Source organism: Kitasatospora sp. NPDC001175 (assembly GCF_053598215.1).
Map to the genome: position 1 here is coordinate 57,672 of NZ_JBSFJU010000029.1, position 42,569 is coordinate 100,240.

The 42,569-nt window shown below is 73.9% G+C and carries 23 protein-coding genes (1 of these 23 only partly in view); 11 read left to right on the forward strand and 12 right to left on the reverse strand.

Annotated features, from left to right (window positions below):
* The 10 genes from ACWDAK_RS21610 to ACWDAK_RS21655 form a co-directional block, all read right to left on the reverse strand.
* Positions 1-3,914, reverse strand: partial view of an SDR family NAD(P)-dependent oxidoreductase gene (locus ACWDAK_RS21610; protein ID WP_427394808.1) — the 5' end (the start) only. 16,054 nt of this gene lie to the left of the window's left edge; the window shows 3,914 of its 19,968 coding nt (coding positions 1-3,914); it begins with the start codon at positions 3,912-3,914; its stop codon lies beyond the left edge, outside the window.
* 11 nt (positions 3,915-3,925) lie between these two features.
* On the reverse strand, positions 3,926-16,726 hold the full coding sequence (locus ACWDAK_RS21615) for an amino acid adenylation domain-containing protein (protein ID WP_427394807.1): 12,801 nt from the start codon (positions 16,724-16,726) through the stop codon (positions 3,926-3,928).
* A gap of 210 nt (positions 16,727-16,936) precedes the next feature.
* Positions 16,937-18,154, reverse strand: coding sequence for an alpha/beta fold hydrolase (locus ACWDAK_RS21620; protein WP_427394806.1), 1,218 nt, complete (start codon positions 18,152-18,154; stop codon positions 16,937-16,939).
* Entirely contained in the window at positions 18,135-19,082 is a 948-nt protein-coding gene (locus tag ACWDAK_RS21625; protein ID WP_344639768.1) for a chlorinating enzyme, read from the reverse strand. The genes ACWDAK_RS21620 and ACWDAK_RS21625 overlap by 20 nt, the downstream gene beginning before the upstream one ends.
* 51 nt (positions 19,083-19,133) lie before the next feature.
* Entirely contained in the window at positions 19,134-20,939 is a 1,806-nt protein-coding gene (locus tag ACWDAK_RS21630) for an amino acid adenylation domain-containing protein (protein ID WP_344639769.1), read from the reverse strand.
* Positions 20,940-20,969: 30 nt separating this feature from the next.
* Positions 20,970-21,911 carry a DUF6039 family protein gene (locus tag ACWDAK_RS21635; RefSeq protein ID WP_344639770.1) on the reverse strand — a complete coding sequence of 314 codons (942 nt, stop codon included), beginning with the start codon at positions 21,909-21,911 and terminating at the stop codon, positions 20,970-20,972.
* A gap of 87 nt (positions 21,912-21,998) precedes the next feature.
* Positions 21,999-24,389, reverse strand: coding sequence for an ACP S-malonyltransferase (gene fabD, locus ACWDAK_RS21640; RefSeq protein ID WP_427394805.1), 2,391 nt, complete (start codon positions 24,387-24,389; stop codon positions 21,999-22,001).
* An 11-nt stretch (positions 24,390-24,400) separates the two neighbouring features.
* Positions 24,401-25,186 (reverse strand): enoyl-CoA hydratase-related protein, encoded by a 786-nt coding sequence (locus ACWDAK_RS21645; RefSeq protein ID WP_344639772.1) that lies wholly within the window; start codon positions 25,184-25,186, stop codon positions 24,401-24,403.
* The gene (locus ACWDAK_RS21650) at positions 25,177-26,412 is read right to left on the reverse strand and encodes a hydroxymethylglutaryl-CoA synthase family protein (protein ID WP_344639773.1); all 1,236 of its coding nucleotides are present in this window, start codon (positions 26,410-26,412) and stop codon (positions 25,177-25,179) included. The genes ACWDAK_RS21645 and ACWDAK_RS21650 overlap by 10 nt, the downstream gene beginning before the upstream one ends.
* Complete coding sequence (locus tag ACWDAK_RS21655) at positions 26,413-27,291, reverse strand: DUF6039 family protein (RefSeq protein WP_344639774.1); 879 nt, start codon at positions 27,289-27,291, stop codon at positions 26,413-26,415.
* Positions 27,292-27,520: 229 nt separating this feature from the next.
* Here ACWDAK_RS21655 and ACWDAK_RS21660 point away from each other — a divergent pair, with 229 nt between their 5' ends.
* The 5 genes from ACWDAK_RS21660 to ACWDAK_RS21680 all read left to right on the forward strand — a co-directional run bounded on the left by ACWDAK_RS21660 (position 27,521) and on the right by ACWDAK_RS21680 (position 32,413).
* Positions 27,521-28,279: a class I SAM-dependent methyltransferase gene (locus tag ACWDAK_RS21660; protein ID WP_344639775.1), complete on the forward strand. Its 759-nt coding sequence runs from the start codon at positions 27,521-27,523 to the stop codon at positions 28,277-28,279.
* Positions 28,280-28,301: 22 nt separating this feature from the next.
* The gene (locus tag ACWDAK_RS21665; protein ID WP_344639776.1) at positions 28,302-29,810 is read left to right on the forward strand and encodes a class I adenylate-forming enzyme family protein; all 1,509 of its coding nucleotides are present in this window, start codon (positions 28,302-28,304) and stop codon (positions 29,808-29,810) included.
* 40 nt (positions 29,811-29,850) lie between these two features.
* Positions 29,851-30,018, forward strand: a complete 168-nt coding sequence (locus ACWDAK_RS21670; protein WP_344639777.1) for a Trm112 family protein — start codon at positions 29,851-29,853, stop codon at positions 30,016-30,018.
* Positions 30,019-30,172: 154 nt separating this feature from the next.
* Positions 30,173-30,826: a TetR/AcrR family transcriptional regulator gene (locus tag ACWDAK_RS21675; RefSeq protein ID WP_344639778.1), complete on the forward strand. Its 654-nt coding sequence runs from the start codon at positions 30,173-30,175 to the stop codon at positions 30,824-30,826.
* 93 nt (positions 30,827-30,919) lie between these two features.
* Complete coding sequence (locus tag ACWDAK_RS21680) at positions 30,920-32,413, forward strand: MFS transporter (protein WP_427394804.1); 1,494 nt, start codon at positions 30,920-30,922, stop codon at positions 32,411-32,413.
* Between the two features lie 105 nt (positions 32,414-32,518).
* On the opposite strand, the gene ACWDAK_RS21685 is transcribed toward ACWDAK_RS21680, so the two are convergent.
* Together ACWDAK_RS21685 and ACWDAK_RS21690 are read right to left on the reverse strand one after the other, a co-directional pair.
* A complete protein-coding gene (locus ACWDAK_RS21685; protein ID WP_344639780.1) occupies positions 32,519-33,727 on the reverse strand; it encodes a glycosyltransferase in 1,209 nt (402 codons plus the stop codon).
* 85 nt (positions 33,728-33,812) lie between these two features.
* Positions 33,813-34,955, reverse strand: coding sequence for a winged helix DNA-binding domain-containing protein (locus ACWDAK_RS21690; RefSeq protein WP_344639781.1), 1,143 nt, complete (start codon positions 34,953-34,955; stop codon positions 33,813-33,815).
* Between the two features lie 232 nt (positions 34,956-35,187).
* On the opposite strand from ACWDAK_RS21690, the gene ACWDAK_RS21695 reads away from it, so the two are divergent.
* The 6 genes from ACWDAK_RS21695 (at position 35,188) to ACWDAK_RS21720 (ending at position 42,075) form a co-directional block, all read left to right on the forward strand.
* Positions 35,188-36,591 (forward strand): cation:proton antiporter domain-containing protein, encoded by a 1,404-nt coding sequence (locus ACWDAK_RS21695; RefSeq protein ID WP_427394803.1) that lies wholly within the window; start codon positions 35,188-35,190, stop codon positions 36,589-36,591.
* Positions 36,592-36,636: 45 nt separating this feature from the next.
* The gene (locus tag ACWDAK_RS21700) at positions 36,637-38,061 is read left to right on the forward strand and encodes an NDP-hexose 2,3-dehydratase family protein (RefSeq protein ID WP_427394802.1); all 1,425 of its coding nucleotides are present in this window, start codon (positions 36,637-36,639) and stop codon (positions 38,059-38,061) included.
* A gap of 25 nt (positions 38,062-38,086) precedes the next feature.
* Positions 38,087-39,235 (forward strand): acyltransferase family protein, encoded by a 1,149-nt coding sequence (locus tag ACWDAK_RS21705; RefSeq protein WP_427394801.1) that lies wholly within the window; start codon positions 38,087-38,089, stop codon positions 39,233-39,235.
* Positions 39,232-40,221, forward strand: coding sequence for an NAD-dependent epimerase/dehydratase family protein (locus ACWDAK_RS21710; protein ID WP_427394800.1), 990 nt, complete (start codon positions 39,232-39,234; stop codon positions 40,219-40,221). Before ACWDAK_RS21705 ends, ACWDAK_RS21710 begins: the two co-directional genes overlap by 4 nt.
* A 58-nt stretch (positions 40,222-40,279) precedes the next feature.
* Complete coding sequence (locus ACWDAK_RS21715) at positions 40,280-41,389, forward strand: DegT/DnrJ/EryC1/StrS family aminotransferase (protein WP_344639786.1); 1,110 nt, start codon at positions 40,280-40,282, stop codon at positions 41,387-41,389.
* Between the two features lie 74 nt (positions 41,390-41,463).
* Complete coding sequence (locus ACWDAK_RS21720) at positions 41,464-42,075, forward strand: dTDP-4-dehydrorhamnose 3,5-epimerase family protein (protein WP_427394799.1); 612 nt, start codon at positions 41,464-41,466, stop codon at positions 42,073-42,075.
* Positions 42,076-42,569 lie beyond the last annotated feature (494 nt).

Here is a 42,569-nt window from a genome sequence, read left to right on the forward strand (position 1 = left end):
AGCCGGGAGTCCGCGAGGTCCAGGTGCGGATTGAGCCGCTCGGTGTGCAGGGAGGGGACGAGTCGGCCGTGGCGCAGTTGCAGCAGCACCTTGGTGAGTCCGGCGATCCCGGCGGCGCTCTCCAGGTGGCCGATATTGGACTTGACCGAGCCGACGGCACAGCCGCTGCCGGCCGGGTCGGCGTCGGCGAAGGCGCGCCGCAGCCCCTCGATCTCGATCGGGTCACCGAGCGCGGTGCCGGTGCCGTGCGCTTCGACGTAGCCGACCGTGCGGGGGTCGACTCCGGCGCGGTCCAGGGCACTACGGATGAGCGCCGCCTGCGAGTCGGGGCTCGGCACGGTGAAACCGCTGGTCCGTCCGGTGTGGTTGGCGGAGGTGGCGCGGATGACGCCGTGGATGTGGTCACCGTCGGCCACCGCCCGGCGCAGTGGCTTCAGCAGGACGGCTCCGACGCCCTCGCCCGGCACGTAGCCGGTGGCGTCCGCGCCGAAGCTGCGGCAGCGGCCGTCCTCGGCGAGGAACTGGCCCTGGGCGAGCTGGAGGTACTTCTGCGGGTGCAGGGTGAGGTTGACGCCGCCGGCCAGCGCGAGGGTGCACTCGCCCCGGCGGATGCTCTCCACCGCGAGGTGGACGGCGGTCAGCGAGGAGGAGCAGGCGGTGTCCACGGCCATGCTCGGCCCGGTCAGGTCGAAGGTGTAGGAGACCCGGTTGGCGACGGCCGCGTGCATGGCGGTGGGGGCCACGCCCTGGTCCTGGAACAGCTGGTAGTGGTTCCACATCACGCCGACGAACACGCCGACCGTCTCGCCGGCCAGGGCCGGTGCTGGGTAGCCGGCGTTCTCCAGGGTCTGCCAGCAGGTGGTGAGGAAGAGCCGCTCCTGCGGGTCCATCCGCTCCGCGTCCCGGCGGGAGATGCCAAAGAACGCGTGGTCGAAGCGGTCCGCGCCGTCGAGGAAGCCGCCCCACCTGCTGTAGGTCGAACCAGGCCGGCCCTTCTCCGGGGCGAAGTAGCGGGTGTGGTCCCAGCGGTCCGCCGGGATCTCGGTGATGCTGTCCCGGCCGGCCGCGAGGTTGCGCCAGAAGGCATCGGGGTCGGGGGCGTCCGGGTAGCGGCCGGCCAGTCCGACCACCGCGATCAGCCCGTCCGGTCCGTCCGGTCCGTCCGATCGGTCTGATCCGGTCGAGCCGTCCGGTCCGACCGCCGGTCGGCCCGAGTCGGCCTCGGTGCCGATCGGCGTCGCGGGCATCGGGAGCGGCGCCTTCGGCAGCAGTTCCACTACCCGCTCCGGTGCGCCGTGGACGGCCACCACCGTGCCCTCGGCGCCGCGCAGCACCTGCTCCAGTAGCGCGATACCGTCCGGGGCTGGCATCGGCCAAGTCCCCTCGACGCGCCGCGAGTTCGCGACGGCCTCCGGAGTGAGCCGCATGCCGCCGTCGGCCCACATCGGCCAGCCGATGGCGTAGGTCCGACCAAACCGGTCGGCGCGCCCCGACCTGGCCTCGGCGAAGTGCTCCAGATAGGCGTTGGCGAAGGCGTAGTCGCTCTGGCCCGGTACGGCCCGGGAGGCCGACAGCGAGGAGTACAGCACGAAGAGGTCGAGCGGGTCGTGCGTCGTCGCCTCGTCCAGGTGCAGTGCGCCGATCGCCTTGGGGGCGGCCACCACCGCCGGAGCGTCGTCCGGTTTGTTCTGGAACAGCGAGTCGGCGGTGCTGCCGGCGAGGTGGAAGACCCCGTTGATCGGCCCGAACTCCCGGCGGACGTGGGCCAGGGCCACCTCCGTCTCCGGCCTGCTGGTCACGTCCGCCGTGAGCCGCAGCACCCGGGCCCCCGCCGCACTGCGCCTGGCGTCCTCCTCCGCTGCCGTACCGCCCGCCGGACGGCGGCCGATCAGCGCGATCCGGGCCCGGTAGCGCTCCGCGAGATGATCGGCGAGTACTCCGGCCAGTCCGCCCGAACCGCCGGTGACCACGTAGACGCCGTGTTCCCGCAACGGTCCGCGCGCGTCCGGGGCATGGGGCGGCTCCGGCCGGAAGGCCCGCAGTTCACGGGTGCCGCTCCGGTACCGGGCCGCGGGGGCGCGGCCACCGTCGCGCAGCTCGGTGAGGATCGCCGTCGCCACCTCCTCGACCGTCCAACGGTCCACTTCGACGGCCCGGCAGCCGATCGCGGGCGCCTCGGCGGTCACGCAGCGGGCCAGGGCGCCCAGCGCCGGCAGCTCGGGGACCGATCGTCCGAGCCGGCCCGGGTGGACGGCGAGCAGCCGGCAGGCCTCACCCGGGCGGTGGCGGACCAGCGACCGCGCGACGCTCAGCAACTCGGCGGCCGGAGCCGCGGGTTCGGCCGGCTGCTCGGCGGCGAGGAGGACCAGGGCGCCCGGCCGCACCCCGCGGGCCGCGAGGTCCGGCCAGAGCCGGTCGAACCGCGCGGGATCGGCCGGGTCGAGACCGATCCGGTGCTCACCGTCGCCGACGGCCCCGGGTGCCGCCAGCAGCACCCGGCGGCCGGGCAGGAGTTCGCCCAACTTCGCCGTCAGGCCGGGAGGTTCACTGCCGGGGGCCAGCACGACCAGGTCGCCCTCGGGCAGTGCTCCGGCCTCGGCCGGGGCCGGGTACCAGACGGGGCGCAGCAGGGCGGTGGCGGCCGCCGGCGACGCGCCTTCCGGTGCCGGAGGGGTGGTCACGGCACCGGCGGGCCGGCGGTACTCGTGGTGCTCGGCCAGGTGGGCGGCCAGGCTGTCGATGTCGGTGTACTCGAAGAGCAGGGTCGGGTAGAGCGTCCCGGCCACCGCCTCCTCCAACCGCTCACTGATCCGCACCATGTCGCCGGAGTCCAGGCCGAGTTCGTAGAATCCGGTGGTGCCGCTGACCTCGGCCGGCCGCTGCCCGAGCGCCTCGCCGACCAGCTCGCGCAGCCGGGCGGTGAACGCCTCCAGCGCGCCCGCCCCCTGCTCCACGACCGAGGCGTCCGCCGAACTCCCGGTCACGGTGGGCGCGTTGGCAAAGGAGGTCTCCCAGCCATCGGGCGCCCCGGTCGCGGCGGGCTCGTCCGCCGCCGTGGACTCCAGGCCGTCGAGCAGCCGGGTGATCAGCCCGGCCCGGCGGATCCGTTTGCAGATCAGCGCGCCGAACTCGGCGAGCAGAAGGCCCTGTTCGTCGTAGAGGCCGTAGTCGCTGGTGATCACGTCCCGGGTGTCGGCGAGCCGCTCCGGGGCCGGGGCGTAGAGGTGCACCCGCCGGCCGAGGGCCCCGGGCGCGCGGAACCGGTCGATGTAGACCGGGATGAAGGGCTCCCGGGAGACGGCCTCCGTCTGCCCGTAGGCGGCGATGGTGGAGGCGTCCAGCAGCGCAGGGTGCAGATGGAAGGCGTCGGCCTCGGGGGCGGTGGCGTCGAGGTTCAGCTCGGCGAGCAGGTATCCGTCGCCGACGTGCAGCGGGCCGTGGCAGGCCATGGCGGCCCCGTGCCGGATGTTCTCGTCCCGGGCGCGGGCGTACAGTTCGGCCAGCTCGTAGCGGCGCACCGCGCCGGCCCTGAGTGCGGCCGGGTCGATCGTGGTGTCGGCGGCGGGGTCGCCGTCGAAGCCGAGTACGGCCCGCATGTTCTCCCGCCAGGGCGAGCCGGGGACCCCTGCCCAGCGGCTCTCGGCCGTCACCGCCCGGGTGCCGTCCGGTCCGGCCTGCGCGATGGTGATCCGGATCTCGCGGTCCGCTCCGTCGGTGGTGGCGATCGCCTCGGTGAAGAGGATCTTGCGGAGTACGGCCCGCTGGTGGTCCAGGCCCCGGCTGCGCAGGATGCGGAAGAGGATGTCGAGGAAGGTCACCCCGGGCATCACCGACACGCCGTGCACGCGGTGGTTGCGCATGATGAAGTCGCTGTCGGCCAGCACCACGCGACACTCGATCCGTTGCTCTGTCACGGTACTTCCCTTCAGCCATGCCTGCGGGCGGTCGATGCGGTGTCATCGGCGAAGCGGAGGTCGAGGATCGAGACGACCCGGGGTGCGGGCGGTTCGGGTACGGGTGCCGGGGGTGTCTCCGGTCCCGTAGGCGGCGCGTCCGGACGGTCCAGCCAGTGGCGGCGGCGTTTGAACTCCGGGGCGGGCAGCGCCTTCCGCACCGGGCGGTAGCGGTCGTGCCACTCCGGCCGGAACTCGCCGACGATCGCATGGGCGTTGGTGCCGCCCAGGCCGAAGGCGCTGACGCCCGCGACCCGGCGTCCCCGATCCGGCCAGCCGACCGGTTCCGCGGTCACGCGGAACGGTGAACTCCCCAGGTCGAACCGGGGGTTGGGCCGCTCGCAGCCGACCGTGGGCGGGATCGTCCCGTGCCGTACCGCGAGCACCGCCTTGATCAGGCCGGCTATCCCCGCCGCACTGAGCAAGTGCCCGATGTTGGACTTCACGCTGCCGATCACACAGCCGCCGCTGCCGTCGGTCTGGTCGCGGAACGCCTCGGTCAGCGCCCGGAGTTCGATCGGATCGCCGATCACCGTACCGGTGCCGTGCGCCTCGACCATCCCGATCTCCGACGCCCGCAGCCCGGCCTCGGCCAGGGCCCGGCGCACCAGCGCGGACTGCGCCTTGGGGTTTGGGGTGGTCAGGCCCATCGTCCGCCCGTCGTTGTTGACGGCGACGGCGTCGATCACGGCGTGCACCACGTCCCCGTCGCGCACGGCCGCGTCAAGCCGCTTGAGCAGCAGCACCCCGCAGCCCTCGCCCGGGACGAACCCGTCGGCCCGTTCGTCGAAGGTCCGGCAGCGACCGGACGGGGAGAGCGCCCGCGCGGCACTGAACTCCAGGTACGGCTCCTCGTCCAGGAGCACCTCCACCGCGCCGGCCACGGCGAGTTCGGACTCGCCCGCCAACAGGCTGCGGCAGGCCAGCTGTACCGCCACCAGGGCCGAGGAGCAGGCGCTGTCGACCACCATCGCCGGGCCGTGCAGGTCGTAGTGGTGCGACACCTGGGCGGCGATGAAGTTCTGGGCGCCGCCGAGTCCCAGCGAGCGGGCGTGCACCCCGACGCGGCGCCGGTAGCCCGACATCCGCGCGCCGGCGAAGACGCCGACCGGCCGGCCCGCCAGCTCCGCGTCCAGGTAGCCGGCGTCGCGCAGCGCGGTCTCCGTCCCCTCCAGGAAGAGCCGTAGGGCGGGGTCCAGCGCGGTGGCCTCCTGCTCGGTCATGCCGAAGTAGTCCGGGTCGAACTCCTCGATGCCGTCGAGGAATCCGCCCCACCTGCCGATGCTGTGGCCGGGCACCGGCTCGGCCCGGTAGAGCCGGGCGGTGTCCCAGCGACCGGGCGGGACCTCGGTGACCGCGTCGCGGCCGGCTGTCAGCTGCTCCCAGAACGCGGCCACGTCGGGTGCGCCGGGGAACCGGCAGGCCATCCCGATGACGGCGATCGCGCCCGTACCGGCTGCGGTCAGCGGTTGCGGCCGCCCCGGCCGCTCGACCGTCCCGCCGTCGCCGGGCGCCGTGCCGACGGCGGGACTCCCGCCCGCCGTACCACCGACCACGGCGTCCCCGAGCGGGGCGGCGACGACGCGGGCCCCGGCAACCTGGGCCCCGGTGGCCACCGCACCGTCGGCCGCCAGCCGCCGGGCCAGCTCCCCCGGGGTGGGGTGCTCCAGCAGCACCGTGGGCTCCAGCGGCCGCCCGGTGCGCTGCTCGATCCGTACCACCAGCTCGGCCAGCATCACGGACTCCACGCCGAGTTCCGCGAAGGAGGCGGCGGGCTCCAGGTCGGCCGACGGGATGCCGACGACCTCCTCGAAGACCTCGGCCAGCCAGCCGGGCACCTCTTCCACGGTGACGGCCGGGGCGTCCGCACGCCCGGCTCCGCCGGGGACAGCGGGTACCTGCGACGGCCCCGCGACCACCGGCGCGGGCTCCGACTCCGTCGCGACGGGTACCGTCCGGGGAACCTCCGTACGGCTGGCCGGGAGTGCTCCCGGAGCTGGCAGTACGACGGCCGGCCCGTCGGCGGTCGCGGCCCAGTCGAGGACCGCCAGCCCCTGTGCGTCGGTCAGAGTGCCGACACCGGCGCGGACGCAGGCGTCCAGGGCCGCCGGCCCGGCCGAGCCGCTCTGCGACCAGGCCGGCCACTGCACGGCACGGAAGCGGCCGTGCCCCAGCCGGGACCAATGGCGCGCGAGGAAGTCCGCGTTGGCGTTGGCTGCCGCGTACTCGCTGACGCCGGCGGCGAGGTGCGGCAGCGCCGCGGAGACCGAGGAGAAGACCACGAAGAAGTCGGGACGGTCCCCTGCGACCAGTTCGGCCAGTGTCTCCAGGCCCTCGGCCTTCGGCTCCAGCACCTCGCGCACGCCCTCAAGGCTCTTGAGCGCGAACGCGGCCGGTCCGCGCGTGCCGACCCCGGCGCAGTGGACCACGCCGCCGATCGGCCCGAGGTCGCCGCGCACCTCGGCGAGGAAGGCCGCCAGCCGGGACCGCTCGGACAGCCGGCCGGCGAACAGCATGACGCGCACGCCGTCGCGCTCCAGCTCCCGGACCGTCCGGATCGCCTCGGCGCTCTCCGGGCCGAGCGCCGTACCGTCCCACCGCTCGCGCGGCGGCAGGCCGCGCAGCCCGGTCAGCACGACCCGGCGGGCACCGCGCTCGGCCAGGTGACGGGCCGCCAGCGCGCCCAGGCCACGGGTTCCCCCGGTCACCAGGTAGACGCGTCGGGGATCGGCCTGCAGCGCGGGGGCGGCCGGAGCGGCGATCGTCGTCCAGCCCGGCACCAGCCGCCGGCCGTCCCGGTGGCAGACCTCGGCGGGGGCGTCGGCGGCCGCCCACTCGGCCACGAGGTCAGCCTCCGAGGGGCGGTCGGTGTCCAGATGGGTCGCCCGGATGCGCGGGTACTCCGCGCCGAGCATGCGGACGAATCCGGCCACTCGGGCGCCGGCCAGTGAGGGCCGGACCCCCGGCGCGTCCTGGAGGCCCGAGGTGACCTGGAGCAGGCGGAGCGGCCCGTGCCCGGCCCGGATCAGGTCCTGCAGGAGCGCGACCCGGGCCTGCCAGGGCCCCTGGCCGTCATCCGGCCGCCACAGGTCGGTCAGGTCCAGCATCCCGCCGACCCCGGCGAGGTCCACCCGCTCGAAGCCGTCCGCCGTCTCGTGCACCACCCGGGTCCGCTCGCCTTCGAGCGCGGCGGCGACCTGCGCGGCGAGCTCACCGCTGCCCGGCCCGGCCAGGACCAGGACGAGTCCCGTGCCCGGGACGCCCACCGCGTCCGGCCGGACGGCCGGCGTCCAGAGCCGCTCACGCATCGGGACGCCGAGCGGCTCGGGTGCTACGACGGACGCCTCGGGCAGCACGGAAGACGTCCCCGCGCCCTGCGCCGCGTCCGGGGTCGCGCCGACGCGGTCCGGCCCGTCCTGAGGCAGCCAGCAGCGCCGGCGGTCGAACGGATACCAGGGCAGCGGAACCATCCGGCGCGCCTCGCCCCGGTGCCAGGCCGCCCAGTCCCAGGCCGTGCCCGCCACCCAGCGGCGGCCGATCTCCTCGGGCTCGCACCCGCCCGGGTCGGCCGGGTCCGGTGCCCCGGTGAACCAGGCCGGTCCGGTGGCCCGTCCGCGCAACTCCTCGGTGCCGCCGCCCGCGAACTCGTCGAGTCGGTCGGCGAGTTCGGGCAGGCTGCGGACGACCAGAGCCAGTCGCTCGGGCAGCGCCTCCCGACCGATCTGGGTGGTGTACGCGAGGTCCGCGAGGGTTCCGGCAGCGGGCCCGCCGGCGTGCAGGTAGGCGGCGAGCCGCCCGGCGAGCGTGCGCAGCGCCTGGTCGGTGCGGGCGGACAGCACCACCAGCCGGGGCCGCCCGTCGTCCGCCCCGGCGGCCCCCTCCGACGACTGCTCCTGGTGTGCCGCCGGCAGGTACTCCTCCACCACCAGGTGCGCGTTGGCGCCACCGGCCCCGAACGAGCTGAGGCCGGCCCGCCTGGGCAGTCCGGCACCGGGGCTGGGCCAGTCGGCCACCGAGCGCTGCACCCGGAACGGCGACGCGGCCCAGTCGATCCCCGGGTTCAACTCCTCGGTGTGCAGCGAAGGTACGAGCCGGCGGTGCCGGAGCTGGAGCAGCACCTTGGTCAGCCCGGCGATCCCGGCGGCCGCCTCCAGGTGCCCGATGTTGGACTTGACCGTTCCCAACGCTACCGATCCTGCCGGTAGTTCGCCGTAGCCCGCGCACAGGCCGGCGATCTCCACCGGATCGCCGAGCGCGGTACCGGTGCCGTGCGCCTCGAGGTAGCCCACCGTCTGGGCCGCCACACCGGCCACACGCAGCGCCTCGGCCACCACCCGCCCCTGTGCCGCCGGGTCGGGCACCGTGTAGCCGTTGGTCCGGCCGCCGTGGTTGACCGCCGTCCCCTTGATCACCCCGAGGATCCGGTCGCCGTCGGCCCGCGCCGCCGCCAGCGGCTTGAGCAACACCGCCCCGACGCCCTCCCCGGGTACGAAGCCGTCCCCGCCCGCGCCGAATCCCCGGCAGCGGTGGTCGGTCGAGGTCATCCCCAGATCCCGCTGCTGCAGGTACTTGTTGGGGTGCAGCGAGAGGTTCACCCCGGCGGCCAGTGCGACCCGGCACTCTCCGGCCTGCAGGCTCCGGACGGCCAGGTGGACGGCGGTCAGCGAGGAGGAGCACATGGTGTCGACCGTGAGGCTCGGCCCGTGCGCGTCCAGCGCGTAGGAGACCCGGTTGGCGATACCGGCCGGGGTGCCGCCGGTGGCCACCGGGCGGCCGGCCAGCGAGCGTTCCACGCCGAAGTACGGGTACTCGTTGTGCATCGACCCGACGAAGACGCCGACCATGCGGTCATGGGCGCGGCGCAGCCGCTCACGCGGGTAGCCCGCGTCCTCCAGGGTCTCCCACACCACCTCCAGGAGCAGCCGCTCCTGGGGGTCCATCAGATCGGCGTCCTTGGGGGCGATGCCGAACAGCAGCGGGTCGAAGCGGTCCACGTGGTCGAGGAATCCGCCCCACATCAGCTCCTCGCCGGCCCGTCCGCGCCGCCGGTCCGCGGGCAGTGCGGTGACCAGGTCGCGGCCCGCCGTCAGGTGCTCCCACAGCGCGTCCGGCGTGGGCGAGCCGGGATAGCGCCCGGCGAGGCCGATCACGGCGACGCCGGTGTCGCGCGGCGCCTCGGGCCTCGGGTCCGGCGGGGCGGCCACAGCCGGTTGTACGGCGGACCGGCGGGCCACCGCCCGGGCGATGCCCGCCAGGTCGCGGTGTTCGAAGAACAGCGTGGTCGGGACGGTGCCGAAGTCGTCCCGCAGCCGGGCGGTCAGCCGGGCGACCAGGTAGGAGGTCAGACCGAGTTCCTCCAGCGGGGTGCGCGGATCCAGTCGGTCGGCCGGCAGGCCGGACACCTCGGCGAAGACCTCGACGAGCCGCCGCGCCGTCTCCTCGTCGGCCGGGTGGTCCTGGGCGGCGACGGCGTCCGGGGCCGGCTGCTCCCGGCCGGGCTGGAGGCGGGCCGCCGGGAAGCGGCGGGCGGGCAGTGGAATCCGGCGGGCGGGCCGGGACCAGCGGGCGGCCCAGTCGACGTCCTCCCCGGCGAGCCAGCGGACGGCCGCCTCGTCGGCCGGCGGCACCGGCGGCCGGCCGGTCAGGTAGGCGGCCAGCTCGGCCCGTAGCGAGGCCAGGTCCGCGCAGGCCGCCGCGAGGCGGTGGGTGTGCGGTGTCCGACCGGTCTGCAGGGTGAAGGCGAGATCCGCCGGGTCGGGGTCGGCGGCGACCAGGTACTCGGCCAACTGTTCCGCGGCGGACCGCAGTTCATCCTTCGACCGGCCGGAGAGTACGGCCAGCAGCGGCCCGTCGGACGCCGCTTGGCCGGCCGGACGCAAGTCGTCCGCGGTGGCCGAGCGCAGCACCGCGTGGGCGAGCGAGCCGGTCGCCCCGACCGCGTTGACCAGGGTCCGCAGCGGCGCGCCGGACGACTCCCGCCAGTCCCGGGCCCGGTCGGCGAGGAGCAACGGTATCCCGTCCCAGTCGATCAGCGGGCTGAGTCGGTCGGCCACCGGGGTCGGGGCGATCCGGCGGTGGCGCAGCTGGAGCAGGGCCTTGGTGAGCTGGGCGAGGCCGGAGGCGGCCTCCAGGTGGCCGATGCCGGCCTTGAGGGTGCCGACGGGCACCGGGTCCTCGGCGCGGTCCTGGAACAGCCGGCCCAGCGCCTCGATCTCGGCGGCGTCGGCCAGGGCGGCGCCGGTGGCCGCGCACTCGACGTAGGAGATGTCGTCGGCGGCGACGCCGGCACGCCGGAGCACCCGGGCCATCGAGTCGTACAGGGCGGACACGTCGGGTGCGCCGAACTGGTCGGAGTTGCCGGCGAAGTCCACCCAGGTGCCCTCGACCACGCCGTGCACGTGGTCGCCGTCGCGCCGGGCCTCGTCGGCCCGGCGAAGCAGCAGCGCGCCGACGCCCTCGCCGGGCGACCAGCCGCTCGCGGCGGCGTCGAACGCGCCCCGCACGCCGTGCTGGACGACCAGTCCGAAGCCGTCCAGGACGGCCGTGTGGTACGGGTGGGCGATCAGGTTGGCCGCGCCGACGACGGCGGCGTCGCACTCCCCCCGTTCCAGCGACTCCACCGCCAGGTGGAGTGCGGTGAGCGAGGACGAGCAGGAGGTGTTGACCGCGAGGCTCGGACCGCGGAACCCGAAGGCGTGCGAGATCCGGTTCGGGAGGTCCGAGGCGACGCCGGACACCTCGGCCCGGCCGGTGCGCTCCCACTCCCGGGCGCCGACGTGCTGGTGGTCGTTCCACATGGTGGCGATGAACACGCCGGTACGGGGAGCGGCGCGGCGCAGCGACTCCGGGGTGTGTCCGGCGTCCTCCAGGCACTGCAGGACGCTCTGCAGCAGCAGGCGCAGCTGCGGGTCGAGCGAGCGGGCCTCGGCCGGGGAGAGCCGGAAGAACGCGCGGTCGAACCCGTCGATGTCGGCGAGGTACCCGCCCGGGATCGCTCCGGTCTCGGCCGCGCGGGCGGCCGGCGGAACGCCGATCGAGCGCCGGCCGGCGACGAGGTTGCGCCACAGTTCGTCAGGGGTGGCCGCGTCGGGGTAGCTGCCGGCCAGACCGATGACGGCCGCTCCGCTGCGCGGATCCGCCCGGTGCGGGTCCACCCGGTCCGAGTCCGTCTGGTGCTGGTCCGACTTCTGCAGGTGCGCCGGGAGCCGCGCCGGCCGGCCCTCCGGGTCCGGCATGCGGTCGGCGAGACCGCCACCGAGGAAGGCGTGCAGGAAGCGGTGGCCCTCGTCGAGGCGCAGCTCGGCGCGGACCGCGTCGAAGGCGAGGCTGCCGATCGGGCACAACCCGACCCCGGTCTCCTGCTGGGCGGCCATCAGGTTCTGCCCCAGGTAGCCGGCCTCCAGCAGCAGGAAGCGTTCGGCGTCCGGACCGTACAGCGGCTCGATGCCCCGGGTCTGGCCGATCAGGTAGATCTCGAAGGCGGCGTGGTCGAACACCGGCCGGTTGTAGAAGAAGTGCGCCGAGCGGTCGACGGCGGGCTCCGGATTGACCAGTCGCAGCCGGTGCCCGTACGGGTCGTAGTAGTGGATTCCGGCGGCCAGTTGCTCGACACCGCCGGGGCGCACGTGCAGGTAGGTCTGGACGGCGTAGGTGTCCCCGGCGGACGGGTAGGCCCGCCGCTCCCGGCCGTCGACGGTGCTGACCCGCAGCCGGGCCAGCAGCGCGGCGAGCGCGGCAACCGGGAGCGGCCCCCGGGTGAAGGTCCGCCGGGTCGCGCGGGCGGTGAACCAGCCGGGCGAGTCCTCCGGGATCGGCAGCGGCAGGGCCGGCTCGGCGGGCGTGTCGGCTCGTAGGTTCCAGCGGGCGGCCTTGAACGCGGCCTGCTGCTCGGGAGAGAGCAGGTCGACCGGCTCGGGGGCGGCCGGGCGGGCATCGGCAGCCGAGGACGCTTCCGCGGCCGAATCGGCATCGGTTGCCGAAGGGGCGTCGGTGGCCGGTACGGCCAACGGCTGGGCGGGGACTGCCAGTTGCCCGGTCGGCTGCCCGGCCGGCTGCCCGGCGAGGGCGCGGGCGATCCCGGCGACGGTGGGCGAGTCCAGCAGCACGCTGACCGGGATGCGCACCCCGTGGCGCTTCTGGAGCGCCTGCGAGATCCGCACCACGGTGAAGGAGGTGGCGCCCTGGTCCCAGAGGTCCTGGTCGGGGTCGATCGGCTGACCGTCGAGCAGGCCGGTGACGATCGCGGTGATCTCCTCGGTCAGCCGGGCGGCGTCGGCCCGCACGGCGGCATCGGCGGGCGCAGCGGCATCGGCGGGCGTCGTGCCCTGCCCGGCGCCGGCGGGAGTGGCACCCTGCTCGGCCTGGGCGGGCGGGGGCCAGGGCAGCGCGGCCCGGTCCAGCTTGCCGTTGGCGGTGGCCGGCAGCGCGGTCAGGAAGATCAGGTGGTTGGGGACCATGTAGTCGGGCAGGGCCCGTGCGGCGTACCCGCGCAGCTCCGGTACGGACGGGGCGGCGCCGTCGGGGATGAGGTAGCCGACCACCTTCTGGTCGCCCGCGGAGTCGGTGCGGACCTGGATCACCGCCTCCTTGACCCCGGGGTGGCTGCGCAGCCGGTGTTCGATCTCACCCAGCTCGACCCGGTGTCCGCGGATCTTGACCTGGGTGTCGGCCCGGCCGAGGAAGGTGATCACACCGTCCGGTCCGAAGGCGGCCCGGTCCCCGGTCCGGTACATCCGCTGGCTTGATTCGGCCACGAACGGATCGGCCAGGAAGCGTTCGGCGGTGAGCTCGGGCCGGTTGTGGTAGCCGACGGCCAGGCAGTTGCCGGCGATGAACAGCTCGCCCTCCACCCCGACCGGGCAGGGCTCCAGGGACTCGTCGAGGATGTAGTAGCGCGAGTTGTCGATCGGCCGGCCGTACGGGATGCTCCGCCAGGCCGGGTCGACGGCGTCCACCCGGTGGTAGTTGGACCAGACGGTTGCCTCGGTGGCGCCGCCGAGGCTGACCAGCTCGGCGCGGCGGAAGACGGCGCGCAGCTCGTCCGGCAGCGACAGCGGTGTGTAGTCGCCGCTGAGGAAGACCAGTCGCAGGTCGTCGGCGCCGGGCCGGCCGGCGGCCCGGTCGGTCAGCAGCGGCATCAGCTGGGCGAGCGTGGTCGGGGCCGAGTTCCAGAAGGTGATCGGCTGTTCCAGCAGGAGGTCGAGCAGGAGTTCGGGGTCCTTCTGCTGGCGTTCGTCGGCCAGGTACAGCGCGGCGCCGCTGCCGAGCAGGCCGAAGATGTCGAAGACGGACAGGTCGAAGCCGAGCGAGGTGACCATCAGTCCCAGGTCGCCCGGCCCGAAGGAGAAGGTCCGCCAGCACCAGTGCAGCAGGTTGCGCACCGAGCGGTGGGCGACGGTGACGCCCTTGGGCCGGCCGGTGCTGCCGGAGGTGAAGATCACGTAGGCGATGGAGTCCGCATCGGCGGTCGGCGGCGGCGGAGTGTCGCAGGGCACGATGCCCCGGTCGATCTCGGCCACGGTGATCCCGGCCGGCGCGGGCCCGCGTTCGGTGTCGGAGGTGGTGAGCAGCAGCCGGGCGCCGGCGTCCGCCAGCATCGCGGCGGCACGGTCCACCGGCGCCGAGGGCTCGATCGGCAGATAGGCGGCGCCGGCCTTGAGCACGCCGAGCACGGCGGCGATCATGGCGGGCCCGCGCCGGACGGAGACGGCCACCACCTGGTCCGGGCCGGCGCCGAGGGCGCGCAGCCGGCGGGCGATGCCGTTGGCGGTGCGGTCGAGGTCCCGGTAGCGGACCGTGCCACCGGAGTGGACCAACGCGACGGCGTCCGGGTTCTCCCGTGCCCGGTCCTCGAAGAACAGGTGGACCGGCCGCTCGTCGGGGAGCGGTACGGCGGTGTCGTTCCACCGGTACAGCACCAGGTCGCGCTCGGCCTGGCCGGCACCCCGGATCACCGGGCCGGTACCCCGCGCCGGCCCCCCGGCCAGTGCGGCACCGAGGCCGCCCAGCAGCCGCCGGTACGCGGCGAACATCGCCTCCAGGTCCCCGTCGGCGAAGTCGGCGGGCACCGCGTCCCAGTGGTAGTGCAGTTCGTCGCCCTGCTCGACGCAGATGGCGTCCAGCGATACGTCGGGGGTGTACGTCATCCACCGGCCGAGCCGGACGCCGGGCGGCGGGGCGTGCTCGGTGAGTTCGAGCAGCCCGGTGTGGACTACCGGGAGGGCGAAGGCGCGGCCGGCCCGTTCCTTCATGACCACCCGGCGCAGGGCGGCGAGTCCGTCCGCGGCGGCTCCGGACGCGTCGTCCCGGTCGAACTGGGTCTGGTGGGCCGCTGCCCGTTCGGCGAGCGGGAGTCCGGCCGGCCCGTGGGTGATCCAGCTGAGTCCGGTGTACTCCCCCGGCCGCCGCTGCTCGTCACCCGGCAGCCAGCGGACGGCGGGCACCGTGAAGTCACCCTCGGTGCGGGTGGCGACGGCCTCGGTGAGGACGGCCAGCAGGACGGCGTCCGGGCTCAGCCCGCGCCGCTCGGCGGTGGCCCGGACCTCCCGCCAGCCGGTGAGCACCCCGGAGCGGCGACTGCGCCGCCGGTCGGCGCCGGCTCGCAGCACCGGCCCCGCGGGCATGCCGGTGAACCGCTCGCGCCAGTACGCGGCGCAGGCCGCGCGCTCCTCGGGGGTCGGCACCGGCGGGGGGTCGCCGGCCGGTGCCGGGTGTGCCGGCGCGGTGGGTGCCGCGTACTCGCGCATGAGTTCGCGCAGCATCAGGTGGAGGCTGCGGCCGTCCGCGATGGTCAGGTCGATCGCGCAGTGCACGGTGGCGCCGCCGTGTTCGTGTCTGGTGACCCTGAGGTCGGACTGGGGCCAGTGGCCGAGCGGGAAGGCGGTGCCGGCCATGGCGTCGCGCAACGCGTCCAGGGCGGCCGACTCCTCCTGAGGGGTGGCCGTGGACAGGTCGATGACGGGGATCCGGCGGCGCGGGCCGGCCGTTCGACGCACCTGCAGCTCACCGCCCTGGGTGACGTGGCTGCGCAGGCACTCGTACCGCTCGGTCAGGGCGTGCCAGGCGTCCTCCAGACGGCCGGTGTCCAGCTCGTCCACCTCGAAGGCGTGGTAGACCTGGCAGCCGTCCCACGGCGTGCGGCCCTGCGCGCGGGCGACGTAGTACGCCTGCTGGAGCTGGTTGAGCGGGCGCAGCTCGTGGTCGTCGGTCCCGGGCGCGGCCAGTTCGCGCAGTGTGTTGCCGAGGCCGGTGAACAGGGTGTCGGCGGCTCCGGGGGCGAGCAGGCCGTCGGCGACGTCCCAGCGGTAGTGCAGGGCGCCGTCGGCCTCCCACATCTGGTGGTCGAGACCGATCCCGGAGGTGCGGCTGGTGGCGTGCAGAAGGTGGCGGGTGAGTCCGTCGGTGCCGCCGGTGCCGGTGTCGAGCAGGCTGGTGAAGACCACCGGCAGGGCGGGCGGTTCGGCGCCGTGCTCCCGGGCCCGCAGCTCCCGCAGCACCTCCACGCCACAGGCTCCGCCGTGTTCGAGGTCCCGCCACAGCTCCCGGTGCAGGGCCTGGGCCCACTCGTCGAAGGAGTACTCCGGTTCCGGTACGACCGGCAGGACGGCGGTGGAGGTGAACGGGCCGACCAGGCGGTCCGTCCCGTGGGGCAGCCGGACCCGGTCGCTGGTGGTGAGCACCAGCGCGAACGGCCGGCCGGGCGCCGGGGCGGTCATCACCTCGACGAAGGCGGCCAGCACCAGAGCCGTCGGCGACACGCCGAGCGCGGCCGCCCGGGTCCGCAGTGCCGACCACTGGGCGGGGGTGAGCGCCGCGGCGAGCGAGCGGCGCGGGTGGCCGCCGGGGCACTCGGCCGGGCTTCCTGCAGCAGCTGCCGGTGGGGCATCGGTCCGCCCGGCCAGCCGCTCCAGCCAGTACTCGAGGTCGGCGCGGTGCTCCGGGCCGCGCCGCCGGGCGTGCAGCGCCAGGACGGCCTCGCGCACGGTGACCGCGGCCTCGGCCGGTTCGTACCTCGGGTCCCGGTAGCACTGCCACCAGTCCTCCAGCAGCACCGCCAGGCCGTGGCCGTCGGTGAGCATGCCGTCGATGTCCAGGTGGACGACGCCACTGTCGCCCGGGCCGAGCGAGACCTCCACCCGGTGCGGCGGGCCGTCCGACTCCGGGGCGGTCAGCCGGCGCCGGACGGCCAGCAGGTGCTGCTCGAACTCGGCCGGGTCGACGTCGGTGAGCCGGTGCACGGGTACGGCGTCGTCGGCCGGGCGGGGTGCGATCAGCTGGCGGCCGAGCTCGTCGAGCTCCATTCGCAGCATGTCGTGGTGGGCGACCGTCCGCCGCCAGGCCGCGGCCATCCGCTCGCCGTCGAGCGCGGGCACCGCGAACTCCCGGTAGTGCCGGCAGCCGACCGGGTCGGCGGCCAGGTCCGGGTCACGGCCGACCAGGTAGGCCTGCTGGACCGGGGTCAGCGGGAACGGCTCGTGCCGGTTTGCCTGATCCGGCTGTGACGGGGCCGGAGTCGGCCGCACCGCCGGGGTGTCCGCCTCGGCCAGCAGACCGGTCACCCGCTCGATCAGCCACCGGGTGTCCGCACCGCCCGCCAGCCAGTCGGTGCCCACCCTGACGCCCAGCTCGGCCTGGAGCTCCACCGTGAGCCGGGTCACCGCGAGCGAGGCCAGCCCGTAGTCGCGCAGCGGGGTGTCCAGGGACAGGTCCGATCCGGCGGGCAGGACGCCGCCGACGATCCGCACGACCGTCTCGGCGGCCTGATGCTGGTCCATGTCTTCTCCTTCACGGCGCCGGTACGGCGGGCCGGGCCGGGGCAGGCGGGCGGCCTTCACGAGCGGGACGGAAGCGGAGGGGTGGAGGAGCGGGGTGGTGTCACGACCCGGCGTCACGGCTCCGAAGGCCGGGGCGGACGGACCGACCGGGCGGGCACCGGAACGCGCGTCGCATCGGATCGCGCGCCCCGCCCCCGCCCGTCGCCGGTGTCACGGCTGGCCGGATCCGCCGGACCGGGCCTGGGCGTGCTGGTCGGCGAGGAACCGGGCCAGCGCCCCGAGCAGGTCCGGACCACCCCGGAACAGCGAGAGGTGGTCCCCGTGCGGACGGATCAGCAACCTCGCCCCGGCGAGTACTCCGGCGACCCGCGCGGACCCCTCCGGGTGCGCGGTGCCGTCGTCCTCGCTGGTGACCACCAGCGCCGGGGCGGTGACCCTGGCGAGTTCGGGGCGCAGGTCCGTCCCCATCACCGCGCTGTTCAACTCGCAGTAACGGGCGAACAGTTCGACCGTCGCATACGGGTAGAGCACCAGCGGCGCGAGCTCGGCCGGCACATCGCCGCCGATCGCCTCGAGCAGTGTCGCGTGGATCGCCTCGGCCGAGGACCGGTCGAGGGCGGCCAGCTCCATCAGCGCCTGGAGGTTGCGCTGGTGGTCGGTCTTGGGGCTGCCCGGGCCGAGGTCGAAGTCGCCGTGCCAGAGGCTGAGCGAAGCGATCCGGTCCGGGTGCCGGGCCGCGGCGGCGACCGCGAGAACGGCCCCGCCGCAGAGTCCGGCCACATGGGCCCGCCGCACTCCCGCCCGGTCCATCGCCGCCACCAGGTCGCCGGCCTGGGCCGGCACCCCGAAGTCCGCGGGCGGCGGCGCGGCGAGGTCGCCGAACAGGCCGCGGCTCTCCCAGGTCACCACGTGGTGCTCGCGGGCGAGTTCACGGATCCAGTGCTCGGCGAGCCGGGCCGGCATTCCGGGGGCGAGGACCAGGACGACGGCCCGGTCGGCGGGGTCGCCCGCGGTGTGCACGCGCAGCGGGACGCCGTCCGGCGAGACGGCCTCCAGCCGGGTGGTGAAGCGGTCGAAGTCGGCGGCGAGCGCCGCCTTCGCGGCGGCGTCGATCCGCTCCACCGGATCCGGGTCGTCGATGGGCAGCTCCGCCAGGCCGAGGCACCCGCCGACCACCCGGTCGAAGGGGTCCGTCGCCCCGCCGGGCCGTACCTCGATCCGGGGCAGCCCCAGCAGGTCGGTCGTCCGGTGCAGCACCCGCTGCGCGGCCTCGGCCCGCGTCCCGCCGTCCACCGACACCGGGCCGGGCAGCACGTCGAGCAGCGGCCGCAGCGACAGCACCGCCCGGGCGAGGCGGTCTGACCACGGGGCGGCCGGGGCGGGCACGGTGACCGCCCCGGCGGCCGGCTCAGCGGACCGGGAAGACATGGCCCCGCGTGGTGCGGTCCGTCAGCCGGTTGTGTCCGTGGGTGTCCCGGCCGGAGACCAGCACGGTGCCGTAGCGTTCCAGCGAGACCGTGCCGCCGTACTCCTCGATGGCCTCGGTGTCCGGGTAGACGCGCACGGAGGTCGGCACGTAGCGGGAGGCGAAGCCGAGCCGCATCGGGCCGGCGCCGCCGTGCGGGTGCGAGGCGTGCATCAGGGTGGACCAGAACATGATGGCCTCTCCGGGGCGCATCACCATCGAGACGGCCCGGGACTCGTCGGGCTCGAAGTCCGGGTCCTTCTGGAGCTCCCGGTAGTCGTAGCCGAAGAAGCCCCGCCGGGTGCCCTGCTTGTCCTGACGGTTGATCCGGTCCGGGTCGTAGTGCATCTTCTTGGTCTCGTCGTAGTTCATCTGCTCGTGCGAGCCGGGGATGAACTGGAGGCAGCCGTTGTCGACGGTCGCCTCGGTGAACGCGGTCCAGACGGTGATGGTCCCGCCGAACTCCTTGAACTCGTCCGGCCAGAGGATCTGCGGGGTGCCGGAGGCGTTCGCGAAGGTGTCGGCCTGGTGCCAGTCGGTGCCCTCGTCGCCCGGGTACTTGGGGAAGAACTCGGTCCGCCAGCAGAGCACGTCCGGGCCGAGGACGCTGGTGACCCGGTCGACGATCCGCTCCTGGCAGATGTGGTCGGCCAGAAAGCCGGAGTCGAGGTGGCGGTCGTAGTTGGAGATGTTGGTGTTGCCGGAGGCGGCGGCTTCGTCGCCGTACACGGCCATCGAGCGGTCCATCAGGCCGAGCCGCTCGCGCCGCCAGGCGCCGGTCATCTCCTCCGGCTCGTAGACCTTGAAGGGGCCGAAGAAGCCGTTGGTGCGGAAGCTCTCCAGCTCCTCGGGGGACAGTGCGAACGCACGTCCCGCTCCGGTCGCGGTCATGTCTGTGCTCCTTCACGCGGGTGTCGTGGGCGCCGGTTTGCTGACGGCACGTCAGGCGGACTGCTGGGCCACGCAGTCGGCCAGCCGGGCGATGGTGGCCTCGCCCATCAGCTCGCTGCCGGTGAGCCGGAGCCCGAAGTGGCGGTTGACCTGGGCGATGATCCGGACGAACGCCAGTGAGGTGGCGCCGAGGTCGAACAGGTCCGCCTCAGCGGGCGGCGGCTCGGTACCGCGCAGCACCTCGTGGACGATCGCCGTCAGCTGCGCCCGGGTGTCGCCGGGCGGCACGGCCTGCGGTGTGGGGGCCGGTTCCTCGTCCAGCATCCGGCGCAGCGCCGCGCGGTCGGTCTTGCCCTGCGGGGTCAGCGGCAGCCGGTCCAGCAACCGGTGCACCGCGGGCCTCAGGTGGTCGGGGAGCGCGGCGGCGGCGTGCCCGGCCAGCCGGGCCGGCAGGCCGTCCCGCTCGGCGCCGGCCGTGGGCACGGTGAACGCCGCGAGGCGCCGGTCGCCCTCGTGGTCGTGCGCGACCACCACGGCGGCCGCCACCTCCGGGTGGCCGAGCAGGCACTCCTCGATCTCCCGCGGCTCGATCCTGAAGCCCCGGACCTTCAACTGGTCGTCGATGCGGCCGAGGTAGCGCAACCCGCCGTCGGCCTCCCGGACCGCAAGGTCGCCGGAGCGGTAGTGGCGGACGGGCCCGGCGCCGTCGAGGTCCCGGGTCACGAAGCGCTCCTCGGTCAGCTCCGGGCGGTCCAGGTAGCCCCGGGCCAGGCCGGCGCCGGACACCCAGATCTCACCGGGTGTGCCGTCCGGGACGGGCTTCCCGTCCTCGCCGACCAGCCGTACCGCGAGGTCGGACAGCGGGACGCCGATCGGGCTCTCCCCGGGCCGCGCCAGGTCGGCCCGGAGGATCGGCCGGTAGGTGACGTGCACGCAGGTCTCGGTGATGCCGTACATGTTGACGAGCCGGGGGTGCTGGTCGCCGTGCCGCTCCAACCAGCCGGTCAGGTCCCGGAGTTCCAGTCGCTCGCCGCCGAACACCACCAGCCGCAGGGCGAGTTCGTCCGCGCCGCCCGGCTCGGCGTCGGCCGCCGCCAGCTGGCGGAAGGCGGAGGGGGTCTGGTTGAGCACGGTGACGCGTTCGGCGCGCAGCAGCGCGTGCAGTTCGGCCGGAAGGCGCAGCATCCGCTTGGGCACCACGACCAGCCGGCCGCCGTGCAGCAGCGCGCCCCAGATCTCCCAGACCGAGAAGTCGAAGGAGACCGAGTGGAACAGCGTCCAGACGTCGTCCGCGCCGAAGCCGAACCGGTCCCGGGTGGCGGTGAACAGCCGGACCACCTGCCGGTGTTCGACCAGGACGCCCTTGGGCCGGCCGGTGGAGCCGGAGGTGTGGATGACGTAGGCGGGGCTGTCATCGGGCACCGCCACCCGCTCGGCGGCGGACGGCGGGTCGTCGGTGGGCTCCGGGCCGTCCACGGTGACCGGCACCACCTGGACCGGCGCACCGGGCGGCAGCGCGGCCGCGGCCTCGGCCGTCGCGGCCACCAGGCGGACTCCGGTGTCCGCCAGCAGCTCGCCGAGCCGGGCCGCCGGGTAGTCGGGGTCCAGCGGGACGTACGCCCCACCGGACTTGAGGATGCCCAGCATCCCGATGACGAGTTCGGCGCCGCGGTGCGCGCAGAGCCCGACCAGGGCGCCGGGGCGCACCCCGAGCGCGGTCAGTCTGGCGGCCAACTCATCGGCTCTTCGGTCGAGTTCGCGGTAGGTCAGCCGGCTGTCCGGCGCGGTGACGGCGATCCGGTCGGGTGCTTCCCGGGCCCGCTCCTCGAAGATCTCGTGCAGACTGCGGCCGTTCATGGCCGGCACCTCCTGGTCGTGGCGCAAGGGTCAGCCCGCCGGCGGGACGTCCGTGGCGTACAGGCCCCAGTGGTGCGGGGTGAGGGCGACGTCCTGGAAGCTGCCCTGGACGAACATCCGGGCCCAGGTGCCGGGGCCCTTCTCCGGAGCGCGCTCGCGGAAGAAGATCTCCCGCACGCTCTCGTTCTGGACGTGCAGTTGGAGCAGCCGCTGGTAGGTGCCGAGCGAGCGCATGTGGATCAGCCAGTGGATCCGGTCCGCCTGGCCGAAGGCGTCCTCGTACAGAAGCACCGTGGCCTCGCCGGCCAGGTTGTCGTTGATCGCGTCGGCGGCCTCGCGGGCGAACTGCCGGGCCTCGGAGCGGAAGTCGTAGATGATCTGGGCGGTGCGGTGGATCATGATGCCCGCGTTGGCGGAGTGCAGCAGTTGCCCGTCCGGCTGGCGGGTCTGGTGGCGGGCGGGCGGGAGCACCACGGTGTCGGTCCGCTCGCGGTAGACCCGGCTCTCGCGTTCCAGCCTGCCGTCCACGGCGGTGCCGTACATGCCCCAGAACTGCGGCAGCAGCACGCTCTCCTGCAACGAGCCGTCGACGAACATCCGGGCCCAGCCGCCGCCACCCTTGGCGTCGGGGATCCGGGCCTTGCCGAAGAGCGAGCGGTAGCCCTCGTCCTCGCGGCCCATGGCGACCATCGTCTCGTAGTGCTCCATGGACTTGAGGTGGATCAGCCAGTGCACCAGGTCCTTGGTGCCGAACGTCTCCTCGTAGACGAAGACGCTGGCGACGCCCTGCTGGGTGGTGTTGATGTGCTCGGCGAGCTCCCGGGCGAACTCCCGCGACTCGGAGTGGAATTCGCTGCGGGCCTGGGCGACGCGTTCGACGATCATTCCGGAGTTCCCGGAGTGCAGGATCTCCTCCGGCGCTAGCACCGTCTGGCGATCGGCCGACGGAATACCCGGTTCTGGTGTTCCCACGAGACCTCCTCATCGAATTCCGGCGTACGCCGGACGTGTTCCGGAAATCCTCGGCAAACCCTATTTGGGCCGCCTGTGGAATCCTGCTCAGTTTTGCGCACGGGTCATCGCCAGCAGACGATCCGTCAGGACCTCGGCCGCGCCGGCCATCAGCCGGTCGGCGATGACGTCCACGTGGCGGCGGCGCCAGTCGGCCAGCTCGGTGCCGGCCACGAAGCGGTTGAACGCGCCCATCGCCGGGCCGCAGTGGATCTGGTAGTTGATCCGGCCCTCCGGCTCGCCGCGCATGGCCAGGCGCGTGGAGTGCGCGAAGTACCAGCGGAAGACCAGCGCCATCCGGTGCCGGGGCGAGCGCTCCGCCCTGGCCAGCTCCTCGGGGTCACTCCGCCGCAGGCGCTCCGCGGTCTCCTGCCAGACCTCGTCGATCGGCCGGCCGAAGCACTGCTCCTCCAGCGACCGCCGGGTGGCCCCGTCCAGCCCCTCCAGCGATTCGTGGCTGCGGTACAGCTGGTAGAGCCGGTTCGCCCGGGCCGGGAACATCGTGCCCTTGCGCACCACCTGCACCCGGGCGCCCAGTTCGAACATGTCGCCGGCCGGCGCGTAGGTGGTGTCCTGGACGTCCAGCCCGGCCAGCATCTCCTTCACCTCGGGGGCGGTCCCGGCCTCCCGCGAGCACTGGTTGACCGACCCGGTGAGCACGAAGTCCGCCCCGAGCAGGAAGGCCGCCGCCACCGCCTCAGGGGTGCCGAGCCCTCCTGCCGCGCCCACCCGGATCCGCTGCGGGTAGCGGCGGCCGGCTCCGGCCGCGTCCCGCAGCCGCGCGATGCTGGGCAGCAGTGCGAGCGCCACGCCGCCGTCGGTGTGCCCGCCGGAGTCCGACTCCACGCACAGGTCGCCGCTGACCGGGAGTTCACCCGCGATGGCGGCCTCCTCCGCGGTGAGCGCGCCGGCCGCCACCAGCCGCTCCAGCAGCGGGGCCGGCGCCGGGGCGAGGAACGCCTCGGCGACCTCGGGCCTGGACACCTTGGCCACCACGTGCCGCCCGGCCACCGGACGGCCGCGCGCATCGCGGCTCGCCCCGTGGTACCGCAGCCGCACCAGGGCCGGGGTGATCCGGGTGAATCCGGCCGCCTCGACACAGCGCACGCCGTACCGCAGGAGCAGCGACACCAGCGCGTCCTCCCGGGCCGGGTCGCCGGGCGTGTGCAACAGGTTGACGCCGTAAGGACGTTCGTCACCCGACTCGCGGGCGAGCAGGGCCACGGCCTGCTCGATCCGCTCGAGGGGCAGCCCGCCGGTGCCGAAGAAACCCAGCAGTCCCGCCCGGCCCATCCGCAGTACCAGGTCGGTCGAGGAGATGCCCCGGTACATCGACCCGGCCAGATAGGCGGCCCGGACCCGGTAGTCGCGGCGGAACTCGGGGCAGCCCAGGTTCTCGGCCCGCACCCGAGGCGGCGCGGCTGACACGGACGGCCCGGCGGCGGGTACGGACGGCCCGGCGGCGGGTACGGAGGGCCCGGCGGACGGCCGAGCAGTCGACTCCGACTCGATGTCAGGTCCCGTCTTCAAAAGGGAAGTTCCCGTCGACGCGGCGACAGCGTCCGGCACCGCCCCGGAACCTGCCCGGTGCCCGCTCGCGGCCTCCCGCCACAGGCCGGTCAGCGTGCCGCCCGGCCCCAGCTCGGTCACCTCGGTCACACCCAGCTCGCGCAGCCTCGCCATGCACTCGGCCCACCGGACGGGCTCGGCGATCTGCCGGGTTAGCAGCTCGGCCACCGCCGCGCCGTCCGCGCCGTAGGGTTCCGCGGTGGTGTTGGCTATCACCGGCACCGCCGGCGGCCGCAGCGGCACACCGGCGAGGAACTCCCGGAACTCCGCTGCGGCGAACCGCATGTAGCGCGAGTGGAACGGTGCGCTGACCGCCAGCGGAACCGTCCGCGCCAGGCCGTCGGCGCGCAGCCGCCGGGCCACCTCGGCCAGTTCGTCGGCCGGCCCGGCGAGGACGGTCTGGGTGGCGGAGTTGTGGTTGGCGATGTCCAGCGAGTGCGCCCCGTACCGCGCCAGGATCCCGGCGAGTCGCTCGGCCGTCGGGCCGATGACGGCGCACATGCCGCCCGGGCCGCTGCGGGCCATCAGCTCACCCCGGCGCCGCAGCAGCCGCACCCCGGTCTCGAAGTCGAAACACCCGGCCGCGAACAGCGCCGTGTACTCGCCGAGGCTGTGCCCGGCCAGCAAGGCGGGCGGCGGAGCGCCGTCGGCGCGGGCGGCCAGTACCGACAGCGCCTCGACCACGAACAGTGCGGGCTGGGCGTAGCGGGTGTCCCGCAGCCGGTTGCCGGGATCGGTCGAGCAGAGTTCGACGACGGAGAGTCCGAGCAGCCTGTCGGCGGCCGCGACCAGTTCGGGGAAGCGGGCGAGCACCTCGCCGCCCATGCCCCGCCGCTGCGCCCCCTGCCCGGGGAAGATCCAGCCCTGCACGGGTGTGCTCCTTAGGGTCTGGGGCCCGTGAGGCCCTGTCCGGCTGCGAAGCCGGCGATCCGCCGGCGGACCTGGTCCGAGCCCATCAGCCGGACGAACTCGTCGACGGCCGACCGCTCGGTGCCCTCGTCGAGGATCCACAGCCGTCGCAGATAGCTCTTCAGGTCCGCCACGGTGGCCGGGTCGAGCTTGGAGGCGCGGAACAGCAGCCGCCGCCGGGCCGGCCCCGGGTCGTCGGCGAGCTCGTCCACCAGCCGGCAGCGCTCCGCCCGCTCGGCGTCGACCGGCAGGGTGCTGAGGGCCATCGCGTACGCCTGCTGGAAGCCGACCCGGCGGATCAGGAACGGCAGCACCGAGCACGGCAGCAGGCCCCACAGCGCCTCGGGGAGGCTGAACCGGCTGCGTGCGGTGGCGTGCACGAGGTCACTGGCGGCCACCAGGCCCACTCCCCCGCCGACCACCTCGCCGTCGACCTCGCTCACCACGATCCGGCCGATCGTGGTGAGCCGCCTGAGCAGCGCGAAGTACTCCGCCCCGCCACGTTCGGCCTGTTCCGCGGGAGTGCCGTCCGCCGCTGCCACGCCTGCCAGGTCCATGCCGCTGCAGAAGGTGTCGCCCTCCGCTCGCAGCACCACCATCCGGCACTGGGGCGAGTGTTCGGCCAGGTCGAGGGCGGCGCCGAGCTCGGCCAGCAGGTCCGCGGTGATGCTGTTGCGCTCGGCTGGCCGGTTCAGGGTGATGGTGAGCAGGGCGCGTTCGGCCGCCACCCGGAGGGTGCGGCATCCGGTCAGCTCCACCGGTACCTCCGCTCGAAGCCCCGGATCTCGTCCAGGACGAGCAGGCCGCGGCCCTCGAACCGGCTCCGGTACGCGTCCCCGTACTCCGCCGGGTCGAAGCGCTGGTCGCGTACGCCCGCCATCCGCTGGGCGGCGCCGTCGGCCAGGGCCTCGTACTCGGGCATGGTCAGCGGGTGGCGGGTGGCGATGGCACCGGCGATGTCCAGCTCCGCCAGCTGCTCGGCGGCGCCCTCCGGGACGATCCCGCTGTAGAACTCCGAGGCGCAGCCCGATCCGTAGGAGAACAGGCCGATCCGCCGGGCCCCGGCGTCGGGCCCGTCCTGGTCGATCAGCGAGCACAGGGCGAGGTAGAGCGCGGCCGAGTAGACGTTGCCGACCTGGGTGCAGTAGGCGAGCGAGGCGGCGGTGCGCCGGTGGAAGTCCGCCTCGATCTCGGCCGTACCGAGGCCCTTGAGCTTGCGCAGCAGGGTGCGGTGGGCGCCCTTGACCATGCCGGCGAAGGGGGTGTGCAGCACCAGGCGGTCGAAGGTGGAGACGATGTCGGCGCCGAGGACCCGCTGCGCGTAGTGCTGGTAGCTGTTCTCCAGGCAGGCCAGGTAGGAGAGCAGGGACAGGTCCGAGTCACCCGCCTCCAGATCGGGCCGGGGCCGCAGGGTGTCCATCACCTGGTAGCTGTGGAAGCCGCTGGCTCCGGCGTCCAGCGCCAGGATGCGCGGCTGCGCTCCGACGATCATCGCGACCGCCCCGGCCCCCTGGGACGGTTCCCAGTAGGTGCCCCGCGCCGCGGCGCCGGACGCGTCGGCTGCGATCACCAGTGCCTTGGCGTCCGGGTCGGCCCCGGCCGCGAGGATGCCGGCGGCACTGCGCAGCGCCGCGGTGCCGCCGTAGCAGGCGTGCTTGGTCTCGAAGGACCGGCAGCGCCGGCCCAGTCCGAGCGCCTCGTGCACGTAGGTGCTCAGCGGCTTGCCGAAGTCCACGCCGGACTCGCTGCCGACGACGACCAGTTCGATCCGCTCGCGCTCGGCGGGGGTGAGCGCCTCGACGAGCGGCCTGGCGGCGTTGACGGCGTTGGTGACGGCGTCCTCGCAGGGCAGGTTGACGGACTTGTGGCGCATCATCAGGTTGTCGAACCTGCGGACGTCCAGACCGCGCGCCTCGAAGAGGGTCCGGACGTCCAGCGAGGCTCTGCCGACATAGGCGTTGACCGCCTCGATGCCGACGTCCATTCAGCTGCCGCCCGCGCCGGGGTGGTGCGGCACCAGTACGGTCTCGCGCAGGCTGCCGTCCAGGAACATCCGCCCCCAGGTGCCGCCGCCGCGGTGTGCCGGGACGCGCTCGCCGGTCAGCAGTTCGCGCAACTCGGCGTCCCCCGCCTCCAGTTCGACGATCCGGCGGTAGTCGTCGAGGGTCTTCAGGTGGATCAGCCAGTGCACCCGGTCCTGGACGCCCCACTGCTCCTCGTAGAGGAGGACGGTGGCGTACCCGGCCAGCGCCTCGTTGATCCGGCTGAGCCAGGCGAGCGCGAACTTGCGCGCTTCCTTGCGGAATTCGAACCTCACCTGGCCCGACCGATGGATGATCACGCCGGCGTTGGCACTGTGCAGCATCTGCTCGGGCGACTGCCTGGTCTGGCAGCGGGCCGGCGCTGCGAACAGGTCGCCCAGGTCCTCCTCGTCGGCGTGGGTGAGCCCGTGCTGGGGGACGATCACCCGCTCCTGGAAGGAGCCCTGGACGAACATCTTCTCCCAGTTGCCGCCGCCCTTCTCGGTGAGCCGGTCAGAGGTGGAGACCTCCTGGAACTCCTCGTCGTGGTCCACCATCTCCAGCAACCGGGCGTAGTCGTTGGGCGCCCGCATGTGGATCAGCCAGTGCATCCGGTCCTGGACGCCGAACAGCTCCTCGTACACCAGGGTGGTGGCGTAGGGATGGAGTCCCTTGTTGGTGAAGAACTGCAGATCCCTGGCGAACGACCGGCCCTCGGCACGGAGTTCGTATGCGAGCTGTCCGACCCGGTGGATGATGAGACCGGAATTCGCGGAGTGCATCAACTCGTCGGGGGACACGTCGACCTGTTCCCCCGCCGGCGGAATGAACGACCACGCCATGTCGGGAATTCCCTTCCTGCCACGTTCCGCGGATTCCATCGGCGGCGGTGCACGCCGGTCCGCGGTGCGGCCACGCTAACCGGGGGCGGAAAGCGGCCTCTGCTCAATGTTGGGCAACGCCCCCCGAGGGGCCGGGGACTACCCTCGACAGGGAAGCGGACCACATGGTCCACTTGTGGCCGGGGAAGCACCAACACGCCCCGGCCGCCTCACGATTGGAGAGCTCCCGATGCCCCGCGTGACCCCCGAGTCCCTCCGGTTCGACCAGGCGGCGGACGACTACGACGCGTACCACGGCGGTCTGGAACGCGGCCGCAAGGCCGCCGCGGACCTCTCGTCCCATCTGCTCCCCGGCGCGGTGCTGGACATCGGCCTGGGCACCGGCCTGGTCGACGTGGGCCTGGCCGAACTGGGCCACCGCGTGCTCGGGGTCGACCTGGCCCCGGGGATGGTCGGCCGCGCCCACCGCCGGCTCGGCGGTCGGGTGGTGATCGGCGACGCGCACGCGCTGCCGTTCGCGAGCGGCTCGCTGCCCAACGTGGTGATGGTGCACGTGCTGCACGTGGTGGACGACATGGCCGGGGTGCTCGACGAGGTCGGCCGGGTGCTCGCGAGCGGCGGACGGTTGGTCACCGTGCACGGTGTCCCGATGGCCGAGCCGGACGACCTGGTGGCGGCCGAGTCCCCGCTGGCGGTGCTCAAGCCCGAGGTGCCCGACACCCCCGAGCGGCTGGCCGCGGCCGCCGCCAAGGCGGGGCTGCGGGTGGTCGAGGAGGCATCGGTCAATCCGTACGAGATCGATCTGACGCCCAACCAGTACGCCGACAGCATCGCGAACCGGGTCTGGTCCTACCTCAAGAACGTCGACGACCCGGACTGGCAGCGGCTGGTCGTGCCGGTCGTCGCCGCCCTGCGCGCGCTGCCAGAGCCGGACCGCGAGCGGCACCAGGTGTGGCGGGTGCCGCTCACCGTACTGGTCAAGAACTGACCTACCGGACAAGGGGGATCACATGGAGTCAACCACGGACACCAGGCCGGTCGAGCCGGCGACCTCGCTGACCGAGCTGCTGCGCGAACGCGCGGCGAGCGAACCGGACGCCGCCGCGATCACCGTGGACGGCCTCGCCCCGCTCACCTTCGAGGAGTGGAACGACCGTGCCGACGCGGCCGCGCACGGCCTGCTGGCCTTCGGCGAGGGCCGGCTGCGGCGGATCGCCCTGTACTTCGGCGGGCTCGACTGGGTCGGCTACGCCGTGGCGTACCACGCCGCCCAGCGGGTCGGCGCCACCACCCTGCACCTCAACGACACCATGCCGGCCGAGGAGGTCGCGTACCGGCTGGCCGAGTGCGGGGTCAACGGCATCGTGCACGGCAACGGGCTCACCCCGCCGGTCGACTTCAGCGGCTGGACGGCCCCGCTCGGTGAGCTCGAAGGCGGCCTGCACCGGCCCCTGGTGCGGCCGGTTCGGCCGGACGCGGTGGCCGACATCCTCTACACCTCGGGCACCACGGGCCGGGCGAAGGCCATCACCGTCACCCACGCCAACATGATGTTCGGGCGCGCCAAGCCGACCATCGACACCCTGGGCGTCTCCGACCACCTGCTCGCCGCGATGCCGCTGGGCACCTCGTCCAGCCAGGGCACCGCCTCGTTCCCGCTGCTCTCGCGCAGCACGCTGCTGGTCGCCCCGCCCGACGCGGCCGAGCGGATAGCCGAGTTGGTCGTCCGCTACGAGGTCGGCTCGATGATGATCACCCCGGCCACCGCGCTCGCCCTGGTCCGGGCCAGGGTCCACGAGCGCCACGACCTCGGCAGCCTGCACACCGTCACCACCGCGTCCTCCGCGTTCCCCCCGGCCGTCGCCCGGGACCTGCTCGCCATGCTGCCCGGGGCCACCCTGGCCATGGCGTACACCTCCCTGGAGGCCGCCCCGGCCGTCACCCTCAACGTCTTCGACCCGGCCAGGCCCCTCTCGGTCGGCCGGCCCGCCCACGGGACCGAGGTCCGGATAACCGACGACCTGGACCGCCCGCTGCCGGCCGGCGAGGTCGGCGAGATCTGGCTGCGCAGCGCCGCTCCCAAACGCCGCTACCTCGACACCGACCTCGACAAGAAGTTCAACGTCGGCGAGTGGACCAGGATGACCGACCTCGGCCGGCTCAGCGAGGACGGCGAACTGACCTTCTTCGACCGCTCCGCGGACGCGGTCCGCACCGGCACCACCCTGGTGTCCAGCATCGCGGTGGAGGCCGAGCTCTACGAGCACCCCGCCGTCCGCGAGGTGGCCGTGATCGGCACCCCTGACCGGGCGCCGGGTCAGGTGGTCACCGCCGTGGTCGTGCTGACCTCCCCGGAGCGGCTCGCGGACGTGCGGGCCTTCGCCGAGGAACGGCTGCCCGCCGCCGAGCGGCCGGCCCGCTACGTGGTCGCCGACACCCTGCCGCGCAGCTTCCTGGGCAAGGTGCTCAAACGCGAACTGCGCCAGCGGTTCGGCGCCGTTGACGCCTCCCGGTCCTGATCCGCGGACCACCGACCGAACCACGCCAAGGAGTAGCCCGATGTCCCTCGAACCCGACCTGCTCGACGTCCTCGGCTGCCCCGAGCACCCGGACGCCGGCCTCCGGAACGACCCGGCCGCGGCCACCCTGACCTGCGGTGAGTGCGGCCACGCCTACCCCGTGGTCGACGGCGTGCCGATCCTGCTGGCGCCGGCCGCCCGAGGCTAAGACCGACCGGGGCCTGGCCCGGCCGACCTGTCCGGTCGGCCGTCACATCAGCGGCGGAGCCCGGTACTCCGGGTGCGGCACCATGATGCCGGGCCACTGCCAGTGCCCCGGCCGGTCCGCCGGCCGCCGTCCCCTCCCGGAGGATTCCCGCACCGTGACCACCACCCCGCCGGCCCCCCGCTCCCGCGCCGACGCCGTCCGCAACCAGCAGTTGCTGGTCGCGGCGGCGGCTCGTGCCTTCGCCAAGAGCGGCCTGGGCATCCCGGTCTCGCAGATCGTCCGGGACGCCGGACTCGGCAAGGGCACCGCCTTCCGCTGCTTCCCGTCCAAGGACCACCTGGTGGCGGAGATCGTCCGCGAGCGCTTGGACGAACTCACCACCCGGGCAGTCGAGTTGGCCGCGGAGGAGGACGCCGGCGCCGCCCTGTACGCCTTCCTGCGCGCCGCCGCGGCGCGCTACGCCGACGACCGGGGCTTCTTCGAGGCGCTCTCGCTGCCGCCGCGCGCCCACCCCGAGGTGCGCGCTTCGGAGGAGCGGCTGATCGACGCGGTGGACCGGCTGGTCCACCGCGCCCAGCGGCAGGGTTCGGTGCGCGAGGACGTCACCACGGTGGACGTCCTGCTGCTGCTCGGCGGCGTCCGGCAGGCCGCCGCGCCGCTGCACCCGGCCCGGCCCGACCTCTGGCAGCGCTACCTCGACCTGGTCTTCGACGGGCTGCGCGCCGGCCAGGGCCGACCGCCCGCCGGCCCGGCCCCGACCCGCACCGACTACCGGCGGGCCGCCGAGTCCCTCGCCAGCGGGGGTTAGGCCCGCCCACCACCGGCCGGACGGAAGTCCGGCCGGGACGCCACCGCCCGCGCGAGCGAGCTCGCCGGGCCCGTCCTCCCGTCAGGAGTGCCTGTGACCCACTCATCCACCAACGCCGGCCCAACGGCCCCGGCCGAGCCGGGAACCGGACCGGGCCGGCCCGCACTGGTTCTCCTGTTCCTCTGCCTCGCCGACCTGATGGTGGTGCTGGACGCCACCATCGTCAACGTCGCCCTCCCCTCGATGGAGAGCGGGCTCGGGATGTCCCAGAACAGCCTCCAGTGGGTGGTGAACGTCTACGCCCTGCTGTTCGGCGGCTTCCTCATCCTCAACGGCCGGCTCGGCGACGTCTTCGGCCGCAAGCGCCTGCTGCTCGCCGGCGTGGTCGTGTTCACCGCCGCGTCGGTGCTCAACGGACTGGCCACCGACGCCTGGGTGCTGATCGTGGGCCGCGGGCTCCAGGGCCTGGGCGGTGCGATGATCGCCCCGGCCGGACTCTCCATCATCAACACCTCCTTCCAGGACACCTCGATGCGGACCAAGGCGCTCGCCGCCTGGAGCAGCATCGCCGCCGCCGGCGGCGCGCTCGGCCTGCTGCTCGGCGGTCTGCTCACCACCACGCTGTCCTGGCACTGGATCTTCTTCGTCAACATCCCGATCGGCGTGGCGGTACTGCTCGGCTCACGGCTCATCCCTGACTCCCGGACCGAGGCGGGCGACCGGTCGGTGGACGTGTTCGGCGCCACCACGGTGACCGGCGGGCTGCTGCTGCTGGTCCTCATGCTGAGCAACGGCGACTCCTGGGGCTGGAGTTCGGCGCGCACCCTGGGCGTCGCCGGCGCGGCCGCGGTACTGCTGGCGGCGTTCGCGGTCTCCTCGCTGCGCGGCCGCGCGCCCATCGTGCCGTTCGGCATCTTCCGGATCCGCTCGCTGGCCGTCGCCGACCTGGTGCTCCTGATGCTCACCTCGGGCATCTTCTCGATGTTCTTCTTCTCCGCGCTCTACCTCCAGCACGTCCTCGACTACAGCCCGCTGCGGGCCGGCCTGGCCTTCCTCCCGGCCGCGGTCGGCGTGATGGCCGGCGCGGGCCTGGCGCAGCCGGTGATGGGCAAGCTGGGTCCGGTCCCGGTCGGCACGACCGGCCTCGGCCTGGGCGCGGTGGGCATGGTGCTGCTCTCCCGGCTGCCCAGCGCCGGCAGCTACGCCGGCGACCTGCTGCCCGGCCTGCTGACGCTCTCGGTCGGCCTGGGTGTCGCGTTCGTGCCGATCACCCTGCTGGCCACCTCGGGAGTGCCCCAGCGGGACGCCGGGCTGGCGTCCGGCCTGTATCAGACCGTTCAGCAGATCGGCGGCGCGCTCGGTCTCGCGGTGCTCTCCACCCTGGCGGCGCGCAGGGCCGCCGATGATCTCGAGCATGGCGGCGCGGCCGCGGCGGCCCAGGTCGCCGGGTTCCGCTCGGCGTTCGCCGGAGGTGCGGTGATCCTGGCGCTCGGCGCGGTGCTGTTCGTCGCGCTGCTGCGCAAGCGTCATGTCGAGCCCGTGCTCCAGCAGACGGCGGCACCGGCCCCGGCCGACGCCACCGGCTGAGCGGAGCCGGCGCCACTCGACGACACCAGGGCCGGGGGCCCGCGACCGCTCGGCGCGGTGCGCGGGCCCCGGGGCCGTCGACCGGCTGCCGACCGGCCGCCGCGGTCAGTCGGCCACGGACCGGCCCGCCGCCAGGCGTTCCAGCAGCCCGACCGCCTCGGCGGGTCCCGGCAGGGCGTGCAGCTCGGCCCGCAGCCGCTGGACGTTGGCCCGGTAGTCAGGATCGGTCAGCACCTCGGACACCGCCTCCCGCACCGCCTCCGGGGTGAGCGTCCACGGGTCGACCGTCCGGCCGATCCGCAGTTCGGCGCAGCGGCGCGCGTTGTCCGGGTGGTCGCCGAGGAACGGCACCACCACGTGCGGGATCCCGGCGTCCAGCGCGCCCACCACGGTGTTGAAGCCGCCGTGGGTGACCGCAACGGCGCAGTGCGGCAGCAGCAGACTCTGCGGGATGTAGCGTTCCACCCGGATGTGCGGTGGCAGCGGCCCGAGTTCGGCCGGGTCGCTGTCCCGGTCCACGGTGGCGACGACGTTGACCGGCTCGTCCTCGAAGGCGGCCAGCACCTTCCGGAACAGCTGCGGGAAGGCACCGGGCACCCAGCGGTTGGTGATGGTGCCGAAGGTGACGTAGACGATCGGCCGGTCCGGCAGCCCGGCGAACCACTCGGGCAGTTCCTCCCCCTCGAAACGGTCGAACGGCATCGGCCGCAGCGCCCGCAGGGTGGCCGGCCTGGTGCCGGCGGGATCCAGGTAACCGGGCGGGGCGCAGCACAGGTAGAGGTGGCGGTGCAGCATCAGCTGCTCCGGGTCGGGCGCCAACCCGGCCTCCCGCCGGGCCTGTTCGAGCTCTGCCCGGATGTCCTCCGCGAGCGGGCCCAGGTCGTACAGCGGGGTGGTGTCCAGCGCCGCGTGCGGCACCCCGAGCACCTCGGCGGCGAGCGCGCCGCCCACCTCGTAGCTGTCGCGCACGATCACGTCCGGCCGCCAGCCGTCCGCCAGCCGTACCAGGTCGGGTGCCATCCGGCGGGCGCGTACGCCGTACATGATACGGGCGATGGCGATCCGGTCCATCTCCACGCCGTGCGGCGGCAGGCCGCGGGCCTGCTCCTTGATCTTCAGGAACTCCTCGTCGCCGTCGCCGGAGCGGCCGAGGCCGGCGGCGAAGCCACGGAAGCCCATGGCCTCGATCGCGGGCAGCAGCGAGGCCCCGCTGGCGAAGGCCACCTCGTGGCCGGCCGTACGTGCGGCGGCGGCGAGCGGTACCAGCGGGTGAAAGTGTCCTGGGGCCGGTGTCGCGGTGAACAGCACACGCATCGATGGGCTCCTCAACAGTCGGTTGGGAGTTGTCTAACGCCCACGAACCGCCCGCCGCTGCTCAGTTGTGGCCAGTACCGGGCGGTCAGTCGACGAAGGCGACCTGGTGGCCGGCCGCCTCCGGCGCGCAGACCGGCAGCAACCGCTCGGCCTCCGCGACGAGTTGCCGGCGGACGGGGGCGGACAGCTTGGCCAGCGGGGTGAGGGTGAGCACCGCCTGACGGCGTTTGACGTCCAGCGACCACACCCCGGCCACCAGCCCGTCCACCAGGAAGGTGGGGCGGAGCTGCAGATTGGCCTTGGCATACACCGCGTCCTTGTACTCCTCCGGGAGGATGCGCGCGCGGCGCTTGGGCGCGTACGCCAGCAGGGTGCTGTCGAACCAGGGCAGCAGCCGGACCGGAGCCGGCTGGCCCTCGTGGGGGCGAGGCGCCTGCGGCAGGTCGTACAGCACCCGGCCGCCCTCGTCGGTGAACTCCGCCAGTTCCGGCGCCAGTTCCTTCAGGACCGCCTTGACCTGGGTGACCTTCCCGCCGATCCACTGGGCGACGTCGTCGGCACCGGCCGGGCCGAACGCCCGCAGATGCCGCCGGACCACCTCGCGCAGCGCCTGGGCGGGCTCGGGCGGGCCGCCGGCCGGGCGCGGCGCGGCCCGCAGCGCCTCGGGGACCTTGGTGCTCCAGCCGCCCTGCGCCGGGGTCCGGACCAGGGCCGTGGTCGAGCGGAACGGGCGCCACTTGTAACGGCGTTGGAACTCCAGCTCGGCCGGGTCGACGGCGTCCGGCCGCGCCGCCACCCACTCCTCCAACCAGTCGGCGATCTCCTCGGGCGACCGGGCGACCTGAGCGGCGAACTCCGCCAGCTCGGCCCGCCGGCGCTCGGCCTCGGCGGTCGGCTCGCCGCCGGTCCGCCGCCAGGTGTCGTCCCCGACGGCCACCACCGCGGCGGCGTAGGCCGCGTGCTCGCGCGCGGTGACCAGGTGGAGCGTACGGCGCAGCAGTGTGCCGACCACCAGTTCGCCGCGGTCCAGCGCCTCGTGCACCGTGCGCGCGCCGACGCCCTCGACCCGGGACCACAGCGCCACCGGCAGGGCCGGGCCGTACTGGGCCTGGACGGCCCCGATCGCCTCGACGGCCTCCGGCAGCGGTGACGCCATCCGTTCCAGCAGTCCCTGCCGGGCCAGCAGTGCCCGGTTGAGCGCGCGGTCGGTCAGCTTCTCCTTGTGCACGGCCCACCCCTGTCCTCGCGACGGCCCACCGCCGCAGCGTAGCCGACCCGGCCGCGCCGACAACGTCCGAATCCCCGTGCCGGAATGCGCAATTGTGCCTATCGCCGCCCGCCCGGCCGCTCCTAGGTTCTCGATCGAACTCACGTACCCGGCCCCGTGACGAAGAGACGGACAGATGCCCGCACCCTCCCCCGAACCCCCTACGGATCGCCGCCGACATCCCTTGCTCTGGGTGTCCGTCGGGCTGCTCGTGGTACCGCTCGCGATCAGTGCCTTCGCGCTCGGCAGGCTCCGAGCGACCGGTCCGGGCGCGGACTGGACGGCCGCCGCGCACCAGCCGGACCTGACCGCGCGGTTCCTGGTCGCCGTCGCCGTGGTGCTCGGCACGGCACGGCTGGCCGGCCGGCTCGTGGTGCTGGTCGGCCAGCCTCCGGTGGTCGGCGAGATCTGCGCCGGCATCGCGCTCGGGCCCTCACTGCTCGGCCGGCTCTCCCCGGAGCTGGCCGAGCGGCTGTTCCCGCCGGCCGTCCTGCCGATGCTCAACGCGCTGGCCCAACTCGGCCTGGCACTCTTCATGTTCGGGGTCGGCCGGGAGCTTTCCACGGTCCGGCTGCGGGAGGCCGGCAGCCGCGCCCTGCTGGTCACCCAGTCCTCGCTGGCCGTCCCGTTCGCGGCGGGCACGGTGGTCGCGCTGGGCCTGGGCACCGGGTATCTCGGCCCGGCCGGCAACCGGCTCGCCTTCGGCGTCTTCCTGGGCTGCGCGCTGAGCATCACGGCCTTCCCGGTGCTCGCCCGGATCCTCGACGAGCTGGGGCTGACCCGCAGCCGGGTCGGGCGGCTGAGCCTGCTGGCGGCCGCCGTCGGCGACGCCGGGGCGTGGCTGGCACTGGCCGCGGCGGTCGCACTGGTCCAGGGCCCGGGTGCGGTCGGCACCGGCTTCACGCTGTCGGCGGGCCTGGTGACGGCAGTGCTCTACCTCGGGCCGCTGCGCCGCCTCCTCGCCCTGCTCGCGGCCCGCTGGGCGGCCCGGCCCGCGAGTGGCGGCGCCGCCCTGCCCGTTGTCCTGCCGGTCTGCCTCACCGGCATCTCCGCCGCGCTCACCGCGGCGATCGGCCTGCACGCCGCGATCGGCGCGTTCCTGGCGGGGGTGGTGTTCCCGGGCGGCTCTGAGCGGCTCGGGGCGGCTGCCGACCGGCTGACCGGCCTGTCGGCCGGCCTGCTGCTGCCGTTCTTCTTCCTGGGCTTCGGTCTCTCGGTCGACCTCGGCGCGCTGCCGCTCACCGCGGGAACGCTGTGGACCGGCGCCGTCCTGCTGCTGGTCGCGGTGGCCACCAAGCTGCTCGGGCCCGGCCTGTGCGCCCGGCTGACCGGCATGTCCTGGCGGGACTCGATCGGCCTCGGCGTCCTGCTGAACGCCCGCGGCCTGACCGAGCTGGTGGTCCTGGGGATCGGCCGCCAGGCGGGCATCATCGACGCGCGGATGTTCACGATCCTCACCCTGGTCACCCTGGTCACCACGGTGCTCCCGGTGCCGGTCCTCAGACTGCTCGGCCACGCCGGCCGCGCGCCGGGCGCCGCCCCGGACGACCCGTCCGAGGCGACGGCCGAGCCCGCCGGCGCGGCCCGGAGCCACTGACCTCGCCCTGTCGCCGTGCAACGGCCCCGATTCTGCGGAGAATTGATGGACCATCGCCAACCGGCCCTGGTGGGCGCCCGCGCGCTGCCCGACACCACCCAGCCGTCGATCGGCCGGCGCTTCATGCTCTCGCTCCAGGCCGCGGACAGCCCGAGGTTCCCCACCAGTGGCTTCCGGCGCTGGTTCGCCGAGCGGCGAAAGCGCGCCTTCACGGTCTCCCGCATCCCCTTCGCCGAGCTGGACCAGTGGTACTTCGAGGCGGACGGCGGCAACCTGCGCCACCGTACCGGGCGGTTCTTCTCGATCGAGGGACTGCGACTGGAGGACGGCGACCGCAGTGGCCCCGACCCGGCCAGGCCGATCATCGTCCAGCCGGAGATCGGCACCCTGGGCATCCTGGTCAAGGAGTTCGACGGCATCCTGCACTGCCTGATGCAGGCAAAGATGGAACCCGGCAACATCGGCTCCGTCCAACTGTCCCCCACCGTCCAGGCCACCCGCAGCAACTACCGGCGGGCGCACGGCGGTTCGCGGGTGCGCTACCTGGAGCACTTCACCCGCCCGGGGCACCCCGAGGTCCTGGTGGACCTGCTCCAGTCGGAGCACGGCTCGTACTTCCTGCACAAGCGCAACCGGCACATGATGGTCGAGACCACCGCCGACGTACCCGAGCACGAGGACTTCCACTGGCTGACGCTCGGCCAGATCAGCCGGCTGCTCCGGCAGGAGCACGTGGTCAACATGGACGCCCGAACCGTCCTGTCGTGCATACCGCTGGAGCCGGCCGCCGGACCGGACGGCGCCGGCTTCCCGGACGCGGTGCTGCACTCGCTCGGCCCGCAGGCCGCCCCCCGGCACTCGGACGCCGAACTGACCGGCTGGCTCACCTCGGCCCGGGCCGGGGCGGACGGTTCGGTGCGCCGGGTCCCGCTGACCGCCACCGAGGCGGACGGATGGATCCGCGGGCCCGGCTCGATCACCCGCCGGGGCGGCGCCGACTTCGCCGTGATCGCGGTGCGGGCCGAGGCGGACAACCGCGAAGTCCCGTCCTGGACACAGCCGTTGGTGGAACTGACCGGCCCCGCGGTGCACGCCTTCATCGCCAGGCGCCTCGACGGGATGCTGCACGTCCTGGTGCGGGCGAGCGCGGAGCGCGGCTCACTGAACGGCCCCGAGCTGGCGCCCACCGTCCAGTGCCCGCCCGGCGGGACGGCCCGCTACCTCGACCAGGTGCTCCAGGCGCCGCCCGACCGGGTGCATTTCGACGTGGCACAGTCCGAGGAGGGCGGCCGCTTCCACCTCGCGCGGACCCGCAACCTGATCGTGGAGGCCGAGGACGGCTTCCCGGTGGACCAGCCGGAGGAGTACCGCTGGATGACGCTCGATCAACTGGCCCGGATGACCCGACTCGGACAGCACGTCAACATCCAGGCGCGCACGCTGCTCGCCTGCGCCCCCTCCGTCTGGTGACGGCGTCATGGAAACGGACCGGAACATGAGAGAGCGTCGGGCTTCCCTCCCGATCGAGAACGCCCGACCGGACAGACTCGACACCCTCACCGGCCTCCGGTTCGTCGCCGCGCTGCTGGTCTTCCTCTACCACTCCTTCCGCGAGCAGCACCTCGTCACGGGCGGCACCGGCAGCTGGCTGGCCTCGATGGTGGACCGGGGCGGCAGCTACGGGGTGGGCTTCTTCTTCGTGCTCAGCGGCTACGTGCTGACCTGGAGCTTCCGGCCCGGCACACCGAGCGGACTGTTCCTGCGCCGACGGCTCGGCAAGATCTTCCCCAACCACCTGGTCACCCTCATCGCCGCACTGGCGCTCGCCGCCACCGGCTCGGCGGCGCTGACCACCACCGACTGGTTGCCCAGCCTGGGACTGCTCCAGTCCTGGTGGGCGGACCCGGTGGTGACCTCCGCAGGCAACCCGGTGAGCTGGTCGCTCTCCTGCGAACTCTTCTTCTACCTCTGCTTCCCGCTGCTGCTGCCGCTGATCAACCGGATTCCGCCGCGCCTGCTGTGGACCGCGACCGCCGTGGTGGCCGGGCTCTGCGCGGTCCTCGCGCTCGCCGCCCGCTACCTCGTCACCGACCAACCCCCGCTGCCCTACCCGGGTTTCGAGTCCATGTCGTTCGATCAGGTATGGGTGGTCTACTACTTCCCGCCCAGCCGGCTGCTGGAGTTCGTGCTCGGCATCCTTCTCGCCCGGCTGGTGCTGACCGGCCGGTGGGTCCGGATCGGCATGCTGCCCGCCGCCGCCCTCGCCCTCGTGGGGTACGCGGTCTCCTCCGAGTCCGCCTACCTGCTGGGCGTGGGCGGCCTGGCCACGCTCTGGGTCGCACCGCTGATCGCCGAGGCGGCGACGGCCGACCGGCTCGGCAGCCCATCCGCCCTGCGCGGGCGGGTCTGGCGCAGGCTCGGTGAACTGTCCTTCGCCTTCTACATGGTGCACTACCTGGTCCTGACCGAGCTGCGCCGGGCACTGGGCGAGCAGTGGACGGCTCCGGTACCGGTCGAACTACTGGTGGCGCTGCTCGCGCTGGCCGTATCGCTCGCTCTCGCCTGGGTGCTGTACGAGGCTGTCGAGCGCCCGGTGACCGCCCGGGTGGGCCGCCGCCTCCGGCCCGCCGGAGCGCTGACATGACCCGGCGGCCCGGCGCCGCCGCACCGCCCCTGGTGACGGTGCTCGGCGCCTCCGGCTTCGTCGGCTCCGCGGTCACCGCCGCCTTCGCCGACCGCCCGGTACGGCTGCGCGCGGTGGCCCGCCGACCCAGCACGGTGCCGGCCGGATCGGCGCAAGTCGAGTCGGTCACCGCCGATCTGACGAACAATCAGGACCTCGCAGAGGCAGTGGACGGCTCGGACGCGGTGCTCTGTCTGGTGATGCACTCCGGCGGCTGGCGCGCGGCTGTGGACGACGGGCCCGAGGCGGTCAACGTCGGTGTGATGCGCGAGCTGGTCCAGGTGCTGCGGAGTGCCGAACGCCCGCCCCTGGTGCTGTACTCGGGCGCGGCCTCCCAGGTCGGCGTCCCGCCCGCGGAGCCGATCGACGGCAGCGAGCCGGACCACCCCGCGACCGAGTACGACCGGCAGAAGCTCGCCGCCGAGAGCCTCCTGCTGGACGCCACCGCGGCCGGCCTGCTCCAGGGCGTCAGCCTGCGCCTGCCCACCGTCTTCGGCCCCGCCACCGCGCCGGGGGCCGAAGACCGGGGCGTGGTCTCCTTCATGGCCCGGCGCGCGCTGGCCGGCGAACCGCTGACGCTCTGGCACGACGGGACGGTCCGCCGCGACCTGGTGCACGTCCACGACATCGCGCGGGCCTTCCTGGCGGCCTACGACCACCCCGGCCGCCTGGTCGGCGGCCACTGGCTGCTCGGCTCCGGCCAGGGCACCCCGCTCGGGGAGGTCTTCCGCACGCTCGCCCGGCTCGCTGCCGAACACACCGGCCGACCTCCGGTGCCGGTCTGCTCGGTCGAACCGCCCGCGCACGCACCGCTCACCGACTTCGCCGGCGTGACCATCGACTCGTCCGCGTTCCGCGCCGCCACCGGCTGGGCGCCCGAGGTGCCGCTGGAGGAGGCGCTGCGGCACACCGTCGCCGCTCTGGCCGACCGAGCCGCGCGGTCCTGAACTCCCCGGCCCCGGGCCCGATCCACGCCCGGAGCCCGCCCCGACCGAACGGAGAGCCATGACCATCCGAGTGTGGGACTACCTGCTGGAGTACGAGAACGAGCGGGACGACATCCTCGACGCCGTCGACTCCGTCTTCCGCTCCGGGCAACTGGTGTTCGGCGCCAGCATGCGCGCCTTCGAGGAGGAGTTCGCCGCCTACCACGGCGTCCGCCACGGCATCGGCGTCGACAACGGCACCAACGCGATCAAGCTCGCGCTGCAGGCCCTCGGGATCGGCCCCGGCGACGAGGTGATCACCGTGTCCAACACGGCGGCGCCGACCGTGGTCGCCATCGACGCGGTGGGCGCCACTGCGGTCTTCGTCGACGTCCACCCCGACACCTACCTGATGGACACCGAGCAGGTCGCCGCCGCCGTCACCGACCGCACCAGGGCGCTGCTCCCGGTCCACCTCTACGGCCAGTGCGCCGACCTGACCGCACTGGAGCCGATCGCCGCCCGGCACGGGCTTGCCCTGCTCGAGGACTGCGCCCAGGCCCACGGCGCCCGCCACCACGGCCGGGTGGCGGGTTCCACCGGAGACGCCGCGGCGTTCTCCTTCTACCCGACCAAGGTGCTCGGAGCGTACGGCGACGGCGGCGCCGTACTCACGCGTGACGACGAGGTCGCCGCCCGACTGCGCAGGCTGCGCTACTACGGCATGGCGGACCGCTACTACGTGGTCCAGACGCCGGGGCACAACTCCCGCCTGGACGAGGTGCACGCCGAGATCCTGCGGCGCAAGCTCCGCCGCCTGGACGGCTACGTGGCCGCCCGCCAGGCCGTCGCCCGGCGCTACGTCGAGGCACTGGCCGACACCGAACTGGTACTGCCGGTCACGGCCGAGGGCAACACCCACGTCCACTACGTCTACGTGGTCCGCCACCCCCAGCGGGACGCGATCCTCGAAGCGCTCAGGGAACAGGACATCGCGCTCAACATCAGCTACCCCTGGCCGGTCCACACCATGAGCGGCTTCGCCCACCTGGGCGTCGCCCGGGGCTCGCTGCCGGTCACCGAGGCGCTGGCCGAGGAGATCTTCTCACTGCCCGTGTACCCCTCACTGCCGGCCGACCAGCAGGACCGGGTGATCGAGGCGCTCCGTGACGCCCTGCTGAAGGTCTGAGCCCCCCGTCAGCACCGAACCCGGCGTCAGTACCCAACCCGGCCGCACGACCCGACCCGGCCCAGGAGGACCCAGTGCAGGCACGCCCACTCGCCGTCGACGGCGCATTCGAGTTCATCCCCCGGGTGTTCCCCGACGACCGCGGACTGTTCGTCTCCCCCTTCCAGGAGGCTGCCTTCGTCGAAGCCACCGGCCGGCCGCTGTTCCCGGTCGCCCAGACCAACCACAGCCGCTCCCGGCGCGGCGTGGTGCGCGGCGTGCACTTCACCACCACACCACCCGGCACAGCCAAGTACGTCCACTGCGCCCGCGGCGCGATCATCGACATCGTCGTGGACATCCGGGTCGGCTCCCCCACCTTCGGCAAGTGGGACTCCGTCCGCCTCGACCCGGAGGACTTCCGCTCGGTCTACTTCCCCGTGGGCGTCGGGCACGCCTTCGTCGCACTCGAGGACCACTCCGTCGCCTCCTATCTGCTCTCCAGCCCGTATGTCGCGGAGCACGAACTCGCGCTGTCCGTCCTGGACCCCGAGCTCGGCCTGCCGATCCCGACCGGCCTCGACCCGCTGCTCTCGGACCGCGACCGCAAGGCCCCGACGCTCCGGGAGGCGCTGGCCGCCGGTCTGCTGCCGCACTACGAGGAGTGCCTCGCCATCGAGGCCGCCGGGCGCGACCGGCGCTCCTGACCCGTCGCCCCGTTCCATCCCTCCGCCTGTGGCCCGGGACGCATTGCGTTCGGCGATCCGGCGCATTCCGTGACTCGGGCCGCTCCTTTTCCTGTGGCCCGGGCCACATTCCGGCGGGGGCATTCGGAGCCCTAAAGCCGCCCTAAAAGGAGAAAATCGGGCAAATAGGTTTAAGTCGCCCGTGACGGTGGCCACATGCGGCAGACACTCCACTACCCCGCATAGTGGACCACCCCCACCGGGCCCGCGGCCATTCGGCCACCATCGCGGCCACCCCGGGGCCGCCGGGGCCGCCATCGACCGGCCGGTCCCACATCAGCCCAGCTCAGAGCCGTGATCACGGAACTCGAAAACGGGCCCGAAGGCCAGGTTTCAGCCCCACCGCGGCGGGTACAAAGCCGCGCCCCGGGAACCCCGACGGGCGACGCTCCTACGACACCGCGTCGTAGACCGGCCGTTTCCGACCCCTTGGAGCCCGCCACCGGGCCCGCTAA

Coding starts and splice junctions, on each gene's coding strand:
- ACWDAK_RS21615 (WP_427394807.1), bottom strand. CDS start 16,726: ATGGACCAGCATCAGGCCGCCGAGACGGTCGTGCGGATCGTCGGCGGC.
- ACWDAK_RS21620 (WP_427394806.1), bottom strand. CDS start 18,154: ATGTCTTCCCGGTCCGCTGAGCCGGCCGCCGGGGCGGTCACCGTGCCC.
- ACWDAK_RS21625 (WP_344639768.1), bottom strand. CDS start 19,082: ATGACCGCGACCGGAGCGGGACGTGCGTTCGCACTGTCCCCCGAGGAG.
- ACWDAK_RS21630 (WP_344639769.1), bottom strand. CDS start 20,939: ATGAACGGCCGCAGTCTGCACGAGATCTTCGAGGAGCGGGCCCGGGAA.
- ACWDAK_RS21650 (WP_344639773.1), bottom strand. CDS start 26,412: ATGGACGTCGGCATCGAGGCGGTCAACGCCTATGTCGGCAGAGCCTCG.
- ACWDAK_RS21655 (WP_344639774.1), bottom strand. CDS start 27,291: ATGGCGTGGTCGTTCATTCCGCCGGCGGGGGAACAGGTCGACGTGTCC.
- ACWDAK_RS21660 (WP_344639775.1), top strand. CDS start 27,521: ATGCCCCGCGTGACCCCCGAGTCCCTCCGGTTCGACCAGGCGGCGGAC.
- ACWDAK_RS21665 (WP_344639776.1), top strand. CDS start 28,302: ATGGAGTCAACCACGGACACCAGGCCGGTCGAGCCGGCGACCTCGCTG.
- ACWDAK_RS21670 (WP_344639777.1), top strand. CDS start 29,851: ATGTCCCTCGAACCCGACCTGCTCGACGTCCTCGGCTGCCCCGAGCAC.
- ACWDAK_RS21685 (WP_344639780.1), bottom strand. CDS start 33,727: ATGCGTGTGCTGTTCACCGCGACACCGGCCCCAGGACACTTTCACCCG.
- ACWDAK_RS21700 (WP_427394802.1), top strand. CDS start 36,637: ATGGACCATCGCCAACCGGCCCTGGTGGGCGCCCGCGCGCTGCCCGAC.
- ACWDAK_RS21705 (WP_427394801.1), top strand. CDS start 38,087: ATGAGAGAGCGTCGGGCTTCCCTCCCGATCGAGAACGCCCGACCGGAC.
- ACWDAK_RS21710 (WP_427394800.1), top strand. CDS start 39,232: ATGACCCGGCGGCCCGGCGCCGCCGCACCGCCCCTGGTGACGGTGCTC.
- ACWDAK_RS21715 (WP_344639786.1), top strand. CDS start 40,280: ATGACCATCCGAGTGTGGGACTACCTGCTGGAGTACGAGAACGAGCGG.